Source organism: Sporosarcina sp. P3, assembly GCF_002743415.1.
Lineage (GTDB): Bacteria > Bacillota > Bacilli > Bacillales_A > Planococcaceae > Sporosarcina > Sporosarcina ureae_A.
Genome location: NZ_PDZE01000017.1, coordinates 1 through 53,311, shown reverse-complemented (window position 1 = coordinate 53,311; position 53,311 = coordinate 1). Strand labels below are relative to the sequence as shown.

The 53,311-nt window shown below is 39.3% G+C and carries 45 protein-coding genes, 1 pseudogene and 1 riboswitch; of the genes and pseudogenes, 31 read left to right on the top strand and 15 right to left on the bottom strand.

Going from position 1 to position 53,311, the window contains the following annotated elements; all coding sequences use genetic code 11:
* On the bottom strand, positions 1-217 hold a 217-nt coding region (locus CSV61_RS17145; RefSeq protein WP_233193653.1), incomplete at its 3' end, for a hypothetical protein.
* 179 nt (positions 218-396) lie between these two features.
* Positions 397-2,322: an ABC-F family ATP-binding cassette domain-containing protein gene (locus tag CSV61_RS15575; protein WP_099639975.1), complete on the bottom strand. Its 1,926-nt coding sequence runs from the start codon at positions 2,320-2,322 to the stop codon at positions 397-399.
* A 153-nt stretch (positions 2,323-2,475) separates the two neighbouring features.
* Between CSV61_RS15575 and CSV61_RS15570 the strand changes: the two genes are divergently transcribed.
* The 4 genes from CSV61_RS15570 to dacB all read left to right on the top strand — a co-directional run bounded on the left by CSV61_RS15570 (position 2,476) and on the right by dacB (position 5,824).
* A complete protein-coding gene (locus CSV61_RS15570; protein ID WP_083034128.1) occupies positions 2,476-3,123 on the top strand; it encodes a redox-sensing transcriptional repressor Rex in 648 nt (215 codons plus the stop codon).
* Between the two features lie 63 nt (positions 3,124-3,186).
* Positions 3,187-3,378 carry a twin-arginine translocase TatA/TatE family subunit gene (locus CSV61_RS15565; protein WP_029055052.1) on the top strand — a complete coding sequence of 64 codons (192 nt, stop codon included), beginning with the start codon at positions 3,187-3,189 and terminating at the stop codon, positions 3,376-3,378.
* 17 nt (positions 3,379-3,395) lie between these two features.
* Positions 3,396-4,199, top strand: a complete 804-nt coding sequence (tatC, locus tag CSV61_RS15560) for a twin-arginine translocase subunit TatC (RefSeq protein ID WP_099639974.1) — start codon at positions 3,396-3,398, stop codon at positions 4,197-4,199.
* Between the two features lie 134 nt (positions 4,200-4,333).
* Entirely contained in the window at positions 4,334-5,824 is a 1,491-nt protein-coding gene (dacB, locus tag CSV61_RS15555; protein ID WP_099639973.1) for a D-alanyl-D-alanine carboxypeptidase/D-alanyl-D-alanine endopeptidase, read from the top strand.
* A 513-nt stretch (positions 5,825-6,337) separates the two neighbouring features.
* Here the strand turns inward: dacB and CSV61_RS15550 are convergent.
* Positions 6,338-7,069: a CPBP family intramembrane glutamic endopeptidase gene (locus tag CSV61_RS15550; protein ID WP_158233870.1), complete on the bottom strand. Its 732-nt coding sequence runs from the start codon at positions 7,067-7,069 to the stop codon at positions 6,338-6,340.
* A 195-nt stretch (positions 7,070-7,264) separates the two neighbouring features.
* On the opposite strand from CSV61_RS15550, the gene groES reads away from it, so the two are divergent.
* Both groES and groL read left to right on the top strand, forming a co-directional pair.
* A complete protein-coding gene (gene groES, locus CSV61_RS15545; RefSeq protein WP_029055048.1) occupies positions 7,265-7,549 on the top strand; it encodes a co-chaperone GroES in 285 nt (94 codons plus the stop codon).
* A gap of 57 nt (positions 7,550-7,606) precedes the next feature.
* Positions 7,607-9,244 carry a chaperonin GroEL gene (gene groL, locus CSV61_RS15540; RefSeq protein ID WP_083034123.1) on the top strand — a complete coding sequence of 546 codons (1,638 nt, stop codon included), beginning with the start codon at positions 7,607-7,609 and terminating at the stop codon, positions 9,242-9,244.
* Positions 9,245-9,345: 101 nt separating this feature from the next.
* Here the strand turns inward: groL and CSV61_RS15535 are convergent, their stop codons facing one another.
* The 4 genes from CSV61_RS15535 to CSV61_RS15520 all read right to left on the bottom strand — a co-directional run bounded on the left by CSV61_RS15535 (position 9,346) and on the right by CSV61_RS15520 (position 15,113).
* The gene (locus tag CSV61_RS15535) at positions 9,346-9,873 is read right to left on the bottom strand and encodes a DUF421 domain-containing protein (protein WP_099639971.1); all 528 of its coding nucleotides are present in this window, start codon (positions 9,871-9,873) and stop codon (positions 9,346-9,348) included.
* A gap of 217 nt (positions 9,874-10,090) precedes the next feature.
* Complete coding sequence (locus tag CSV61_RS15530; RefSeq protein ID WP_083035942.1) at positions 10,091-10,672, bottom strand: 2OG-Fe(II) oxygenase; 582 nt, start codon at positions 10,670-10,672, stop codon at positions 10,091-10,093.
* A gap of 609 nt (positions 10,673-11,281) precedes the next feature.
* Positions 11,282-12,760, bottom strand: coding sequence for an FAD-dependent oxidoreductase (locus tag CSV61_RS15525; RefSeq protein ID WP_099639970.1), 1,479 nt, complete (start codon positions 12,758-12,760; stop codon positions 11,282-11,284).
* 313 nt (positions 12,761-13,073) lie between these two features.
* Positions 13,074-15,113: a molybdopterin-dependent oxidoreductase gene (locus CSV61_RS15520; RefSeq protein ID WP_099639969.1), complete on the bottom strand. Its 2,040-nt coding sequence runs from the start codon at positions 15,111-15,113 to the stop codon at positions 13,074-13,076.
* A gap of 278 nt (positions 15,114-15,391) precedes the next feature.
* A riboswitch (SAM riboswitch) is annotated at positions 15,392-15,482 on the top strand.
* Positions 15,483-15,605: 123 nt separating this feature from the next.
* On the opposite strand from CSV61_RS15520, the gene CSV61_RS15515 reads away from it, so the two are divergent.
* Complete coding sequence (locus CSV61_RS15515; protein ID WP_099639968.1) at positions 15,606-16,856, top strand: MFS transporter; 1,251 nt, start codon at positions 15,606-15,608, stop codon at positions 16,854-16,856.
* Between the two features lie 323 nt (positions 16,857-17,179).
* The gene (gene msrA, locus CSV61_RS15510; protein WP_369824402.1) at positions 17,180-17,713 is read left to right on the top strand and encodes a peptide-methionine (S)-S-oxide reductase MsrA; all 534 of its coding nucleotides are present in this window, start codon (positions 17,180-17,182) and stop codon (positions 17,711-17,713) included.
* Between the two features lie 311 nt (positions 17,714-18,024).
* Here the strand turns inward: msrA and CSV61_RS15505 are convergent, their stop codons facing one another.
* On the bottom strand, positions 18,025-18,540 hold the full coding sequence (locus tag CSV61_RS15505) for a DUF421 domain-containing protein (protein ID WP_099639967.1): 516 nt from the start codon (positions 18,538-18,540) through the stop codon (positions 18,025-18,027).
* Positions 18,541-18,894: 354 nt separating this feature from the next.
* On the opposite strand from CSV61_RS15505, the gene CSV61_RS15500 reads away from it, so the two are divergent.
* The gene (locus CSV61_RS15500; RefSeq protein ID WP_099639966.1) at positions 18,895-21,654 is read left to right on the top strand and encodes an EAL domain-containing protein; all 2,760 of its coding nucleotides are present in this window, start codon (positions 18,895-18,897) and stop codon (positions 21,652-21,654) included.
* The gene (locus tag CSV61_RS15495; RefSeq protein ID WP_099639965.1) at positions 21,651-23,288 is read left to right on the top strand and encodes a thiamine pyrophosphate-binding protein; all 1,638 of its coding nucleotides are present in this window, start codon (positions 21,651-21,653) and stop codon (positions 23,286-23,288) included. The genes CSV61_RS15500 and CSV61_RS15495 overlap by 4 nt, the downstream gene beginning before the upstream one ends.
* Before the next feature lie 52 nt (positions 23,289-23,340).
* Here the strand turns inward: CSV61_RS15495 and CSV61_RS15490 are convergent, their stop codons facing one another.
* Together CSV61_RS15490 and CSV61_RS15485 are read right to left on the bottom strand one after the other, a co-directional pair.
* Positions 23,341-24,078 (bottom strand): hypothetical protein, encoded by a 738-nt coding sequence (locus CSV61_RS15490; protein WP_099639964.1) that lies wholly within the window; start codon positions 24,076-24,078, stop codon positions 23,341-23,343.
* A gap of 180 nt (positions 24,079-24,258) precedes the next feature.
* A complete protein-coding gene (locus tag CSV61_RS15485) occupies positions 24,259-25,581 on the bottom strand; it encodes an LLM class flavin-dependent oxidoreductase (RefSeq protein ID WP_199173654.1) in 1,323 nt (440 codons plus the stop codon).
* Between the two features lie 526 nt (positions 25,582-26,107).
* On the opposite strand from CSV61_RS15485, the gene CSV61_RS15480 reads away from it, so the two are divergent.
* The 6 genes and pseudogenes from CSV61_RS15480 (at position 26,108) to CSV61_RS15460 (ending at position 32,376) form a co-directional block, all read left to right on the top strand.
* Positions 26,108-26,866: a DeoR/GlpR family DNA-binding transcription regulator gene (locus CSV61_RS15480; RefSeq protein WP_099639962.1), complete on the top strand. Its 759-nt coding sequence runs from the start codon at positions 26,108-26,110 to the stop codon at positions 26,864-26,866.
* Between the two features lie 8 nt (positions 26,867-26,874).
* Positions 26,875-27,496, top strand: a pseudogene (locus CSV61_RS17140) (four-carbon acid sugar kinase family protein); the annotation flags it as partial.
* Entirely contained in the window at positions 27,497-28,174 is a 678-nt protein-coding gene (locus CSV61_RS17305; RefSeq protein WP_369824403.1) for a nucleotide-binding domain containing protein, read from the top strand. It abuts the pseudogene before it with no gap.
* A 1-nt stretch (position 28,175) separates the two neighbouring features.
* A complete protein-coding gene (gene pdxA, locus CSV61_RS15470; RefSeq protein ID WP_099639961.1) occupies positions 28,176-29,189 on the top strand; it encodes a 4-hydroxythreonine-4-phosphate dehydrogenase PdxA in 1,014 nt (337 codons plus the stop codon).
* 70 nt (positions 29,190-29,259) lie between these two features.
* Positions 29,260-30,633 (top strand): GntP family permease, encoded by a 1,374-nt coding sequence (locus tag CSV61_RS15465; protein ID WP_099639960.1) that lies wholly within the window; start codon positions 29,260-29,262, stop codon positions 30,631-30,633.
* A gap of 969 nt (positions 30,634-31,602) precedes the next feature.
* Complete coding sequence (locus tag CSV61_RS15460) at positions 31,603-32,376, top strand: class II aldolase/adducin family protein (protein ID WP_099639959.1); 774 nt, start codon at positions 31,603-31,605, stop codon at positions 32,374-32,376.
* Positions 32,377-32,618: 242 nt separating this feature from the next.
* Here the strand turns inward: CSV61_RS15460 and CSV61_RS15455 are convergent, their stop codons facing one another.
* The 5 genes from CSV61_RS15455 to CSV61_RS15435 all read right to left on the bottom strand — a co-directional run bounded on the left by CSV61_RS15455 (position 32,619) and on the right by CSV61_RS15435 (position 38,004).
* Positions 32,619-33,779: an acyl-CoA dehydrogenase family protein gene (locus tag CSV61_RS15455; RefSeq protein WP_099639958.1), complete on the bottom strand. Its 1,161-nt coding sequence runs from the start codon at positions 33,777-33,779 to the stop codon at positions 32,619-32,621.
* A gap of 44 nt (positions 33,780-33,823) precedes the next feature.
* Complete coding sequence (locus tag CSV61_RS15450; protein ID WP_099639957.1) at positions 33,824-35,104, bottom strand: TRAP transporter large permease; 1,281 nt, start codon at positions 35,102-35,104, stop codon at positions 33,824-33,826.
* Entirely contained in the window at positions 35,101-35,595 is a 495-nt protein-coding gene (locus tag CSV61_RS15445) for a TRAP transporter small permease (protein ID WP_158233869.1), read from the bottom strand. The genes CSV61_RS15450 and CSV61_RS15445 overlap by 4 nt, the downstream gene beginning before the upstream one ends.
* 104 nt (positions 35,596-35,699) lie before the next feature.
* Positions 35,700-36,731, bottom strand: a complete 1,032-nt coding sequence (locus tag CSV61_RS15440) for a TRAP transporter substrate-binding protein (RefSeq protein ID WP_099639955.1) — start codon at positions 36,729-36,731, stop codon at positions 35,700-35,702.
* 472 nt (positions 36,732-37,203) lie between these two features.
* A complete protein-coding gene (locus CSV61_RS15435) occupies positions 37,204-38,004 on the bottom strand; it encodes an IclR family transcriptional regulator domain-containing protein (RefSeq protein ID WP_099639954.1) in 801 nt (266 codons plus the stop codon).
* A 120-nt stretch (positions 38,005-38,124) separates the two neighbouring features.
* On the opposite strand from CSV61_RS15435, the gene CSV61_RS15430 reads away from it, so the two are divergent.
* The 15 genes from CSV61_RS15430 to CSV61_RS15360 all read left to right on the top strand — a co-directional run bounded on the left by CSV61_RS15430 (position 38,125) and on the right by CSV61_RS15360 (position 53,145).
* Positions 38,125-39,267 (top strand): muconate/chloromuconate family cycloisomerase, encoded by a 1,143-nt coding sequence (locus tag CSV61_RS15430; protein ID WP_158233868.1) that lies wholly within the window; start codon positions 38,125-38,127, stop codon positions 39,265-39,267.
* Positions 39,254-39,721, top strand: a complete 468-nt coding sequence (locus CSV61_RS15425; RefSeq protein ID WP_083034106.1) for a DUF3237 domain-containing protein — start codon at positions 39,254-39,256, stop codon at positions 39,719-39,721. Before CSV61_RS15430 ends, CSV61_RS15425 begins: the two co-directional genes overlap by 14 nt.
* Before the next feature lie 15 nt (positions 39,722-39,736).
* The gene (locus CSV61_RS15420; RefSeq protein ID WP_158233867.1) at positions 39,737-40,588 is read left to right on the top strand and encodes an alpha/beta fold hydrolase; all 852 of its coding nucleotides are present in this window, start codon (positions 39,737-39,739) and stop codon (positions 40,586-40,588) included.
* Positions 40,579-41,274 carry a CoA transferase subunit A gene (locus CSV61_RS15415; protein WP_099639951.1) on the top strand — a complete coding sequence of 232 codons (696 nt, stop codon included), beginning with the start codon at positions 40,579-40,581 and terminating at the stop codon, positions 41,272-41,274. Before CSV61_RS15420 ends, CSV61_RS15415 begins: the two co-directional genes overlap by 10 nt.
* Entirely contained in the window at positions 41,264-41,917 is a 654-nt protein-coding gene (locus CSV61_RS15410) for a 3-oxoacid CoA-transferase subunit B (RefSeq protein WP_099639950.1), read from the top strand. Before CSV61_RS15415 ends, CSV61_RS15410 begins: the two co-directional genes overlap by 11 nt.
* Positions 41,914-43,119 (top strand): thiolase family protein, encoded by a 1,206-nt coding sequence (locus tag CSV61_RS15405; protein ID WP_099639949.1) that lies wholly within the window; start codon positions 41,914-41,916, stop codon positions 43,117-43,119. The genes CSV61_RS15410 and CSV61_RS15405 overlap by 4 nt, the downstream gene beginning before the upstream one ends.
* Positions 43,120-43,295: 176 nt before the next feature.
* Complete coding sequence (locus CSV61_RS15400; RefSeq protein WP_099639948.1) at positions 43,296-45,086, top strand: XylR N-terminal domain-containing protein; 1,791 nt, start codon at positions 43,296-43,298, stop codon at positions 45,084-45,086.
* A gap of 306 nt (positions 45,087-45,392) precedes the next feature.
* Complete coding sequence (locus CSV61_RS15395) at positions 45,393-46,937, top strand: 4-hydroxyphenylacetate 3-hydroxylase family protein (protein WP_099639947.1); 1,545 nt, start codon at positions 45,393-45,395, stop codon at positions 46,935-46,937.
* Positions 46,938-46,978: 41 nt separating this feature from the next.
* On the top strand, positions 46,979-47,761 hold the full coding sequence (locus CSV61_RS15390) for a dioxygenase family protein (protein ID WP_099639946.1): 783 nt from the start codon (positions 46,979-46,981) through the stop codon (positions 47,759-47,761).
* A gap of 68 nt (positions 47,762-47,829) precedes the next feature.
* Complete coding sequence (locus tag CSV61_RS15385) at positions 47,830-48,381, top strand: FAD synthetase family protein (protein ID WP_099639945.1); 552 nt, start codon at positions 47,830-47,832, stop codon at positions 48,379-48,381.
* A 22-nt stretch (positions 48,382-48,403) separates the two neighbouring features.
* Positions 48,404-48,877 carry a flavin reductase family protein gene (locus CSV61_RS15380; RefSeq protein ID WP_099639944.1) on the top strand — a complete coding sequence of 158 codons (474 nt, stop codon included), beginning with the start codon at positions 48,404-48,406 and terminating at the stop codon, positions 48,875-48,877.
* A gap of 338 nt (positions 48,878-49,215) precedes the next feature.
* Positions 49,216-50,001: a dioxygenase family protein gene (locus CSV61_RS15375; protein ID WP_099639943.1), complete on the top strand. Its 786-nt coding sequence runs from the start codon at positions 49,216-49,218 to the stop codon at positions 49,999-50,001.
* A 419-nt stretch (positions 50,002-50,420) separates the two neighbouring features.
* Complete coding sequence (locus tag CSV61_RS15370; RefSeq protein ID WP_099639942.1) at positions 50,421-50,753, top strand: RNA-binding protein; 333 nt, start codon at positions 50,421-50,423, stop codon at positions 50,751-50,753.
* 1 nt (position 50,754) lies between these two features.
* Entirely contained in the window at positions 50,755-52,641 is a 1,887-nt protein-coding gene (locus tag CSV61_RS15365) for a XylR N-terminal domain-containing protein (RefSeq protein WP_158233866.1), read from the top strand.
* An 18-nt stretch (positions 52,642-52,659) separates the two neighbouring features.
* Entirely contained in the window at positions 52,660-53,145 is a 486-nt protein-coding gene (locus tag CSV61_RS15360) for a flavin reductase family protein (protein WP_099639940.1), read from the top strand.
* The last annotated feature ends 166 nt before the right edge of the window (positions 53,146-53,311 follow it).

The following is a 53,311-nucleotide window of genomic DNA, read 5'->3' as shown; positions in this document are numbered from 1 at the left end:
GCCGCAACTGCTCATACTTCCTGCGCGACCGCTCTATGAGTAGCCGCAACTGCTCATACTTCCTGCGCGACCGCTCTATGAGTAGCCGCAACTGCTCATACTTCCTGCGCGACCGCTCTATGAGTAGCCGCAACCGCTCATACTTCCAGTGTGGCCGCTCTATGAGTAGCCGCAACCGCTCATACTTCCAGTGTGGCCGCTCTATGTGAAGCCGCAACCGCTCATACTCCCCGCGCGACCGCTCTATACGAAGCCATAACCGCTCATACCATCACCACAACTGCTCCATCCATCACCATTATCCTTCATAACTAAGCCAGTACAAAAAAAGCATCAAGAACCAATCAGTTCTCAATGCTCAGTTTGTATGACATTCATGTAAAGCTCCAGACGTCTTTATAAGTTTTCTAACTCATCTTGAAGTAACAACCATTCTTCTGCTTGTTCGTCATGGACGGCTTGTATTTCATCGATTTGGCGTTGGATATCCATTAGCTCAATGTGGTTATTCGCCAGTTCGGGTTCTAGTAGTTTTGCTTGCAGAGTTTCGATTTCTTCGTCGAAAGCTTCGAGTTTTTTCTCTAAGTCAGCAATGGATCTAGTTAGTCGGCGTTCGTGGCGTTGGTTTTCTTTATTCGCCACTTCTTTTTTAACGATGGGTTGTTTGGATTGCTGTTCAAGTCGTGTGACGGCTAGTATTTCCTCCATCTCAGTTTTTTTCTCGATGAAGTAATCATAGTCGCCCAGATACTCAACAGCGCCATCGTCACTCATTTCAATGACTTTGGTTGCGAGTCGGTTGATAAAGTACCGGTCATGTGACACGAACAGAATGGTCCCCGGGAAGTCGTCTAGTGCATTTTCTAATATCTCTTTGCTGTCGAGATCTAAATGGTTCGTTGGCTCGTCCAAGATCAATGTATTAGATTTCTCGAGCATTAATTGGGCCAATGAAAGACGAGCCTTTTCTCCGCCTGACAGTGAAGAGACAAGTTTTTCTATATCGTCGCCCGTGAACAAGAAGCGTCCAAGTAATGAACGGACATCTTTTTCATTCATTTGTGGCCAGTCATCCCATATTTCCTGTAAAACGGTACCGGAACCCATGAGTGTCGCTTGGTTTTGGTCATAATAACCGAATTGGACATTCGTTCCATAACGGATTTCTCCGCCTAGTAGTTCATTGCGTTTAACAATGGTTTTAAGTAACGTCGATTTGCCGACACCATTTGGACCGATAAATGCTACGCGATCCCCTTTATAAATACGCAGATTAATATTCTTCGATACCGGCTCTTCACCATAGCCAATTTTGACGTCGTCTAGCGACAGTACATCATTACCGCTCGGTCGATCAATCGAAAAGGAGAAGTTCGCGGATTTCTCGTCGCCATCAGGGGAGTCCATCCAGTCCCTACGCTCTAGTTGTTTACGCCGGCTTTTCGCCATTTTGGAAGTAGATGCCCGCGCAATATTTTTCTGAATAAACTCTTCCAGTTTAGCGCGTTCATCCTTTTCCTGACTGAACAACTTCTGGTCACGTTCGTAGTTTTTCGCTTTCTCGTCTAAGTATGAACTGTAATTACCACTGTACTTGGAGACTTTTCGCCGAGACACTTCATAAACGGTTGTAACAACTTTATCAAGGAAGTACCGATCATGCGAAACGATTAAAATGGCCCCTTCGTAACCCGACAAATATCGTTCGAGCCAGTTCAGTGTTTCGATATCCAAGTGATTTGTCGGTTCATCAAGTATCAGTAAGTCTGGCTTGCTCAGAAGCATCCTTGCAAGCGCTAGACGAGTTTTTTGACCACCAGACAGTAAATGCACAGGCTTCTCGAAGTCATCTGGATAAAACCGCATGCCATGAAGCACAGAACGAGCATCGGCTTCAAACTGATAGCCTCCTGCTTCCTTAAATTCAATTTGCAGTTCATCATATTCCGTCATGACGCGAGCATAGCGATCTGGATCTTCATATACCGTTGGATTTGCCATTTCATGCTCTAGCGTACGCAGGCGACTTTCCTTTTCACGAAGGGGTGCGAATACCGTCATCACTTCATCCCAAATCGTTAATTCCGAATCCAGTCCGCTGTGCTGTTCGAGATAACCCATGCGTACATCTTTTGGAATGATAATATCTCCTTCATCTGCGGATAGTTCACCTGCAATTATTTTTAATAATGTCGATTTTCCAGCACCGTTTCGTCCAACTAGTGCGACGCGATCTCGATGCTGTACTTCGAGACGGACGTTCTCTAGTAGATCCGTGCCTGAAAAAGACTTGGTCAGTCCATTCACTTGTAAAATAATCAAGCCCCACACCTCTATTCCTTATCAGTTTAATGGAATGGGCCGTTCCATGCAATAATCGGCTTTACAATAATCTCGTTGTGCTGTACGATAAAAGCGGCTATACCCTTGTTTAGGGGTTGGTCATTGAAGTGACAATGGAGGTAGGGCACAGCTGTGAGTAAACCTAGAATTCCGCAGGCAACATCAAAACGGTTGCCTTTATATTATAGATTTTTACGAAATTATGCAGACAAAGGTGTACAACGCATTTCATCAGGCGAATTAAGTGAAGCGATGAAGATTGACGCGGCGACGATCCGAAGGGATTTCTCGCATTTCGGAGCGCTCGGACGCAAAGGGTATGGCTATGACGTCGATTCCTTGTTGCAATTCTTCCGCGAAACACTCGATCAAGACGAAGAAACCAATGTGGCATTAATCGGGGTAGGTAGCCTCGGTAACGCTTTTTTGAAATACAATTTCCAAAAGATTCATAACACGAAAATTGTCGTGGCATTCGATCCAAAAGCACCACATGAAGGTGAATTGAAGAATGATATTCTTATCTATCCACCTGATCGTATTGAAGAGAAAATTAATGAACTAGGCATTGAAATGGTCATTTTGACCGTTCCATCACGTGTGGCACAAGAATTGACTGATCGTCTCGCTACCACGTCAGTGAAAGGGATTTTGAACTTTACTCCTGAACGCTTGGCTGTACCAGACACAATCCGCATTCAGACAATCGACTTGTCTGTTGAGCTGCAAACCTTGATTTATCTCATCAAAACGGACGTAAAAGATTCACAAATTACATGACACCGTGATAGTAAAATCATAGGATTTCATGTAGAATAGACATATTATGAGGAGGTGGCCAACATGGCTCCAGGTATCGGAAGTTTACTGATTATCGCTGTGATCGCATTGCTTATATTTGGTCCTAAGAAATTACCTGAAATCGGTAAAGCGTTCGGTTCTTCATTGCGCGAGTTCAAAAACGCAACTAAAGGCCTTACAGACGACGAAGATGATGTAAAAAAGGTTGAAGACAAGAAAGAAGAAGTGCGCTGAGTTAGGGTGTTATTCTGATGGCAGATAAAGACTTAACGATCATTGAACATATAGATGAAGTTCGAAAACGGCTGATGGTAATCGTCGTTTTCTTTATTGTTGGGGCAATCGGCAGTTTCTTTTTGGCGAAGCCGCTGATTAATTTTATACAATTTGATACACCAGCTGAACAAGTCACATTGAATGCATTTAACGTCGTAGATCCAGTCGTGATCTATTTGAAAGTCATTGTATTTCTTGCGATTGTAATTATTTCACCGGTCATCATGTATCAATTTTGGGCCTTTATTTCACCGGGACTTCGTGATTTGGAACGGCGTATCACGTTGTCGTATATCCCGTTTGCTTTTCTCCTGTTTTTAGCAGGAATCAGTTTCTCCTATTTTATATTGCTACCGTACGTCATGAAATTCATGATTAATCTGTCAGGTCAATTAAACATTGAACAGACCATCGGTATTAATGAATATTTCTCTTTTTTATTCTCGCTCCTATTGCCGTTCGGTTTCGTCTTTCAGTTACCGATCGTCATTTTGTTTTTATCACGTCTTGGTGTGTTGCAGCCTAAAGTACTCGTCAAAATGCGAAAAGTTGCCTATTTTGTGTTATTCGTATTGGCTGCGTTCATTACACCGCCTGACATCGTCTCGCATTTATTCACCACGGTTCCGTTATTCATTTTATATGAGGTCAGTATCGTGATTTCGCGTCTAGGTTATCGGAAGTTCGAGAAAGCGGAACGTCTGCGCCAGATGGAAGAAGTGAAGGCAGAGCAACAGCGTCAGATTGATGAAGTGATGAATAAAACAAGCGATAAGTAAATCCATTCAGATCCTCTTGCTACTGCAAGAGGGTCTTTTGCGTTTATGGTGCCATGGTCAAATATGGGTTCATTTACCAATGCCCCTATGGTAAACTATTTAAGAATAGAATGAGTAGGGGGAAATGAATACAAGTGAATAATAAAAAGACTCCAACTAGATGGAGCAAGTGGTTACTAGGTGCAATGTTGTTTATAGCGAGTGTTACGACTCCAATTATAGAAGGACAAGCAGCTGCGGCTCAGCAGTCTTATAAAGGGTTAGAAGCAGGGATTAACCAAGTGATCACAAGTCAGCGTATGCGTGGTACGCGAAGTAGTATCATCGTACGTGAAGCGGATACTAATCGCATTGTCTATCAATACCGCAGAAATCAGGGTGTCACGCCCGCTTCAAACGTAAAAGTATTAACAAGTACAGCAGCTCTTGAAGTACTAGGGAAAAATTATACATTCGATACAGATGTCTTAACGAACGGTACGGTGAAAAACGGTATCCTCGACGGTCATCTATATTTGCGCGGCACAGGTGATCCGACATTACTTGAAGTCGACTTATTGCGTTTGGCACGTCAAATACGTGAATCAGGTATCCATTCCGTAACAGGACATATCGTGGCGGATGATACATGGTTTGATACGCAACGTCTATCGCCAGGTATATATAAATCAGATGAAACCTATTATTACGCAGCGCAAGTTTCGGCACTGACCATCTCACCGAATAAAGACTACGACGCGGGCACGACAATTGTCCAAGCGAAGCCGACGCGAAACGGTAGGGCGGGAGCAGTCACATTGATTCCGCATACAGACATCGTAAAAGTCGTTAACCGCACACGTACTGTACCGAAAAATCAACGGAATACCGTTACGATAAAACGTCAGCAAGGCACGAACACGATTATCGTTTCGGGAAATATTCCACTTCATTCAAACGGTAAGCGACAATGGGTGACGGTATCTAATCCAACAGCTTATACAGCAGATATCTTCAAACGAGCATTAGCTAAAGAAGGGATCAAGCTACAACCGACTGCTCGTGTAACACGTGGGAAAACTCCTGTGAACGCAAAGTTGCTTGCAAATAAAGAATCGATGTCATTGTATTATTTGATGATGCCATTCATGAAGTACAGCAACAACTCTCATGCAGAGATTTTGGCGAAGTCGATGGGACGTGCTGTGTATAATGAAGGAAGCTGGAATGCTGGCTTGCGTGTTGTCAGAGAAACGTTAGAAAAAGACGGCATTAGCACGAAAGGTATGTATGTAGAAGATGGTTCAGGTATGTCGCATAAAAACAAAATCCCTTCTGAGAAAATATCGGAAGTGTTATATGTAGCTCAATCTAAGGAGTGGTATCCAGCGTTTGAGCGTTCGTTACCAATCGCTGGTGTGAATGACCGAATGCTAGGCGGAACGTTACGCAATCGTTTGACAAGTCCTGTTGTCAGGGGCAAGGTGCAAGCGAAAACTGGTTCACTTAACGGTGCGGATTCGTTGTCGGGTTATGTAAAGACAAGGAGTGGACAAGAACTAATCTTTAGTATTTTGACAGAGAATGTTAGAGGGACAGCAAAGCCTGATATCGATAAGATGGTGCAGATTATGGCTACTCAATAAAGGTTTTGAGAGTGGGGAAGGCACCGTTGATCGACGTTCCAGGCGGGCGCTTTCCCATGGGCGTGGCTAGCTAATTTCAGTCTAGGAAAGTGCATGCTCCTAACGCTTCGCTTTTACTCGCAAAAGCCGTCCTGCGCTACGGCTTTCGCTGATCCATCGGGAGTCGCTGCCTTCCACTTACGATCAACTACTGTGGTGTTCTGAAGTTTGGTAGATAAAGAAAAAGTAAGAACCTAGACAGTGTTTAAATATGCTTTCTAATCGCATATTGTTAAATAGTTTTATACTCTTGTACTTGAACTTAGATAAGTTGAAAGGCAACAATAGATCAGGCAATACCACCAGTGATTGATCTATATCGATACACTTTAAATGTAGGGATTGGAGTGGAAGCAGGGGCTACTCCCTCAGGAAAGCGTCCCCTGCTGGAACTCCAATCCCCGAACCACAAGCCAATGTAACCTCCCACATAACCACAAGAAAAAAATCTCCTCATTTACGAGGAGATTTTTTCTATTGTAGGAATAATACGATACTCTGTTGCATATCTTGTAGTTGTTGCAGTTTATCCGCATTCCATTGAACAACAGTAACGAAACTGTTCATGAGGAAATGGGCAAGCATTGGGGTCAGTAGGCGCTTGGTCTTGTAATAGACGAAGGCGAACGCGAGGCCTGGCATCAAGTACATGAGCAAGTGTTGCAACTCACCATGTACAGCAGCAAAGACGATAGCACTGACAATCGCAGCGATCCAGAAGTTCGTCTTAGTGTACAAGCCACCGAAGATAATCCGGCGGAACACAACTTCTTCAAGGAACGGCGCAAACAACACCATGGCAAAAATGATAATAGGAGCGGTTTTCGAGATATTCGATAATAATTCTGTATTCTCGGAGCCAGCGGTCACACCGAACACCGATTCAATCGCAGCACCTACAATTTGTCCCGCCATGGCGAGGAAGAAACCAAGTACTCCCCATAGAAGAACACTTCCGAATCCTGATGGCTTTCCTTTAAATACAGGTATGAACTTTTTATTTCGTAACAGGATCACGGCGATTATGAGTGCCGCGATACCTTGCGTGATGAATAACGTCCAAGCGAATCCTTGTGAAACGGCTTCTACTTTGGACAAGTCTTTGCCGGTGAAGTAAACGATTAATTCAGGGGCAAGAAAAATGCTAGCAATCTGTAGCAACACATACGTCAAGAAGATCATCAAAGCAATAACCCAGTTTTTCACGGTGCACAACCTTTCCTCCATACATGTTGACTAGTTTAACGCGAACAAAGACGTTTGGCAAAAGAAGAAAATGTCGAACGCTTTTACTTGCAATTATGTGTAAAATTATTTATTATAAGAGTTGTGTTAGCACTCAACTTAAGTGAGTGCTAAGAAGAATAAAAATTACACATTATCTCGAGGAGGTTGTTTCATTTGTTGAAACCACTAGGTGACCGTATCATTATCGAATTAATCGAAGCAGAAGAAAAAACATCAAGCGGCATTGTGCTACCAGACTCTGCGAAAGAAAAGCCACAAGAAGGAAAAGTAATTGCTGCTGGTACAGGCCGTGTTCTTGAGAACGGACAGCGCGTCGAACTAGAAGTATCTGAAGGCGACCGTATCATCTTCTCTAAATATGCAGGCACTGAAGTGAAGTATGAAGGTACTGAATACTTAATCCTTCGCGAAAGCGATATTCTTGCAATTATTGGATAATTAATTTAAACGTAAACATAGTAGACAAATAGAAAACTCTGGAGGGAATCATTTACAATGGCTAAAGAACTTAAATTTAACGAAGAAGCACGTTCCGCAATGCTACGCGGTGTAGATACACTAGCAGACGCTGTAAAAGTAACACTTGGGCCAAAAGGTCGTAACGTCGTACTTGAGCGCAAATTTGGTTCACCACTCATCACTAATGATGGTGTAACCATTGCAAAAGAAATCGAGCTTGAGAATGCGTTCGAAAATATGGGTGCAAAACTTGTAGCAGAAGTTGCCTCCAAGACGAACGATATTGCAGGTGACGGAACAACAACAGCAACTGTGCTTGCACAAGCTATGATCCGTGAAGGCTTGAAGAACGTAACAGCTGGCGCAAACCCAGTGGGTATCCGTAAGGGAATCGAAAAAGCGGTAGTTGCGGCAGTGGAAGGTCTTCAAAGCGTTTCCGATGAAATCGAAAGCAGACAAGAAATCGCACAAGTTGCGGCCATCTCTTCTGGAGACGAAGAAGTCGGAGAGTTAATTTCTCAAGCAATGGAGCGCGTAGGTAACGATGGTGTCATCACAATCGAAGAATCTAAAGGCTTCATTACAGAGCTTGACGTAGTAGAAGGTATGCAATTCGACCGTGGCTACGCATCGGCTTATATGGCAACAGACACAGACAAAATGGAAGCAGTGCTTGAAAATCCATATGTCTTGATTACAGATAAGAAAATCAACAATATCCAGGAAATTCTACCAGTGCTTGAACAAGTTGTTCAGCAAGGTAAACCATTGTTGATCATCGCAGAAGATGTTGAAGGTGAAGCTCTAGCTACACTAGTAGTCAACAAACTTCGTGGTACATTCAACGCGGTTGCAGTTAAAGCACCTGGCTTCGGTGATCGCCGTAAAGCTATGCTTGAAGACATCGCCATCCTAACTGGTGGACAAGTAATCACAGAAGATCTAGGACTGGATCTGAAATCTGCTGACCTGACATCTCTAGGACGCGCTGCGAAAATCGTAGTAACAAAAGATCACACAACAATCGTTGAAGGCAGCGGTGACGCAGGTTCTATCGAATCGCGAGTAGGCCAAATCCGTTCACAGTTGGAAGAAACAACTTCTGAATTCGACAAAGAGAAATTGCAAGAACGTCTAGCTAAACTAGCTGGCGGTGTAGCAGTGATCAAAGTCGGAGCGGCAACTGAAACAGAGTTGAAAGAGCGAAAACTTCGTATCGAAGACGCATTGAACTCAACACGTGCAGCAGTAGAAGAAGGAATTGTATCGGGTGGCGGTACTGCACTCGTGAACGTCTACAAGCAAGTAGAAACATTACTTGAAGATACGGAAGGTGACGTAGCAACAGGTATCAAGATTGTACTTCGTGCACTTGAAGAGCCAGTACGTCAAATCGCAACAAACGCAGGCCTTGAAGGTTCTATCGTAGTAGACCGCTTGAAGCGCGAAGAAGTCGGCGTCGGCTTTAACGCAGCAGAAGGCACATGGGTAAACATGGTAGAAGCAGGTATCGTGGATCCAACGAAAGTAACTCGTTCTGCATTACAAAACGCAGCATCTGTTGCAGCAATGTTCTTGACTACTGAAGCTGTAGTAGCAGACTTGCCTGAACCAGCAGGCGCAGCAGGAATGCCTGATATGGGCGGTATGGGTGGAATGGGCGGCATGATGTAAGCCGTTCTCCAAAGATATAGTTAAAGCGCCAACTCCAGTTTATGGGGTTGGCGCTTTTTGATTTTGATATATATAATACATATTAGCGATCTCTAAAAATATTATTGTGTAGGGGAGTCTGATCGTTCTTTAATGTTCGAAAGAGTAGAAAAAGAATGATTATTATTTAATTTAATAACAGAAATATTTCCATCTGTTTCAAGAACAACCGCTGTTGCTTCATCAAGAGAACCTAATCCGCTCGAACGTGCAGCTTGAAAAATTTCCTCTTCCAGTATACGTTCTGCTTTCAACGTATCATTCAAAAAACTACCTTTATAAAATAATAATTGTGGTTTGGATTTAATCAGTTTGCTAATAGTTTGAAATCGAACAGACGACCAAGCCACTACATATTGCATGCTGATCAAGACGATGAAAGCAGTTAAACCTTCTAGAAGAACTACGTCTTTGCTTAATAAAATCGTCGCCAGAATTGAACCCAGTGCTACAGTAACAACGAAGTCAAATGCATTCATTTTGGCAAGTGTACGTTTACCCGATATGCGTAAAATAATGATCAATCCGATATAGCTTAAAACTCCAACTATCAAAATCCGTAGAAGAGCTTCCCACCCATTAAAGAACATAATCCACCTCGAAGTTTTGACATAGTTAATCTACATTTCCCTTACGAGGTTAAAGTAAAACTTCTAACTTGAAACAAGTAAAGGAGTAAGAACTAATGTATTCGTAAAGTGCGCACTAATTAGCCACTATCATGAAATCAAAAAAACGATCAGTTGGGTAAACTAATCGTTTTTGATACAAGGGTATATATAGTAAATGATAGTGTAATGGAATTTCTCACCGAACTCTTTGCTTTCTCATCCACTGTGTAGCAACAAATTTCTCTCCGAGTTCTATAGGTGCGCCGCCGTGTAGCGTTAAGTCATTCAACAATGGGTCCGTATAGAAATATTCAAAGTAGACAGCCATTCCCTTTTGTGGTGTGATCGACAGTTTCAGATGGGGGAAGTACGTCTCGCCACCTTGTTCGACGTCATTCAGATACATGACAAGCGTGCTAATTCGATTGTTAGTAACATGGCTTGCTGCGGAGAAGAAGTCATGATGTGCTTTATATTCTTGCCCAGGTAAGTAATGCAGAACTTGGAGTCTTTCACCATGTTCGATTGGAATACTCATAACTGCCTCAATTCGTTTTTCGATCCGTAAGGCAATCAAGTTATCAGGTTCTTCAATAAACATACCACTGCTTGTTCTAATTTCGTTTTCTGCATGAGTTATGCCTATTTTAGAACGTTTCATTTTATCTGTAGAAAGCCGAATCAGTTCGTCACATTCTTCGTCGCTTAACATATTGCCTAATACAACGACTAATGGTTCTTCGACTTTCGCAATAATTTCGATTTCACGGTCTGTCATGATTTTCTTTCCTGTATGGGTAAATATAGTTTGTTCTTTATTTTCCGCTATCAACTTCGAACACCTCTTTTATGGTTTGATTTTTATTAATCAAATACAGAGTAACGTGATGAGTGTACAGCCAATATCGGACTTCTTTTGAGTTTTACACTTCCTCTTTGGGATTGCGTTCAATATATTTTAGCATGCTAGATTAGTTGACGTATATTCAGAATGTAGTGAAAAAGGTAGTGATATATAACTATTTTTTACTTTTAATTATCTTTATCATATATACCTGCGCAGTATGGTTAATTATGTATTGATTGCAGTTCCATACATTCGTTAGAACGTATCCGTATAGTAAACTGTAGTCATCCCGATAGCTCCAATTTTAAATTGGTGAGGAAAGCCAACTCTTATGACATAGTTCAAGAGCTTGATTTCTATAAATCTGACGGAAATCCTTTGCGGCCGCAATGGACTTCTAATTGTGCGGATATGCTATTATTTTTAGATGGCAACGACCTGTTCTTTTATAGACAATCATAAAAGAAGGCACCTGCACGAGAAGTCGACATGACTGCATAAACCATCATCAAAACTTCTCACACAGATACCTCTGTCATATCAAGATACATCTATTTGTTTTAGTGGATCCTTTGCTGGTCCCGCAATCACTTTCCCTGTGCCGTCGAATATAGAGCCATGGCAAGGGCAATCCCATGTTTCATCGCCATCATTCCATTTCACTTCGCAACCTAAATGAGTACAAGTCAGATTGACGTAGTGAATGTCTCCAGTGTGGTCTCTATACATACCGGAAGCTTCTTCGTTTATTTCAAATCGTTTGGCTTCACCTTTTGATAGTTGCTTTGCTTGCTCTAAAATTGAAGGTTGATCTTCCTTCTCTTCTTTTTTAGGCAAATCCCGTTGAGGACTGAGGAATTCCGCATATGAATTTTCTTTGCCTTCGATCAAGTCGCAAATCAATTGTGCAGCTGTACCGGCGACTGCTAATCCCCACTTATTATAGCCAGTCATGACGAACATTTTATCGTTGCCTTCTTCTATCGGTCCTATGAATGGACGTCTATCAGGTGTTACCATATCATGTTCTGACCAATAAGCGAGCATTTTGGTCAGACCGAATTCCGCTTTTGTAAATTGGCGAATCGCTTCGTAATGATCGATAGTGGAGCTTTTATTCCCTGTTCGATGTGTATTGCCTCCAACGATCAAGATAGGCTGGTCTCCATCATAGGCTCCACGAAATGTCCGTCTAGGTTCGTCTTGGCCAATATACACCCCTGTACCAAATGGTTGATCGCTCTCAAATGCAGTTAAATGTGAAGACATGGGTTCCATAGTATTGGAATAAAATGAGTGAGGATCTTCCACTGGGAATAGTGTAGCGAGTACGACTTGTTTACATGTGATTTTATATGGTGTATTGGTTGTAAGTACTAAGTAATCATCGTGCTCTTCCTTGTCCATATAGCGTGTATGTTGAATAATCTTTCCGCCAAGTTCTTCAATGGCTTTCAATAAGCCGTGGATGAATTTCACAGGTTGGAATTGTGCTTGCTTCCGCATGACAAGAGCTGAACTCACATCGAAATCAATGGGGATGGAATTGGTCATACCGCCATCAATACCAATTTCATCATAGGCTTGTGCTTCGGCTTTCAAGCTTTCGGTATGGCTTCCGTCTTGCGTGAAAACGTAGGCGTCTTCTTCAGTAAAATCACAGTCTATGTTGTGTTCTTTACTAATGGATTCAATGAGTTTACGACCTTCTTCATTTGCATCGTAAAATTTTCTGGCTACATCTAATCCATCGCGTTGCAACATTTCGTGGTAAATCAGCTGATGCTGTGAAGAAAGTTTCGCTGTGGTGCCACCTGTACTACCAGCACTAAAGTCACGTGCTTCGACAATAGCAACCGATCGCCCGGCTTTGGCAAGCAGATACGCAGTAAGTGCACCTGAAATCCCTCCTCCAATAACAGCTGTGTCGACTTCCAGATCTTTCGAGAGTTTTGCATAGTGAACCGGACCTGCTTCAGTTTTCCAAAACGATTGTTGGGATCCTTCTAATCTACTCATTTTTACGACCTCCTATTTTAAACTATTCTTACTCTTTTTCTTCCTTTAAATAGGGAATATAAACATTTTAGCTAGTTCTATTCAAAAGTTAGGCGTCTACATAGAGTACGAGGCGAAGAAAGGTAGTATGAAAGAAAAAATACCTGTGAGCAAAAGCACGATGATCGAAACAATCAGGACAAGTTTTAAACACAGTTTGGAACATTGCATATTTCAGTATGGCGGTGTTGGAACAGTATATTAACAAATAAGCCTCTTGGGATAATCTCCAAGAGGCTCGTTTTAATATCGTAGGAATACTAATCCATTCTATCTAGATAACACTTTCCACTTCAACACACCCTGAGAAAAATGTTGCTCCACCGCCCATGTCAGCAATTCGGTCTGGTGTTAATGCGTTCACAAGGTGTTTTTGACCTGAACTATCTCCCAAAATCCCTTGACTGACAACAACTCCGGGAAGGACTTGCTCACCGACAGAGACAGTAAATATACATTCTCCGCGCTCGTTCCATATACGAACAGTCGATTTATCTGCAATTCCTCGGCTTTCTGCGTCGTGCTGATTGATGAACAATCTAGGTGCTTTTTCAAGTTGGATATGTTTTTCATTGTTCGAAAAAATCGTGTTCATAAAGTTATGGTTAATTGCAGGCACATACAGTAAAGGATAATCGGAATCTTGAACAATCGGAATATACGTAGGCAGGGCTGGTAATCCTGCTGCTTTCATTTGTTCTGAATACAACTCAATTTTTCCGCTCGGCGTTTTTAAATGGTTCAATAGATCGCCTGTCCCACTCGCTTTTATATAGCGTTGCTCCTTTAATGCAGCATACGATACTTCGGATAAGTGAGGATTGGACAAATCGCTTAATGCTTGGTCGATCATTTCGGCATCCTCGTCCTGGAAGGGTTGCTCGTCAAAATCCATTGCTTGAGCCAACAACCTGAAAACGTCTGGGTTGGATTTACTGTCCCCGTATGTTTCGATGACAGGTTCTTGTAAATGGATGTAGTGATGCCAGAAAGACGCATAAAAGTCCGTATTTTCAAAAGCGGATGTCGCAGGCAGTACAATGTCCGCAAACAAGGCAGTATCCGTCAAAAACAAGTCATGGACAACTGTAAACAAATCCTCGCGTGCTAAGCCATCTTGGACCTTATTGGCATCCGGTGCGACAACAGCGGGGTTGCTATTATAGACATACAACGAGCGAATCGGTTGTTGTTCCTTCAGTAATGCTTGCCCTAATAAATTCATATTAAATTTACGCGTAGGCTTTTTCTGAAGTTCAGGCCGTTCCAGTGCAGCAATATTATGCGTCAAATAGTCGGAATTTGATTTGACCGCACCTCCACCCTTTAATTCCCACTGACCTGTCAAAGCAGGCAAGCAAGAGATGGTTCGAACTATCATGCCACCATTATCATGATGCTGCAACCCATTGCCGATGCGAATCATGGAAGGAGAAATATCCCCATACATCCGTGCCAATTTATAAATATCTTCTTCGGGCACGCCTGTAATGGTGGAAACCATTTGTGGATTGTAGTACTTCACATGTTCACCGAGCGCTTCATGGCCGATTGTATACTTTTCTAAAAATTCTTGATGAACTAGTTTTTCTTTATAAAGAACATGCATGATTCCAAGAGCAAGCGCTCCGTCAGTTCCAGGTAAAATAGGAATGAACCAATCCGCCATGCGACCGGTTTGGTTTTTATGGACGTCAATGACAATAGTTTTCGCACCATTTTTTTTCGCCTTTTGCGCGATCATAGTTTGGTGCATATTGGTGCTGACAGCATTGATGCCCCAGAATATAAATAGTTTCGTTTCCGTCATCTCTTCTGGATCCGTTCCATAACGCCCGCCCATCGTGTAATTGTAACCGGCTTCGCCAGCAACTGAGCAAATCGTCCGGTCCAGTTGACTCGAACCAAGACGGTTGAAGAAACGACGATCCATCCCTTTAGAACTGAGTTTTCCCATATTTGCATAGAAGCTATAAGGAAGAATCGCTTCTGGACCTTCTTCAGTTATTATTTTTTTCCATTCATTTGTGATAGTTGTAATGGCTTCTTCCCAACTGATTGGAACGAATTGTCCATCGCCTTTTTTTCCAATGCGTTTCAGAGGGGTAGTCAACCGATTTTTATCATAAATCCGTTCAGCCATATGCCGAACTTTGTTGCATATACTTCCTTTTGTGACTGGATGTTCAGGATCACCTTCAATTTTAACGATTTTCCCGTCTTCTTTATGAATCAGCAATCCACATTGGTCTGGACAATCAAGAGAACAAACCGAAGGAACGATACCATTTTTTACATCAATATACGATTGCATTACAAAAATCCTTTCCAGCGAAATAATTTTACCATTTCAAGTTCACTTTGAAGTTTCCTAGTCCATTAATTATTAAAACAGAGAACTTCTATTAAATGTAAAAGAAAGCGTGTGTTGAAATGTAAATCGACTTAAACAAGTAGTTTATAGTAGGTAGTATACCATATTACAGACTGTAAATTTAGAAAGTTCCGATAACCTGTTGACTTTATATCAATTATTATGTACAGTAATTTCATTGGTTTAGTTTTAATAAAATTCTATCAATTATATATTATTTTCTATCGAGAGAAGTTGAGGGACTGGCCCTATGAAACTTCGGCAACATAATTGTGCCAAATCCAGCAAGCGTAGCTTGAGAGATAGAAAGAGCAAAGCATATTTATATTGCGTGAGCGATGATTGCCAAAGACTCTTTCTGTTTTTACAGGAAGGTCTTTTTATTTTATTAAAATAATATAAAATACATCAGCAGGAATGGAGAGTGTGGATATGTTGGAGAAAATAGGAATAACAAAAAACTTAGGATGGGGTTTCTTCGGTGTTATGTTGTTCATGATGGGAGATGGGATTGAAGCGGGGTGGTTAAGTCCTTTCTTAATTGAAAGTGGATTAACCATTCAACAATCAGCTGCTATATTCACAGTTTATGGTATCTCAATTGCACTATCTTCTTGGTTTTCGGGTGTCTGCGTAGATGTATTTGGTCCTAAACGTACAATGGCAATCGGCTTAGCCGTCTATATTATCGGTACGGCAGGGTTTATTACATATGGTTTTTCAACGATGAATTATCCGGTTATGCTTTTGACCTATTTCATAAAAGGTTTTGGCTATCCGCTATTTGCTTATTCTTTTTTAACATGGGTTATTTATAAGACACCACAAAGTAAATTGAGTTCAGCCGTTGGTTGGTTCTGGTTCGTTTTTTGTGCGGGAATGATGGTGCTTGGCGCTTGGTATTCAAGTTTTGCAATCCAACATCTCGGTTATATCAATACGATGTGGACATCAATTTTCTGGGTATGTCTTGGTGCTGTTTTAGCTTTAGTGATTAATAAAGACAAGTTTGAAAAGAAAAAACTTGCCAATAAAAAAGAAGCAGTCAAAGAATTACTGAAAGGGATCACGATTTTGAAGTCGAACCCGAGGGTTGCCGCAGGTGGGGTTGTTCGCGTGATCAATAGCTTAAGTGTTTATGGATTCCCGGTGTTCTTACCCATGCATATGGCGCAACATGGTATTGAAACAACAGCTTGGCTGCAGTTGTGGGGAACATTTTTCTTAGGAAATATCATTTTTAATTTAGTCTTCGGCTTCATTGGAGATAAATTTGGTTGGAAAAACACAATCATTTGGTTTGGTGGAGTCGGTTGTGCGATATTCACGCCACTATTGTTTTATATACCGGTCATTACAAATGGTAGCATTGTGATGACGAGTATTGTTGGATTCATTTGGGGAGGTTTAGTAGCAGGTTACGTTCCGATTGGCGCACTAGTACCTTCTGTTGCAGGCGAAGATAAAGGCGCAGCGATGTCCGTGTTGAATTTTTCCGCGGGTCTATCGACATTCGTAGCGCCAGCGATTGCCTTAGCGTTTATCGGGCTTGTTGGACCAGAAGGGGTTGTGTGGATTTTTAGTGCACTTTACTTAGTGAGTGCGATTATTGTTAAATTTATTCGTATACCGGAAGAAGAGAGTGGGAAGGTACAGGAGGAAACTTTGCTAGTTACCACGTGAAAATGTTTGTGCTAGGTGGTGATTGACAAAGTTATAGATAGATGAAATGATCACAATCAATTAAGAAATAAGATGTCTTTTACCTAGATGATAGGATATGAAGCTAATTCTAATAAATACTTGTTATTACTAGATGAAACGTGAGAAAAAACGGTAGTATGGTACAAGAGATGTCCAATCAATAAGAAGTTAAAGAATTGTTTGGATGGTTGCCAACTTTCTTCAAAAGAGTAGATACATTGTTCATTTTGGAGGAGGTTGGGTACCGGTCTACTAAGTGAGTGATTTTGAACACGCGCATATATAAAAAGGGGATGTTAGCAATGGTTGAAAAGAATTTTGAAAAAGCGGCATTTGCAGGCGGATGCTTCTGGTGCATGGTGAAACCGTTTAAAGAATGGCCAGGCGTCCAAGATATCGTATCAGGGTATATGGGCGGGCACCTGGATAATCCGACGTATGAAGATGTGAAAAAAGGTACATCCGGTCATGTTGAAGTGGTTGAAATTACTTTTGATCCTGCCTTATTCCCATACGAGAAATTGCTCGAAGTCTTCTGGCAACAAATCGATCCGACAGACGCAGAAGGTCAATTTCACGACCGCGGCTCATCTTACACAACCGCCATTTTTTATTACACAGATGCGCAACGGAAAATTGCCGAGAAATCGAAAGCTGATCTAGCTGCAAGTGGCATTTTTACAAAGCCTATCGTTACAACAATCCGCCCTGCAGAAACTTTCTATCGGGCAGAAGAATACCATCAAGACTATTACATAAAAGAAAAGGAACATTACTCAGACAACCGTACACGTTCAGGGCGTGATGAATTCATTGCCAAGCACTGGAGAAAGTAATAGGCATGATAAAATGGGCGAGCGTTTGCATAAAACGCTGCCCTTATTTTATTTGAAGTAGAGATTAATACAAAGTACTCGTGTTCCATTCAACTCTGAATTCAAAAGACGACACTACTTTAATATTTATGAAAGCATAGTCCACAGTACTTTTTCATGTGCACGGTAACTGCTTTTTACTTCTTGATGAAGAACTCATCTTTTTAGTAAGTTCCTCTTATAACTATCTAATCAATTAATGTGTACATCATCGAAGTTCATTTGATAGTAAGTACCGGTGAAAACAATCATGAACGTTAAACGAATGCTCTTTACCTACTATCTTTTTTAAGGTTGGAGAGAGTAGAAAGAGAGGTTTTATCTTTAGATTGAATGACAGAAATACTGCCATCCGTTTCTAGTATAACGGCCGTCGCCTCATCAAGAGAACCTAAACCATTGGAACGTGCTGCTTGGAATATTTCCTCTTCCAAAATACGTTCTGATTCCATTGTTTCCTTCAAAAAACAGCCTTCATAAAACAATAATTTTGGATCTGATTTAATTAGTTTGCTAATAACTCGGAATCGAACAGATGACCAGGCAACTAGATATTGCATACCTATCAGAACAATAAAAGCGGTCAAGCCTTCCGAAAGAGCTACGTCTTTACTTAATAAAATGGTGGCTAAGATTGACCCTAATGCGACGGTCACAACGAAGTCGAAAGCATTCATCTTCGAAAGCGTACGCTTACCTGATATACGTAAAATGACAATCAATCCTATATAGCTTAAAACACCGACTACAACCGTTCGGAGAAGAGTTTCCCATCCATTAAAGAACATACTACACCTCGAATATTTGACATAGTTAGTCTATCATTTCCCCACAACATTGTGATGAAACTTCTTCACGGATACTTTATAGGCGAAGTAATATCCTTGTTCAGTGCTAAACATATAAATGTGTATCTTTTTGGGAACCACTTGTAAACTAAAGGAGTATGTTGTGAACACTACTTTGTGCTTATACAAAATATTCCTGTTCGTTATATATTTAATATAGCTGGATTCCATCTATTTTAAGTCCACTTGGAATATGTAGTCGAATAATAGAGTGAGATGTTATTTCTCGATGCAGATGAAGGTATCTACTACACTATAAGTAAAGAATATACTTAAGTGGAAGAGGAGGTATGAATAGTGAAAGATCAAACAAGATATCTTCGTCTAGCGAATATAACAAAGTTGATAAATTCGAGGCTAGAGTTAAGGGAAGTACTGAATCACGTGGTCACTGCTATATCAGAGGAGATTGTCCGATGTGATTCGGTCGGAATTTATTTGCCACAACAAGATGGGTCATTTAGGGGGTTCGTCGGAAAACCTGAAGTGATCAATGGTATGACACTCGATATGCATGTAATTGATACCGACTTCGATTTACTGGCGAAAGAAGTAATTGAAACGAAAAGAACGATATATATACCGGATACATCCAAAGACCATCGACCCGATCCAAGAGCAGTTGAAGGATTTAAGATAAAATCTTTATTAGTTTTACCTATTACTGTAGAGACGGAATTATTTGGACTAGTATTCTTGTTTGACTATGGAATACCAATGAATTTAACGGAGCTTGAGATTCAAACAGTTCAGTCCTATGTCAATATGGCTGCTGTCGCTATTCAAAATGCCAAGCTGCTAACAAATAAAGAAGAACTTATTCAGGAAAAGCAATTACTGTTAGATATCACTCGGAAGTTATCCATGTGTTCTACCATGCAGGAGGCGCTGGATATATGTTTTCTATATATAGAAAGAGTGCTTGGAAACAATAATATAGGTGTGCATTTAATCGATCCATCAGTGCATATGAAGATTAAGCCTACAACCATTAATCGTACTAGTGATTGGTCTGCAGAAGCGTGGGTGAAGTCTCATGACGAGATAAAGTTTGACGATGAAAACGATAAAGTGTTCCAAGAAGTGATCGCTACTAGAAAAGCAGAACTCATTCCTGATGTCTTTGCAGATGATCGAGTGAATCATAAGGTATGTCGGTATTTTGGTATTCAATCGATGTTTATTCTTCCAATCGTTTCCATGGGGAAAGTATTAGGTTTAATAGTCATTGCAGATCTTCAACAAAAAAACCCAAATTACTCCCAGGCCAGTCAGCAACTGACGCAATCTATTGTTGATACAACAGCTTCCACTTTATTGAACTTATTGAATATGGAAAAACAAGAGTTGATTATAGAACAGCGGACTATAGAGATCACGGAAAAGAACAACGAACTAGAAGCGGCGATGAAAGAGTTACAGCGGATAAGTCGAGAGAAAGAACTGATTCTTCATTCAGCAGGTGAAGGGATATTCGGGTTGGATCTACATGGTATCATCACATTTTGTAATCCTGCTGCCGCCATGATGCTAGGGTATAAGATGAAGAACGAGCTAATAGGAAAGCCCGTCAGTATTATTTATAATGAAAACCATACGAAAAAAGATGAAGTTATATTTTTTAGGCAAGATCAGTCCAGCTTCCCAGTGGAATATGTTAGATCATCCATCAGAGAAGGAGATAGGATCGTTGGGAATGTCGTGACATTTAAAGATATTTCTGAAAGAAAAAAGATGGAGAAAGAAATTAGATACCATGCATATTATGATAGCTTGACCAACTTACCCAACCGGGTGCTCTTAAAAGATCGCATGGAACAGGGGTTGAGTTTTGCTCATGCTACCGAAGAAAAAGCAGCTGTACTGTTCATGGACTTAGATCGTTTCAAATCAGTCAATGATTTATTAGGACATAGTTATGGTGATATTTTATTGGCACATGTAGCAAGGCGTATATGCGCATGTCTCCCTGAAGGCGCTACAGCTTCTCGTCAAGGTGGGGACGAATTTATAATTTACTTGCCTTGTATTGTATCCGAAGCAGAAGTGATAGAGGTGGCCGATAAGATTGTTGATCAATTCAACAGGCCGTTCAATCTAAAAGGACTTGAAATGCATATTCATAGCAGTATAGGGATCAGTTTATTTCCACAAGATGGACAGACGGCAGAATTATTGATAAAAAATGCCGATATCGCGATGTATCAGTCTAAAACCGTGTCTGGCAGCAGTTATCAATTTTATCATTTGGCGATGGATATCAAGACATTTGAAAATGTACAGTTTGAAAATGCTTTATATAAAGCGCTTGATCGTGAGGAGTTGGAACTTTATTATCAACCTCAAATTGATTATAATTCACGTACTATCATCGGAACAGAAGCGTTATTGAGGTGGAATCATTCAACAGAAGGATTAATATCGCCAAATAGGTTTATTCCGTTGGCCGAGGAGACGGGCTTGATCGTACCTATCGGTGAATGGGTGATTAGAAGTGCGTGTAACCAAATCAAGAAGTGGCAAGAGAAAGGATATCCACCGATTGTAGTATCCGTAAATTTATCGGCACGTCAGTTTGAGCAAAATAATTTATTCCAAACGGTTAAAGGTATATTAGATGAGGTAGGGGTATCACCGGAACTTTTATGTCTTGAAATTACCGAGAACCAAATTATTAAAAATACAGAACTAACTATCCAGACAATGAAAGAATTACAAGCAATCGGCATCAAAATGTCCATTGATGACTTTGGTACAGGCTATTCTTCTTTAGGTTATTTAAAAAACTTGCCAATCAATGCATTAAAAATAGATAAATCCTTTATTCAAGAATTGAACAGTACTGACGACAATTCAGCCATCGCGAATACAATTATTACATTGGCAAAAAATCTAGGATTGGACCTAGTTGCTGAAGGTGTCGAAACGCTGGAACAAGCCGAATTTTTAGCTGCAAGAGAATGTTACATTATGCAAGGTTATTATTTTAATGTGCCATTGAAAGTGAATGAATTCGAAAGCACATATCTGGCTACTAAAGGAGAGTTTTTATGAAAGCTATTCGAACAGTATTGGATTATTTAAGAGCTAGTGGCGTAAAACACGTTTTTGGCATCCCGGCTGGCTCAGTCAATGCATTTTTTGATGAGTTGTATGAAATACCTGAACTAACGCCGATTGTGACGAAGCATGAAGGCGCAGCTTCTTACATGGCAGTTGCATATGCCAAATATACGGCTACTATGAGTGTTTGTATTGGATGCAGTGGACCTGGTGGTACTAATCTCCTGACTGGTGCTGCCAATGCCATGCGTGAACATATCCCTGTATTGTTTTTGACGGGTGCAGTTCCTGTCGATACTGTTGGTTTAAATGCTTCTCAAGAATTGAATGCGGAACCGCTCTTTAGATCAGTGACAAAGTATAGTGTAACTGTAACGGATTCGAAAGACTTGCTTGGCGAAGTAGCAAAGGCATGTGAAATAGCGATTTCTGGTGTGCCAGGTCCTGTCCATGTCGCTATGCCGATAGATATCCAAATCAATCAAATTGAAGCTCTTGAAATACCGAAACTGCCAAGAAGAGCGCCGATTGTTCCAGATCAAAATACTATACAGTCTGTTGCGAGAGAGCTTGCCGATAAACGAGATGGATATATCTTTGTAGGACAAGGTATTAGGCACTCTGTCGATCCGTTACTTGAGTTGGCGGAGATACTTGGTTGGCCGATCATTACAACACCACAAGCAAAGGGGTATATTACGGACGATCATCCACTCCTCGCTGGGGTATTCGGTTTTGCCGGTCATGACGAAGCCTCTGCACTCATCAATGGAACAGATGGCGAAACTCTACTAGTGGTAGGATCTAGCTTAGGCGAGACAGCTACGAATAACTGGAACATCAATCTCAATGAAAATCGGTACACTATTCAATTAGACTACGATTCTTCCGTTTTTAATCGAAAATATGAAGTAGATATTGCGGTGTTGGGAGACATAGATTTAAGCTTGGCGGCATTGCTAGATGAACTAAAAAAAATACACGTGCCGATGAAAAATCCAGCAGTTAGTAAGCGAGAAATAAAGAGGAAGGATCAAGAAGAGTACAATACGAAAAATATCTTGATGCGTCTGCAAAAATACGTACCTCGCAATACTAGATATACCGTAGATATAGGCGAGTTCATGGCGTATATCATTCACGATATGAACGTAGTAGAGTCCGATTCATTTGACATTAATGTGCACTTTGGGGCGATGGGGAGCGGTATAGGTTCTGCAATTGGATCGAAGCTTGCTGAACCTGAACGTCCAGTAGTTTGCGTTACGGGAGATGGGAGTTTCTTCATGCACGGTATGGAAATCCTTACCGCAAAAGAACATAAGTTACCGATTTTATTTGTTGTCATGAATAATGCGCGCTTAGGAATGGTCTATCATGGACATTCATTGCAATATAAACGCTCCCACCCATCATTTGAGCAAGAACCTGTGAATATTGCAGCTATGGCTGCGGTCATGAACATACCGAGTAAACGTATCGAAGCGTTGGAAGATCTGACTCAAGGAGTAATAGACGAGCTTATGAATGTCGAGGGGCCGTCAGTCCTTGAAGTTTCTTTAATAGATCATACAATACCTCCAATGGGAGATCGCGTGAAGTTTCTATCTTCTTTTGGAAAGTGAATAATCCGGAGAGAGTTACTTGTTTGCCTCCTCTCCGGGTTATCTTTCCCAGTCAGATAGACTGGTATAATGCATTTGTGACTTCAATGACTGCATCTATTGTTTTACCTTTAAATGCATTGGACACGGAAAGACCTGAAGGATTTGAATAGTAATACGCCCCTTCTTGTGGATTATAACGGTAGCCAAGGTTGGCTAAAGATTGTTGTAATTCAGTCGGTATGTTTTTCAATCCCGTCCGCTCCTTGAAGTAGTTTGTGCCGTATATTTTTACGTCGATATCCTTAGTTCCAGTATGAATAACAAATAAATCATTTGCATCTTTCACTAGCCACTGGCCTTTAGAATACAAAGAAATCTTGGTCTTGCCTAATCCGTCAATTCCATCCAGATTCATACCGAAATAGTGGTTAATCATTGTACGGATCTCGTCACCTGTCACGCGATGATGATGATGTGCCAAATATAAATCTAGAATGATTTGTGAAGGGAAATTGGTGCTCGTTTCTAAATCCGTTGATGGGGGAATTTCGAAAGTACCAATTTTCTCTTTGGTTAACACGGGAACTCGTTCTAAGCGGAATTTAAAAGCTTGTGCAATTGCTTCGTAAATGACTGAACTGGTTACTTTAGTTCTATATTGATCAATATACCTATCCATTACATCAGTTTTTGCCAACTTGCTGATGTAGTCAGTTACTTCCGCTTCCGATAAGCATGGATCCAATTGATGCGAATGTTTTATGATGTCCTGAATTTCATCAGAATACGTAATCGGAGCACTTTTCATACGAAACCTCCTCTTTAGAAAACATACTTATTATTCATTAAATAATCATACAGTAAAAAAGAGGAAATGTACTAAGATTTTTGAAATAGAACTGTCATTGGGATCTCGCTAGGTTTGACTTTGTCCAGCTGAACGTACGATATTATTTTACACTTCAACCAAACGAGTGCAAAAAATTATCTAGTTTAGTGAATGGTAGTTTTCCACGTAAGGCAACTCTAAATTCTTCCGCAAAGTAGTCCCCTCATAATTTGTCCGAAAAATCCCGCGTTTTTGAAGGATGGGAACAACTTCATCCACAAATGCTTCTAATTCGCTTGGTAAATTTGGAATCAGCATAAAACCGTCAGCCCCATTCTGTTCGTACCAAGCCTCGATCAAATGGGCGACTTGTCTCGCAGTACCCATAAAAGGTGTGCGCGGTGTGGCTTCTCTTGAAGCTACTTGACGCAAGGTTAAATTTTGCCTGCGTGCTTCAATCTTAATACGATCCGTATCACTCCTGAAACTATTTTGCCCAATGCTTCCGATATCGGGAAAAGGTGCATCCAATGGATATTGGGAAAAGTCATGATGTTCAAAAAGTCGGCCTAAAAAAGCGAGAGCCTGCTCAATTGTCACCAAACTGGCAAGTTCACTGAATTTTCGTTCTGCTTCCTCTTCTGTATTTCCAATAATGGGACTGATTCCTTGTAGAACCATAACGTCATCAGGGTTACGTCCCAGAGCAGTCGCTTGCTCTTTTACATCTTTATAATAGCGTTGCGCTTCTTCTAAAGTAGGCATAATCGCGAAAACTGCATCCGCTTCTTGTGCAGAAAACGCAATGCCTGCTTTTGATGAGCCAGCCTGAAATATTACCGGCTGTCCTTGTACTGAACGACCGATATTCAGTGGTCCTCGTACAGAAAAGAATTCGCCTTCATAATTCAACGTATGTAATTTAGTTGGCTCAAAAAATTGCCCGGTCTCTTTATTGCGTATAAAAGCATCCTCTTCCCAGGAATTCCATAAGCCTTTCATGATCTTCACAAACTCGGCTGCCATCCGGTAACGCGCGGCATGACTTGGATGATCTTTAACCTCCTTACTAAAATTTAATGCCGCTTTTTCCAACCCCGACGTCACCGCATTCCATCCTGCCCGTCCGTTACTTAACATATCAAGTGAAGCAAATTGCCTCGCTGCAGAAAAAGGTTCGCTATAGGTCGTCGATAATGTGCCGACTAATCCAATGTGCGCCGTCACTGCTGCCAATGCAGAAAGTATCGTGAGTGGTTCGAATCGATTCAGATAATGTGGATTTGATTTTTCATTGATGTATAAAGCATCTGCGATGAAAACAAAATCAAATTTTCCGCGTTCTGACGTTTGGGCTTGTTGTTTATAAAATTCAAAACTTATACTTGCGTCCGATGGCATAGCAGGATGTCGCCAATCTGAAATTTTCTCACCGACACCGTGGATCATCGTTCCTAGTTTCAATTTCTTTCTCACATGCATCTTCCTTTCTAGTCATGTGGATTGTTGTGTTTGAATCATCTATTATTCTAAATTATCACTCCTGTCATGACCTATGTCAAGACAGTGTTTTGTATACCAGCATGTGATGCAGTTCGGTTAGGCATTCAATTACTGAAATCCAGGTGGAGGATTAATGTATATGGATAGTACGATAATTGAGTAATTCCGTGATCTTCCATAGGCATAAATTTTATATCATTTATGCAGCGAAATTTCGTATGTGTTTAAGTAGAGGTACTTCCTAATGATGTTGAAAGGTAAGCTTTTGACGTTAAGCCAGTGTCATACCATCTCTTTATACTGTGCGGAAACGTTCACTTCATACGAAATACTAACTAATCCAACTACATTGTCACATTATATTTTCATATTTTATGTAAATACTATAATCATTGAAAGAAAATAACAATAAACGATTGACTTATTTGTTTGAAAGTAACATAATTATGTTTATATAGAACATAATATTGATTACGATGAACATAGCAGGTAGGGGGTCATAGGATTGTCTCCAAAAGAACGAAGATCGAGAATAATGGAATCGCTTGCAACAGAAGGACGAGTAGATATCATCCAACTCTCGGAAGTATTGAATGTAACGCCTATGACGATACGAAGGGATTTCGATGTACTAGAGAAGCAGAACAAGCTGATTCGCACACATGGCGGCGCTGTTCCTTCACAGGCGCTCATTCATGAAAAGACGTTTGAACTAAAGTCCAATATTTCTGTACAGGAAAAGAAGATGATTGCAAAACATGCGGTCTCTTTTGTGAGGGACGGCATGACAGTGCTCATCGATTCAGGGACTACTACGCTGGAAATTGCACGGTTATTGAAAACACATGAACAGATCACAGTAATTACAAATGATATAAAAATAGCGGCTGAGCTGATGGGCAGCAAATTGGAAGTAATCATTATGGGAGGCCGGTTACAGACGGAAACAGGAACGCTGTATGGTTCATTGACAGAAAATATCTTGAAATCAATCCATGTCGATTTGTTCTTTTTGGGTGCAAATGCGATCCACAGTTCGTTTGGTATTACTACACCTACAATCGATAAGTCCTCGTTGAAGCGGACGATGATTAGAACAGCTACAGAAACAATACTTGTAGCAGATTCAACAAAATTTAATCAGAAAGCATTCTCCAAAGTCTGTGATCTAGAAGACGTTTCCACGATCATTACAGATGAGCAATTATCGGAAGAACTGATGGAGAAATATAGCGAATTGGTAGAAATCATTATTGCAGAGTAGGTGAGTATATGAAGATCGGAATAATCGCAGATGATTTGACAGGTGCGAACGCTACAGGTGTCCGTCTTGCCAAAGTGGGATTCAAGAGCGCTACGATTATTTTTGGTGCAAATGTGCCGATATCGGACAAGTTCACATCAATCTGTGTAGATACAGACAGCAGGTATGTAGATTCTGCTGTTGCGAAAGAACGTGTTCAAGATACCTTCAAGCAACTTCAACTTTGGGGAGCGGATGTAATAGCTAAGCGGATTGACAGTACGATTCGGGGCAATATTGGTTCCGAAATTGACGCATTGCTTACTAGTACAGGGGAAGAAAGCGTAGCTATTGTCGTTGCTTCTTATCCTGACTCAGGGCGAGTTACATCTGGCGGCTATCTATTAGTGAGGTGTACCAGTCCAGGAAACTGACGTGGCAAAAGATCCGATGAACCCAATTGACAAATCATTTGTGCCGGCAGTGATTGCGGAGCAGAGCCAACATGAAATCGGACATATTGGATTAGGGGATGTCTTACAAGGAAAAACTAAAATTACCGCTTCTTTGTTGGCGCAAATCAATGCGGGTAAGAGAATCATTGTAATCGATGCAGTTACGAATGAAGAGATTAGCAATATCGCGGAATCAATGGCAATGATAGAGGAACGTACGTTATTTCCTGTCGATCCAGGCCCGCTATCCGCGGCTTTTGCGCGTGTATTGACTAGACGAAGTCTGTACAAGAACAGATATATTGTCACAGTAGGGAGTGTTACCAGTCTAACCGGCCGACAATTGCGCTATTTAATGGATAAAACAAATTCTTCACCTGTTTATGTGGACGCATCGCAATTGGCAACGAAAACAAGTAAATGGGACGTTGAAGTGAAGCGTGCAACAGACGAAGGAATGAAGAAGCTGAAAGAACAGGAAGTTTTAATCATAACGACACTGTCTCCGACTTCAAAAACCCTGTCGCTGGCAGATATTGCAAAAGAAGAAATCACCACTGAAGAATTGCTTGCGAAGCGGATTACTTCAGGCCTTGCGAAAGTAACGCATTCAATCATACAAAATAGTGATCTGAAAATCGACGGTACATTTTCCAGTGGCGGTGATGTTACAGCAGCGTTATTTACGATTAGCGGTGCCGAAGCAATTCAACTTGATGAAGAGGTGATACCGTTGGCTGCATATGGTAAATTCATCGGGGGTACGTTTGATGGCATCCCGGTTGTGACAAAAGGTGGCATGGTCGGTGAAAAGCAGTCGATCTATAAATGCCTTATTTATCTACAAACAAAAAATGATGAAGGACGTGTTTAATATGACAAACGAACGTAAAATTATAGCAATTCCAATGGGTGACGCAGCAGGAATCGGACCGGAAATTACCGTGAAGTCTTTAGCAAAGCAAGAGATTTATGAAATGTGTAATCCGCTCGTTGTTGGTGATGCAGATGTTATTAAAAAAGCAATTGGTGTAACAGAAACCGATTTACACGTGAACATTGTTTCTAATCCAAAAGAAGGGAAGTATGAATTCGGAACAGTAGACGTGTTAGATCTGAACAATATTGACATTGATGCATTGGAGCCAGGAAAAGTACAGGCGCAATGTGGACAAGCTGCTTTTGAGTTCATCAAGAAATCAGTGGATCTCGCTATGGCAGATGAAGTAGCGGCAATCGCTACAACGCCAATTAATAAAGAATCATTAAAAGCAGCAAACGTTCCGTATATCGGTCACACTGAAATGCTTGAAGACTTGGGCGGAGCACCTGATCCATTAACCATGTTCCAAGTAAACGGAATGAGAATTTTCTTCTTGACACGTCACGTTTCTTTAAATGAGGCAATTTCCCAAATGACGAAAGAACGTGTTCGTGATTACCTGAGCCGTTGTGACAAAGCATTGCAGCGTCTAGGTGTGGAAGATCGTAAGTTGGCAGTCGCTGGGTTGAATCCACACAGTGGTGAAGGCGGTCTGTTCGGCATGGAAGAAGTAAATGAAATTGGACCGGGTGTCGAAGCAGCTAAAGCGGATGGCATTGATGCATACGGCCCTATTCCAGCAGATTCTGTTTTCTTCCAGGCGTTGAATGGTAAATATGATGCGGTCCTTTCCCTTTATCATGACCAAGGGCATATTGCTGCAAAAATGACAGATTTCCACCGAACCATTTCTATTACGAATGGACTTCCGTTCCTGCGTACTTCAGTTGACCACGGAACAGCATTTGATATTGCTTGGAAAAACATTGCGGCAAGCGTAAGTATGGAAGAATGTATTAAGCTAGCGGCTGAATATGCACCAAAGTTTACAAGAGAATCTCTTTAATATAAACCGTTGAAAGAGGGGGGACCCTCTTTCAACAACTTAATTTAATCAGAAATTGGGGGGGATACAGATGACACCAGAAATGCAAATGATTGTTGGACTCGTAATCGGTGTAGCTGCACTAATTTTACTTGTTTTAAAAACGAAGATCCACGCATTTTTAGCTTTGATCATTGCAGCTTCATTAACGGGTTTAATCGGCGGGATGAATCCGATTGAGGTTTCTACTACAATATCTAAAGGTTTCGGGAACACGCTTGGCTCTATCGGTATTGTTGTCGGCTTTGGGGTAATGATTGGTAGAATTTTAGAAGTGTCAGGGGCAGCAGAGCGTTTGGCTTATAGTCTTATACGTTTTGTTGGTAAACGCAAGGAAGAATGGGCGATGGCGATTGCTGGTTATATTGTCTCCATTCCTATATTCGTGGACTCGGCGTTTGTCATTTTGAACCCACTAGTGAAAGCGCTGTCAAGAAAAACAGGGAAATCTGTCATCACCCTAGGTGTTGCGCTTGCCGTCGGCTTAGTCGCAACGCATCATGCTGTACCGCCAACACCAGGACCACTTGGCGTAGCAGGTATATTCGGTGTGGATATCGGCCTGATGATAGCGTGGGGATTGTTGTTCTCAATTCCGATTATCATTTCTGGTGTGTTATACGCAAAATGGGTCGGTAAACGAATCTATCAAATCCCAACAGAAGACGGTCTCGATTTCGAAAGACCTGACGAGCCTATGGCGTATCAGGAGCTTGTGAGGTTGACTGATGAACGAAATAAGGAACTACCTTCTTTGTTTCGCTCCATGATTCCGATTTTATTACCGATTATTCTTATATTCTTGAATACAACATTCGTTGCTATGGGTTTGACGGGCGGGTGGATTGATTATCTATTATTCTTAGGTCAGCCGATTATAGCGGTAGGTTTATCTTTAGTTTCGGCAATATATTTATTGGCAGGCCACTTAAAGAGAGAAGATGCACTTGGTCGTATGGAAGAAGGAATGGTTACAGCAGGTATTATCTTACTCGTAACTGGAGCTGGTGGTGCGCTAGGACAAGTTCTTCGTGATAGTGGAGCAGGGGACTATATAGCACAGCAAGTAGCATTACTTCCTTTACCGGCAGTACTTGTACCATTCTTCATAGCTACACTTGTTCGCTTAATCCAAGGAAGCGGAACAGTTGCTATGATTACAGCAGCATCCATTTCTGCACCTATTGTTGTGAATTTGGATGTTAATATGGCTCTTGCCGCGCAAGCTGCTGCATTAGGTGCAATGATCTTCTCGTACTTCAATGATAGTATGTTTTGGGTTGTCAACCGTATGCTTGGTGTCAAGGAAGTGAAGGAACAAGTCATGGTTTGGTCAGTTCCAACCACGATTGCATGGGCAGTGTCATTAGTGTGTATTTTGATTGCTAATATGTTTGTAGGATGAGTAAAGTCAAAACAGCCAACCTTTTTTATATCGGGTGGCTGTTTTTTTATAAAAATAATGTCCATGTTAAAACTGTGGATGCTTAAATACTTATTATGATTTCTCATGCGGCATTATATTTAGTAGTGAGTAATTTACAGAACATTACATTGTTTAGGATAAGAGAAAAATGATTAATTAAGTAAAAATTATGTGTTTTTAACTCGCCAACGTCGAAAGTTTATGCTATCATAGAAAAAAGTTTCCGTATAAGGAAACTTTGGAGGAGCAAAAAAGGAGGTAGAATAAAAAGATAACTATTCATTGTTCTCGATACGATAAATATTCTATCCTTGGATCTTTAAACTTTAGTAAAATATTAGGATGTTATTTCATGAACCTGAAAATTGGTATATATGAAAAAGCTTATCTATCAAAGTGTTTGAAAACATGGGAAAAAGAGTATGTAGTGGCCGCGCAGAAATATAAACCTAGAGAAGCTACTAAGAACTATACAACCGAATATACTTTTAGGAATTCCAAAGTATAGTGTCTTACGTGTTTGTTTTTGACATAACCTTCATAATTGCTCGGTATCGGATTTTGGATGCTGTGCATTATAAAAGGACTTCTAAATTCCTAATAAAATATAGAAATTGACATAGCTGTGAAGGTAATTTACATATATATCTCCATAGTAATTATTTCATGGGACGTATTTCAGGTTGGACCAGACAGGTTATACTACGCATCGATACTGAATAATTGGCTGTGATGTTTTATGTGGCCAGTTTATCTCAGTTTTATGAGTAAACAAACGATTTCAATGTTGCCAATATTAAAACAACCCATTCGATCCCTTTTTGAATGCAGCACTAACACTTTAAAGATTTATGTTTTAAAATTTCGCTTGAAAGTTTATTTAATAGAGCTTTACTCAATTCAAGCTAATAATCAAAACAAAATATATTTATGGAGGTAAGAGACATTATGAAAGCAGAATTTACTTTTCCAACACCACCGAAGTTTGAAACATTTGAGGAAGAACGAACACATATAAAAGAAAGGTTGGCAGGAGCATTTAGATTATTTTCACGTTTTGGGTTTGATAATGGTATAGCTGGCCATATGACAGTAAGAGATCCTGAACATCCTGAATTATTTTGGGTAAATCCTTTTGGAAAACACTTCAGTCAAATGAAGGTGTCAGATTTAGTACTAGCTAACTTTAAAGGAGAAATTATCGATGGAAAGAAAGATGCTGTGGTTAATGCCGCAGGGTTAGCAATCCACTCTCAAATTCATGAGGCATTGCCACATGTACAAGCTGTAACCCATGCCCATTCTACGTACGGCACGACCTGGTCAGCGTTAGGAAGAGCATTGGATCCAATATCTCAAGATTCCTGTGTGTTTTTTAATAGACATGGTCTATATGAAGAATTCAATGGGGTAGTATTAGATTATAATGAAGGGAAAAAGTTAGGCGAGTTGCTTGAAAACCAGAAAGCGTTAATACTACAAAATCATGGACTATTAACTGTTGGTGAAACAATTGATGAAGCTGCTTGGTGGTTTATAACTATGGAGAAGTGTTGTCAGCAACAATTAATGGCAGAGGCTGTGGGAACCCCCAAAATTATATCCGATGAAGTTGCGGAAGATACAGCACAAGAATTAGGAACATCATTAGCTGGATGGTTTAGTTTTCAGCCACTGTGGGAACGAATTACAAACGAACAACCAGATTTCCTAGAGAAGTAATTTACTATCGGTGTACGATACCTAACTGATAGACTATTAATAATAAGCTTTATTCGTCAGCAACAATTAGCGCCCACCTATTTTTCAGGGGGCGCTGTTTTAGATTGAAAAAGACTACGTATATGTGTAAACAACAATGAATGTTACAGAATGCATAAAAGTAAAGTACCATTATACAGAAGAGTATTATATGGCAAATGAATCGTCGAGATCAAGTTGTTTGAAATCGTATTCACTTTTTATTACTTCATCGTAGCCTTTTTCATCGATTGAATCGCTTTATTAGCCATTTTAGAAATAACGACATCGTTCATCGGGGGATTGTATAATCCTGCTCTGACATTTAAATAATACCGGTGCATTGGATTTGATTCGGATAAAGCACGAGAACCGACAATTTCCATGGCTGTATTAACAATCGAGATAGCGGCACTTGTGACAGCGATTTTCGTTACATCTAGTGACTCTTCAAACGTTGTTTTATCCGTCGCAGCTTCATAGCGTTCGATCGTTCCGTATAATAAATGTCTTGCAGTAGACAACTCCAGCTCCATATCACCGATCTTCTGACTAATGGATGGTACTTCGGCAATGGGTTTTCCAAGTGAGACAGGCACGTAGGAAGTGGCAAATTCAAGTGCATAGTTTCTTGCTGCCGCTGCAATGCCGATATAACAAGCAGGAATATGCAGTAACCAACCTTTTGACACAGGTTCAACGGGTTTATTTTTCTTCAAGATATTTGACCTCGGCACACGCACATTGTTAAATACGACTGTATCACTCGCTGTACCTCGCATTGCTAAACTATCCCATGACTGTTCGATAGACACACCAGTAGCTGTACGGGGAATCATAATGTGCTCTACTTCTTTTTCTTCAGTCGTTGTAGAAACAAGAAAGTAATCGAGAACTGGAGAGAGTGAAGCATACGTTTTTTCGCCATTAATGAGTAAATCGTCACCGTCAGCAACTGCATTCGTTTGTGGTAAACCTCCTCGCGTCGGACTTCCAGTATTATTTTCAGTGCCAAGCGAGTTGATGAGGGCACCTTTTCGTATTTCTTCTACTAAAAATTGTCCGGCCTTTTCATTCCAGTGACGGTTTTCTGCATATTCAAGTACAATTCCATTATGCCAACCAATCGATAAACCAGTCGAGCCACTACCTTCAGAAATAGCTTCTTGCGCTAGTATATATTCATACAATCCAAAACCTTGCCCGCCATTTTCTCTCGGTAATGTTAATAGATGATAATCTATTTGTTTAAGTTCTTCTATATCTTTAAAAGGAAATGAGCCTAGCGTATCTAGCTCTGGCTCACGTGCTTTAAATGAAGGCTTTAACTTTTCGATTTGTTCTATTAACTTTCTCTGTGCTGGTGTTTTTACAAATGAATGCATGACTATCTATCCTCTCAATTCAAAATATTGTTCGTTGAGCCTTGTTAATCGGGCATTAATAAATTAGGCAAAAATAAAAACAAGTTTGGCATAAATACACCTAGTAAAATGACGCCTAAAGTTAAGCCGATAATAGGTAAAACTGCCAAGAATGCACGCGGTGTAGAGATTTCTGCAATTTGTGTTGCAATGAGTAAGCAAATTCCATAAGGTGGCGTTACCATCCCAACTGCTAACGTTAAACAAACGATGATCCCCATATGAACTGGATCTAAATTAGCAATTGCTCCCAACTTCATAAGAATTGGCAAGAAAATAATGATTGCTTCCAAAGGGCTTAAAAATGTTCCCACTACCAATAGAAAAGCCACGATCATTAAATATATACCCGAAGAGGACGTCGTTATATTCGTAATAAAATCTGCTACCAATTCAGGTGCGTGTAAATAACCGATGAGCCAGCCCATAATACCCGCAGTGGCGATTGCAAACATGGGCAAGGAATACATAATGACTGACTCCTTTAATATCCTTGGTAATTCTCTTACTTTTAAGGATTTGTAAAAAAACATGAGGATCAAGGCATAAAATACAGCGATAACGGCAGCTTCAGTCGGTGTGAAAATTCCACCTACAATTCCGCCTAAAATAATGACTGGTAATAATAACGTAGCGAAAGCTTGTTTAAAAGATGTCCGTACTTCTTTTATCGGCGCTCTCGGATAAGCAGGGTAATTATGTTTAACAGCCATATAGTATGTATAGCTCATTTGCACTAAACCAATTAAAATACCAGGTACAATACCTGCTAAAAAAAGCTTCCCGATTGAAACTTGAGCCATTGCACCGTACACTACCATCATAATACTAGGCGGAATGATGACGCCTAATGTGGAGGAAGCAGCGGTTATCGCTACTGTAAAGCCTGCATCATATTTTTCTTTTACCATTGCTGGAATTAATGTCGATCCAACGGCTGCTGTATCCGCTGCAGCTGATCCAGATAGTCCTGCCATAATCATACTAACCAATATATTGATGTGGCCCAGACCACCTCTAATATGACCGACGAGTGTTCTCGAAAAATGGATCAACCGATTTGTAATCCCCCCATCATTCATCAAACTACCTAATAGAAGGAAAAAGGGTACGGCTAGAAGTGTAAAAGAGTTAATACTCGCAAACAGGTGATTGATAACACTCGTAAATGGTAAATCAATATACACGATTGTGACCATAGAGGAAATGCCTAAAGCGAATGCGATTGGTACGCGTATGAAAATCAAACCAAAGAACACGATGAGGAGTAAAATGAGTGGATTCAATCAACATACACCTCTTTACTAGTTAATTTCAAAAACCTTTTTGTATCTGTAATAATTAATTCGATTGTAAATAACAACATCGCGACGCCAGAGACTGGAATCGTCGCAAAGAAGTAAGACAAAGTAAATGGTAATGAATTAGATGCCCGGGATAGACCGGATAGAGTAAAATTATAACCATAAACAATCATTACGTAGATGAGTGAAAGGACGATGAAGTGAGATAAAATATCGAAACCTAAATTTAATTTCAGTTTAGAAGGTGCTAAGTCGACGATAAAGTGTTTCTTATGTCGAAGTGCAATGGCTGCACCTAAAAATACAGTCCACATAAAACATAGTAACGAAAATTCATCTGCCCAAACCATCGGAATATCGAAATAATTTCTTGCAATAACCTTCACAAATACAACGATAATAAAGGTAGCTAATAATAGTACAGAAACAAAAGTTAGAATTTTTTCGACTAAGTTGTTAAATTTAAACAGCACGATAAAAACTCCTTTGATAAATACAATAATCTTGCTAATTAGTTATTCGTTTTGTCAGTTTGTAATCTAGACGATCGCACTGACAAAACAAATAATTAAATCGGTCAGTCTTTTAACTCTCTTATAATTTCTAGTAAATCAGTGGCTTCAGAGTCTTTAGCTAATTTGTCGTGTAGTGGTGTTAATATATCAATAAATGCTTGTTTATCAACTTCTGTCGTCGTTACTTTTAAACTAGGTAATTCCTCTAGTAATTGTTTATCCATTTCAATTCCACGTTCGGTACCTAATATTCCGGCCTCAATAGCTACTTTTTCAATGATTTCGTTATACTCTGCCGGTAACTTATTATAAGTTGCTTCACTCATTGAGAAGTGTGAAGCCATATAGAGGTGTTCTGTTAAACTAACGTATGGTGCTACCTCGTATAGTTTACTACCTGTATAGCCACTCAACGTACTTTCAAATGCATTAACCACACCTGTTTGAACGGCTGAGTACAATTCATTCCACGCAAGTGATGTAGGCAACGCACCTAGTGCTGACCAAATTTCACTTTCAATCGGTGAGCTTGGAATGCGCATTTTTATACCGTCTAAATCTTCTGGAGTTGCGATTTCTCCTTTATTATTCGATAAGTATCGCGTTCCACCGCCTGCTAAAGACAATAGTTTCATGTCTAAATTTCTAGTTTCATATTCTGTTTTCAAGTAATCGTATACAGGACCGTCATTACTGATCGCTTTCTCGAAGTGATCCATGTCCTCGAACAAGTAACTGATTCCAAAGACTTGATACTGAGGAACAAATGCCGCTGCATTTTGAGCGCCCCCAATGATAAAATCGACTGTCCCCATTCGTAATTCTTCTATAATAGTTTCATCGTTTCCTAACGACCCATTTGCATGAATTGAAACTTTAACATGACCGTCTGTTTGCTTCTCAACTTCTTCAGCGAAGTATTCTGCCATGTCTGCCCAAGGATGGGGTTCACTAATGACAGTCCCTAATCTTAGTTCGTAATTTTTTCCTGTTTCTATTTCATTGCCTTCAGATGCACCTTCATCATTCCCACAAGCTGCTAATACAAAAATTAGTGAAACAACGAGCATAAGCTGCATAATATACTTTTTCATCAAAATTCATCCTTTTCATTATTATTGTGGAGGACGTATCATCTACAATTCTTAACACTTTAACTCTTCCGTGTGTTCTCTTTGCACATAAATTGAAGTAAGTAAATTTTTAATCACTTCTTTTATGTCCAATTACAAGGTCATTTCAAATTAATTTATATTCATAACACCACCTTTTTTAATTAAACAAATTAGATTACTAGGTATTTAATTAAAGAAATTCTTCTAATAGTGGGAAATTAGAGTCATTTGATACACATTACCATACACATTATTAATTTAGTTGTCAATATCACGTGAAGAATAATATCTTCCCAATGATGATACATCATCTATATATGGTTCAAACAGAACAATTTGCGGCCAAGCCCATTCATTAGGGTGAGATTTTCATGCACGTCATCCCGAACAGCATCCATACTAATGCGACTGTAAAAAGATCCACTTGGTCATGTGAACCAAGCGGATCTTTTTACAGTCGCACAATACGATGGGATTTCGAAAGGTCGGTACTGATTTTTTCAGCAGTTGTTAATAACAGTGGAAGAAATTTATCATTCACCATTTCTCTGTTAATACGATTTGCATGTGAAGAAATATTGATAGCTGCAACTACTTTGCCTTCATTATTTCGAATGGGGGCAGCTAATGAACTAAGGCCTTCTTCTAGCTGTTGTTCAACAAAGGCCCATCCATCGTTCTTAATCTGTGTAAGTCTTTCGGTCAATTCTAATTTACTACTAACTGTTCTATCTGTGAATGCTGTAAAGTCTGCATCAGTAAAATAATTTTCCAGTTCAGATGGAGATAAGTTGGCGAGCAATACTTGTCCCATTGAAGTTGCATATGCAGGTAATCTTGAACCGACATCCAAAGCAATCATCATAATTCGTTTCGTAGGAATTCTGGCAACATAGACAATTTCCTTTCCGTTTAATACGGAGATAGATGTAGATTCACCAGTTTGTTCAACGAGATCTCGCATATGAGGATGTGCGATATCCCATATGTTTTTAGAGGATATATAGGCATAACCAAGAGATAATACGCGAGCGGTTAAGGAGTAATGTCCATCAGTAGATTCTGCATACCCCAAACTTTCTAGCGTGAGAAAGATTCTGCGCACAGTAGGCCTACTTAAGTTTGTAATTTTTGCAGCTTCACTTACTGTAAGTGTTTGATTTTCATTCGAAAAAGCTTGAATAATTAGTAATCCACGTTCTAATGACTGGATAAAATCTGCATCTTTAATAGAATTATTAGAATTCTTCATTGACATTCTGCCTACTTTCATGATTATATTATCTTGTACGATATCGATTGTTTATGTACGACTATCGTACAATTTAAAATGCAATTTGGCAACAGTATATTTATTAAAGGAGAATATAAAATGAAAACTATGATTAAGCAAATCCGTTCAGTAATTGTAGATGTACCGATTAAAAGACCTCATCAATTTTCAACTGAGATTGTATCAACGAAAAGTTTTGTAGTAATACAAGTAGAATTAGAAAATGGGCTTATTGGTATTGGAGAAGGAACAACGCCGGGGATTTGGTGGAACGGTGAAAGCGTGGAAACGATGCAACTTGTCATTGAGCGTTATTTAAAACCGTTGCTAATTAATCAAGATCCTAGAAATATTGAGCAATTACTACAATTATTTGACCGGCATGTACGTGCAAATCCATTTGCGAAAGCAACAGTTGAAATGGCACTTTTCGACGTAGTCGGTAAAATATATAACGCGCCTGTTCATCAACTATTGGGTGGGTTATACCAAGATGCGATTGATGTGAAATGGGCACTTGCAACAGGTGATGCGGATGATGATATAGCAGAAGCAAAAGAACTGGTTAGCAGTAAACAATACAGAGACTTCAAAATCAAAGCGGGTAAATATCAACCAGTAGATGATGCTAAGCGAGCAATTAAAATTGCCGAAGGTCTACATGGCATCTCATCAATTGGTATTGATCCAAACGGTTCATGGGATAAGTTAACAGCTGTTCGTTGGATGGAACACTTGAATGATGCAGGTGTCGATTTTTTAGAACAACCACTTTCACCACTCGATTTTGATGGTGCAGCAAAACTTGTAAGCATGAAAAAGGTACCGGTTATGGCAGATGAAAGTGTCGCAACAATCCAGGATGCGCAAAGACTTGTCCAGGAAAAAGCAGCTGATATATTCTCTCTTAAAATTCATAAATCAGGTGGTATGCGAAATACCTTAAAGATTGCTGCTATCGCAGAATCTGCGGGATTAGCTTGTTTTGGTGGTACATCTCTAGAGAGTTCGATCGGTTCAGCGGCAAGTATTCATGCATTCGGTACAATACGCAATTTATCATACGGCTGTGAATCGTTTGGACCACCATGGCTTGCCGATGATTTAGTTAAAAATCCGCTGGAATTTAAAGAAGGTAAAGTAATTATTCCTTCAGGAGCAGGTTTAGGTGTTGAGTTAGATGAAATGAAAATAGAAAAATACAGAAGAAAAAAGGAGAGAGTTACAAATGGCGTATTTTAAAGCACCACAGCTTACTTTCTTATTTGATTTAGAGTTAGTTGTAGAGAAAGCCCATTTACCTGGAACTACCCCAATTGGCACAAGACGAATTATTCGAGTAGAAGGTGGCCATTTTGACGGTAGTGACATTAAGGGAAAAGTCGTTCCAGGCGGTGATGATTGGATTACAGTTAGAGAAGACGGAACAATTATCCAAGATGTGCGCATTCTACTAGAAACAGACGATAAAGAATTAATCATGATGTCTTATCGTGGTATTCGAACAGGACCTAAAGAAGTGTTGGAACGTCTTGATCGTAACGAAGAAGTGACTGTAGACGAGTATTATTTCCGTACAAATCCAATATTTGAAACTGCCTCTAAAAAATATGATTGGATGAATAAAAGAATCTTTATCTCAACAGGTCAACGTTTACCTACAGGTGTTAAATATTCTGTTTATCAAGTGGATTAAGAGGAGGATTCAATGATGTTAAAAGAAGTTGAAATTCATGAAAACATAAAGCTTGCAGTATGTGATAATCCTAAAAAAAAGGAGACCATTATTGCGATTCATGGGCTAACGGGTAATCATAAGACATTTTATCATTATAGACGATTGCTAGAAAAAGATTATCGGTTTATTAGTTATGACTTACGCGGGAGGGGCAATAGTAGTCCCGCTGATGGACAAACTTCTCTGTTTCGACATGCTGAAGATCTAAAAGCATTCATTAAAAAGTATGAAATTGAAAAACCAATTTTAATGGGCTATTCAATGGGGGCTTACATTTGTGCTCAGGTGGCTAGTGAAATAGACGTGGCGGCATTAATTTTACTAGATGGTGCGGGAACTACTGAAGAACGTCAACGCGCATTAATCGTTCCATCGCTTAGCCGATTGGAAAAGGTATATGAATCAGAAGATGACTACGTGGAGCAAACGAAAGCCATTTATGATTCTCTCGATGTTCAGTGGGATGAGGCTGTCGAAGAAATTACACGGTATGAAGTGAAAAAAACCAAAAATGGTTATCGTCATAAATCGGAAGCAACAGCTATGGAAAAAGACTTTACTAGTTTTTATGATTTCCAACCAAGAGAAATTTTCCAAAGGGTTACATGTCCGATTTTGCTTGTCATTGCATATGGCAGGTTGGGACAGAAAGATTCACTATTTACTAAAGAAACATATAACGAAACAATAGAGACAGCGAACAGCTTAACAAGCATTGAAGTGCCGGCAAATCACTACACACTTATGTTCGAACGGCAGCCAGAGGTCGAGATGTCTATACTAGCTTTACTTGAAAATAATAAAGAGGTGAAGAGATGTATTTAGATAAGCAGTTTTCCATTGAAGAGGCCCTGAAAGAGATTAAATCTAACCATACTTTGATGGTTGGTGGATTTGGATTAGTTGGCAGTCCTCTATCCATCATTGAACATTTAACTAGACATGACATCTCTGGATTAACGGTCATTAGTAATAATGTCGGCGAAGCTGGTGAAGGTCTAGGTATTTTGCTGAGACAAGGAAAAATAAAGAAAGCGATTGGATCGTATTTTACAAGCAATCGTGATGTGGCAAAGTATTATAATGAAGGAAAACTTGAGATTGAGCTATTACCACAGGGAACATTATCTGAAGCGATTAGATCAGGAGGAGCAGGTATCGGTGGTTTTTACACGAAAACAGCTGTGGGTACTGATTTAGCAAGAGGAAAAGAAACGAAAGAAATTAATGGCGAAACCTATCTGTTACAAGAAGGGTTGAAAGCAGATGTAGCGATTATTAAAGCATGGAAAGCAGATCGATTAGGTAATTTAGTTTATTATAAAACCGCTCGAAATTTCAACCCTAATATGGCGACTGCGGCAAACTACGTTATCGCAGAAGTCGATGAAGTCGTTGAAGTAGGAGAACTGGCTCCAGATGAAATAGCTACACCGCATTTGTTTGTAGATGCGATTGTGAAAAGTGAATGGATATTAACAAAAGATGGGGTGAAGAGTATTGAGGAATAATAGGGAACTAATTGCAAAACGTGCCGCAGACGAACTTGAACCTTATTCATTTGTTAATTTAGGAATAGGAATTCCAACATTAGTTGCTAATTACATTGATGATGGATTATACACTTTACATACAGAAAATGGACTGTTAGGTGTTACATCTGTCGAGGAAGAAGATATAGATCCGCTTATAGTCAATGCTGGAAAACTTCCTGTTGGTGAAGCCCAAGGAGCTTCGTATTTCAGTAGTGCAGATTCTTTTGCGATGATTCGGGGAGGGCATATTGATGTTGCAATTCTTGGTGCTTTGCAAATTGACTCGAAGGGAAGAATCGCGAACTGGGCAATTCCAGGAAAAGATATTATTGGCGTGGGTGGTGCAATGGATTTACTTGAAGGCGCAAAAAAGATCATTATCACTACGAATCATGTGGCGAATGATGGAAGACCCAAACTTGTAGATGAATGTACTTTCCCGATCACATCCGAACGTGTAGCGGAGACAATTATTACTGACTTAGCAGTATTCAAATGGCAAGGCGAGAATTATGAACTAGTTGAGTTAATGGGAGATAGCACAATAGAAGATGTGCAAGCTAATACAACTGCGTTTTATACTATCAGTAATGAATTATTACAGGAGGGGAAGGTATGAAACGCGAAGTAGTTATAGTAGATGCGGTTCGGACGCCTATCGGTAGATATAAAGGACAATTCAAGTCTGTCCGTCCAGATGATTTAGCGGCTATTGTTATTAAAGCATTAGTCGAACGGAATCCTGAAGTTTCCCCTGAGCTTATTGATGATGTGATGATAGGCAATGCTAACGGTGCTGGAGAAGATAATCGAAATGTCGCTAGGATGTCTTTACTACTAGCTGGATTACCTGAAACAGTCAGTGGTACGACTGTAAACCGTCTATGTGGTTCCAGCTTAGATGCTGTAAGTTTAGGCGCTCGCTCTATCCTATCGGGTGAATGTGATGTTATTATTGCTGGCGGGACTGAAAGTATGACAAGGGCTCCTTTTGTCATGGGGAAGCCCGAAACGGATTATCCTCGTGGAGATATCGGTTTAGTAGATACAACGATGGGCTGGCGATTTAAAAATCCTGAACTAGACCGTATGTATGGTACGGAAACCATGCCGCAAACTGCAGAAAACGTTGCAGTGCAATGCAATATTTCACGACAAGACCAGGATGCTTTCGCTTATCGTAGTCAACAGCTGACAAAGAAAGCGATGGAGTCAGGTCGTTTTAAAGATGAAATCATTCCAGTAACGATTAAGGATCGTAAAGGTGTAGAAACAATAATAGACACGGATGAACATCCACGCGCTGATACAACAATAGAAAAATTAAGCACATTACGCCCATTATTCAATGATGGGACTGTTACGGCAGGAAATGCTAGTGGTATAAATGACGGTGCTTCAGGTGTTATGTTAATGAGTGCAGCATTGGCCAAGGAATTAAATGTAACGCCACTAGTTAAATTCGTAGGCTCAGCTACTGCTGGATTGGCTCCTTCTATGATGGGACTTGGTCCGATTAACTCGACGAAAAAAGTAATGAAAAAATATGATCTATCTGCCTCTGACTTTGATTTGGTGGAGATTAATGAAGCGTTCGCCTCCCAATCGTTGGAATGTGTGAAACAGCTTGACTTAGACATTGAAAAAGTAAATGTAAATGGTGGTGCGATTGCATTAGGTCATCCACTTGGTGCTAGTGGAACGCGTATTTTAACTACACTTATTTATGAGATGAAAAAAAGAGAGGCGAAGCTAGGGTTGGCTTCTATGTGTATCGGTGTAGGTCAAGGAATTTCCGTTGTAGTTGAAAATGTCAAATGATTGGTGAAAAATGGTGATGTATTAAAATAATACATCATCATTTTTTCTTAATGATAAAAGAGGGTTTTTTATAGAATCTGTTGAAAGCGATTACAAACGGTGTTTTTCTGTATTAATAAGTAGTGTATAAAATCTTTATGGAAATTAAAAAGTTATGAAGTGAGGGAAATATATTGATGAAAGCTAATAGCTTGCTGTTGCAAAACTTAATTGATATTAATCCGCGTACAGGAATCATTAAACTTCACGACAAAAGAATGGGGTTAATTTCTGTAGAGGCATTGGGAATATTACGTAGTGACTTAATAAATACGCTAGGTAAAGAACGTGCAAAAGGTTTTTTGATGCGCTACGGCTGGGCTTGCGGCAAACGGGCTGCTGAATCTATTAAAGAAAAATATGAATGGGAATCCTTGAAGGAACTAATACTGTCAGGAACAGTCATGCATACATTAGAGGGAATTGTAACTGTAGAGCCTGATATATTAGAAGTTAACGAAGATCATTTATATATTACAGGATATTGGAAAAATTCATTTGAATTTACGAATCACATTGCTGAAAATGAAATAGGAAACGAAGCCATTTGCTGGACATTAATTGGTTATGCGAGTGGATATTTGACAAGTGCATTTGGTCAAGAAGTAGTCGCGTATGAGAAACATTGTCGGGGCAAAGGAGACGCAGAATGTTATTTTGTTGCTGAAACCGTAGCCCATTGTGATGAAGCGTATCTAACAGACTTACGCTATTATCAAAGCGAGTCTATGCAGTCTGTAATAGATGATATGTATTCTGAAATTGAACAACTAAATGAAAATATTATTGAGTCTGAGAAAGTTCAAAATCAGTTGACAGAGTTATTCTTGGAAGATAAAGATATTAACGAAATAACGTATGCGATTGGTAATATACTTGATCGCAGTATTGTAATTGACCATTTCAATGAAGTGTACTCTTCTTATTTTGTAAGTAATGAAGAGCAATTAGCATATATGAATTTGAAAGCTAGTGGGGTCATTATAAACCAACAAAATGGTTTGTTTTTTGAATCTTTTTTAATAAAAAACAACAAAGTTGTTCTTGGAAATCTAACGGTCATTGGAAAAAAGAAATTGAATCAAAGAGAACAGATGATTATTAAACGTACTTTAATGGTTTTTACAATTCAAATGTATCATCAACGTAAAATAACAGAATCACTCTGGAGTAAAAAAGAAGACTTTTTTGATGAAATGATTACTAATGAAATTACAGATGAGAATACTTTAAATAGACAAGCTGCAAGTTTTGGGTTTGATATTAATAGGCCGCATCGTATTGTCACGCTTAAAGTCATTCCAAAAGGCATGAAAGATAGAGTGGTACGCGTTTTAATGAATAAATATCCTACACTAGATTTTTTTGTGAAATATAATTATATCGTTATTATAGCTACCCAAGTTAGAAGTCAAGATGCTGAAGATTTTTGTGTTAGTTTAATAAATGAAATCAAGAATAATATACCTGATGTTATTGTGCACATTGGTTCTGGACGTTTGGTAGATTCCATTTATCAGTTAAAGGAAAGTTATATCGATGCCAAGCGGATATGTGATTTTGTCCAGTTAACGTATCCTGTAAGTAGTAGACAAGCAACCTACAAGGACCTTGAGGGAATTATGATGTTCTTAAAAGGTACGGATCATGAGGAACTTCTAAAGTTTTATATGAATACAATTGGAACCCTAGTTGAATATGATGAATGTAACTCAGGCAGCCTTCTCATAACATTAAAATCTTATTTGGATAATAACGGTAATCTTCAACAAACAGCTGATGATTTACATTTATCAATCGCAGGTCTACGTTATCGCATTGAAAAGATTGAGTCACTAAGTGATATAGATTTGAAAACAGGATCTGGTCGATTTAATGGACAATTGGCTACAAGAATATACTTTGGATTAAAAGTAATGGGAAATTAAAAAATTTAAGAAGCTGGGACAAAACTCAATAAAAGAAACAACCGCGTAAAACCAAGTTAAAAGAACCTTGGTTTTACGCGGTTTTAATTTTGCTTCTTTTTTAATTTCAATAGATTTTCTATTTATGTCCTAGCCTCTTTATTTTATACACTTTAATATACTCGCTGTTTAGAAGGTTAATCTATGCACTCCCGCAAAAACTGCTAGTGGTTAATCATTTGTCACTATTTATTTACAGTTACATACATTTAAAACTAGGTGTAATATTCAGATTAGTAAGCGGTTACATTAAAAGGAGGAGTATTGATGACAGTAAAACAAGCAGTTAGACTACCGATGACAGGTGAAGAATACCTTGAAAGTTTAAGAGACAATCGTGAAATTTGGCTACATGGTGAGAAAGTAAAAGATGTAACGACTCATCCAGGTTTCCGAAATAGTGCTCGCTCTATCGCTCGCCTTTATGATGCATTACATGATCCGAAATATAAAGATATATTAACAAGAGAAACTGATACAGGGAATGGTGGGTATACACAACGTTTCTTCGTACCAGACAAAACTCCTGAAGATTTGTTTAAAACGCGTGATGCGATTGCAGAATGGGCTAAAATGTCGTACGGCCAGATGGGACGCTCACCGGATTATAAAGCATCGTTCTTAGCGACATTGGGTGCAAATCCAGAATACTACGGAGAATATGCTGATAATGCTAGAAGGTGGTACAAAGAAGTTCAAGAGAAGAACTGGTTCTTCAACCATGCGATTATTAATCCCCCTGTTGACCGGGATAAGCCAATTGATGAAGTGAAAGATGTCTTTATTCATGCGGTAGGTGAAACGGAAGAAGGAATTTTAGTAAGTGGTGCGAAGATGGTTGCAACAGGGTCTGCGCTTACAAACTATAACTTCGTTGCTCACTACGGTGCATTAGCAATTCCTAGCGAAGAATATGCGCTTGTTTTCGTTGCTGATATGAATACACCAGGTATTAAACTAGTCTGTCGAGCATCTTATGAAATGAACGCAGCTGTCACAGGAAGTCCTTTTGACTATCCACTTAGTAGCCGTTTCGATGAAAATGATTCCGTCCTAGTTTTTGAGAACGCTCTCATACCATGGGAGAATGTATTAGTTTACAAAGATATTGAAAAAGCGAATACATTTTTTGCTGAGAGTGGGTTCCTCCACCGTTTAACTTTCCACGGTGTAACAAGATTCGCTGTTAAATTAGACTTCATTTCTGGTCTACTCATTAAGGCGTTACGTGGGAATGGAACGGATTCATTCCGCGGTGTTCAAGCCCAAATCGGTGAAGTCATTGCATATCGTAACATGTTTTGGGCAATGAGTGATGCCATGGCATTGAATCCTGAAAAAGGAGCTAACAATACTGTTTTACCCAATCTAGAATATGGGTTGGCATATCGAGTATTCATGTCTGACGGTTGGTCACATGTGAAAAATATTGTAGAGAAAGTTGTTGCGGGAAGTTTAATTGTACAGCCATCTAGTGCTGCTGATTTCAAGAATACTGAACTGCGTCCTATTATTGATAAATTATACCGTGGATCAAATGGTATAGAGGCTGAAGAGAAAATCAAAGTGATTAAGTTACTTTGGGATGCAATTGGAACTGAATATGGTGGTCGTCACGAGTTGTATGAAAGAAATTATTCTGGTAACAACGAAAATATTCGATTGGAAAACTTAGTAACAGCGAAAGCTAGTGGCCGAGCGCAGAAATTTGAAGACTTTGTACAAGAGTGTATGGATGATTACGATTTAGATGGTTGGGTCAATCCAACGTGGGTTAATAACGATGATGTACATGTATATGGAAAAAAGTAAGTCTTTTGAAAACATGAAACGTAAAAAGGGAGGAATTTATAATGGTAAAACAACTATCAAAGAAAAATGAACGTGTAGAAGAGGTATTTAATTTATTCATATCGCATGTACAAAACTTTTTAAAAGAAGCAAACTTAAATCATGAAGAGTATACAAACTTTGTGGATTGGGCAGATCGTTTAGGGCGTGCTGGAGAATTACCACTTTATGCAGACGTATTCTTAGAAAGTCACGTATTAAGAGCGATGTATACAGATAAGCCTGGAACTCAGCCTTCGCTATTAGGACCCTATTTCGTGGAAGGAACGCCTCTCATCGAAGCTAAGCCAGGACAACCGCTTGTATTGACCCAACGACCTAATGAAGCTGGAGATGTCATGTACTTTAGTGGAAATGTTAGTAATACAAATGGTGAACCACTTGAGAAAGTTAGAGTAGAAATGTGGCAAAACGATGCTTCTGGTAAGTATTCATCATTTGATTCGGATGCACCAAAGTATAATTTTAGAGGACATTTTTACACGGATGAAAATGGAGATTTTGAAGTTAAAACCATAGTGCCTCTTCCGTATTCAATTCCGACTGATGGACCGACAGGAGAGTTTTTAGACTATACGGATCAACATCCAATGAGACCTGCACACTTACATTTAATGTTTGAAGCAGAAGGTCATGAAACACTAATTACCCAAGTGTTTTTCGAAGGCGATGAATGGTTGGAAACAGATGTAGCAGACGGCGTTCGCTTAGACTTAATGACAAAGCTCGAAGAAAAAGATGGACATAAAGTCTCCTCTCTGGACTTTGTCATGCGCACTATATAAGTGAAATTCAAGAGCAGAAGGGTTTTATTCTTCTCTCTTTATACAACTGAGAAAGTGAGGCGACTATTATGATTTGTTTTAAAAACAATCAATTAGAATTGAATCAATCTATTGTGACGATTGGTGCATTTGACGGGATTCATAGAGGACATCAAGCTTTAATTAGTCAAGCTAAGGCACAAGCGGATTATTATGATGTACCACTAGTTGTGTACACATTTGATCCCCCACCTAAAGTTTATTTTCAAAATCAATCCATGCTGACTTCACTACCTGAAAAGAAAAAGTTTCTTGAAGAGTTAGGTGTCTCCTATACCGTTTTCGCTTCGTTTGATCAGGTATACGCGTCAAAAAGTGTGCGAGATTTTATCGATGAATTAAGTAAAATAAATCCAAAAGAAATATGGGTTGGTCCTGGCTTTCACTTTGGAAGTGGGAAAAGCGGTTCGATTAAAGATTTAACTAAACATTTTAATGCATTTCAACATCCTGTAGTTACGTGTTCTAAAGGTGAGGTTATTTCGTCAACACGAATCCGTGAGCTTTTCAGACAACAAAAAACAGAACAAGCTTATTATTTATTGGGTAGGAAGCCATACGCTTTAACTAACGCACAATAAAATTATCATAGGGGGTATATAAATGGATGTTAAAGAATTTAGAAACTGCATGGGGAAATTTGCAACTGGCGTAACCGTTGTGACGTGTAAAACAGAAAATGGATCTCATGGCTTAACAGCGAACTCATTTACTTCTGTCTCACTAGATCCGCCTCTTGTATTGGTGTCAGTAGACCGTAAAACAAAAGCATTTGAACATATGAAAAATAACGCGTTTACCGTTAATATTTTAAACTCTTCTCAAGAGGATGTCGCAATGCATTTTGCAGGACGACCGAAAGAAGTTGCCCCTTTTAACTGGATTGAAGGCGAACATGCTCCTCGTCTTGAAGAGTCACTTGCTTATATTGAATGCAAACCGTGGCAAGAATATGATGGCGGCGATCATGTGTTGTTTGTGGGAGAAGTACAGAATTTCGTAAGTAATGAAGGGGATGCCTTAACTTATTTCGCTGGCAAGTTTGGAAAACTATCAAAAGAGCTAATAAAAATTTAACCATAGCTAATTCGAAATTGCTTATGCTGAAGTACGACCTTTCAGTGTAAGCAATTTTTCGTGTGATAAAAGTGAATCAGCTGCAAGTCGAATTAACAAAATCTATAGATAATAAATATTTAGTTACTGTATTCAATGAAAAACTCAACACTAAAGGGTCTGAATAATGGATATAGTTAGACCTATTCGTGTATTGATTTTGTTTTTCAGTTAGAATAAGATGTAATTGTAGATTAAATATTCTAACTTCTCTAAAGACTTATTACTTGTAATGAATATTTTTAGGAAATAGTCAATTGAAGAAGTTAGACTGAATAATAATTAGGGGGAATTTAATCATGCAAAAAGAAGCGATTAAAAAGAATGAACGTGTAGTGGAGGTTTTTGACTTATTTATAAAGCATATCCAAAGCTTTTTGGAAGAAGCGAAACTAAATCACGAAGAATATACAAATTTCGTGAACTGGGCTGATAGGTTAGGACGTACAGGTGAACTTCCACTTTTTGCAGACGTGTTCCTAGAAACACACCTATTGCGTTCGATGTATACAGAGATGCCTGGAACCCAACCTTCACTTCTAGGGCCATACTTTATTGAAGGATCTCCACTGTTAGAAGCGGTAGCTGGCGAGCCGCTTGTTTTGACACAACGTCCTGATGAAGCAGGAGAAGTCTTGTACTTTAAGGGGAATGTAAGTAGTGTTGACGGTCATGCACTTGGTAATATAAAAGTTGAAATGTGGCAAAATGATGCAGATGCAACTTATTCAGCATTTGACTCAGTAGCCCCTAGATATAACCTAAGAGGTCACTTCTATACAGACGAGAACGGTGATTTTGAAGTAAAGACGATTCTACCAACTCCTTATCCAATTCCAACAAGTGGTCCAACAGGGGAATTTTTAGAGTACACAGACAAACAACCAATGCGTCCTGCACACCTTCATTTAATGTTTAAAGCGGATGGGCACGAAACGCTTATTACACAAGTCTTCCCAGATGATGATAAATGGCTTGAAAATGACGTAGCAGATGGCGTGCGCTTAGATCTTCTTACAAATTTTGAGAAAAAAGGCAACCATTACGAAGCTTCATTGGACTTTGTTATGCGTAAAGAGCAATAGGTCTGTATAGTTGAAGGGGAGCAAAAGAGTATGAAATAGTTTTGATTTTTTCATACTTTAACCTTCTACCAGCATACTTTACGCTGAGAATTCTAAGAGGGTCAACTACTTAAATTGAAAACACTATTTAAAAGATATTAGTCGATTGTGTTATGAAATTATAAACCAAGCATTGGAAATTCTTAATTGTCATTTGAAAGCGCTGTCATGCGGCAATGTAGACATACATCAAAGTATAATTACAACCAAGCTTTGTACACAGTTAAAGATAACGATAAAGTAGAAAAAGTATAAGCTTTCAATATACATTATTGACATTTTATGAAAAGAATTCAATGATGGATAAATTTGCATGGGATGAACAGTTTCTTCCCATGCAAACTACCTTTCGCGGTTAGTAAATTAAAGGAGGGTCAAATATGTATGCAATAGAAATGAGTGTATTCCCTTCGCAAGAACAAATGGAAGATCTCTTTCATTTGCCAGATAGGAGGTTTTTTGACTGGTGTGCAAAAAGATATTCTATTAACCGGGGGATATTTAATGTGATTGATAGTTGGCTCTTTGAATATGGAATGAAAGATATCGTTTCACGACGTCGGGCAATGGATAACTATTTACGCTATTTGCTTACACAAGGATTTTACAATGAAAAAAAACTTTTTTTACAATTTGGTAAAAAAGGCGTAAAGGATAGTCTCTCCAATTTTGCTGAACGACATTTACCTGAAAGACTTTGTGAGGATGATTAATTTGAAGCTTAAAGCTAGTGAACTTACTCTTAATGATTTACTAACTATCTCGACAAAGCTGGGTGAAGGTCTTCAGGATTTGAACTTTGGATTAACGAGTATGGACGGCTGGGCAGTACTTCGCGCAGACTTAATCAATGCGTTGGGAATCCAGAGGGCTAAAAGATTTATATTGAGATATGCTTATCGATCTGGAATGCATGAAGCACGTATATTGAAAGAAAAAATTAAGTGGGAAAATGATTTGGAATGGCTGATTGCAGGTTCTAAGATGCATGATTTAACAGGACGATCTCTATCCTATCCTGATAAGTTCAATGTAGACATAGAGAAAGGCCAATTCAATGTTTGTGGATACTGGATTGATTCCTCGGAAGTCAAACAACATTTAGAACATTTTCCGATGCATGTAGAACCCATTTGTTATTTCTTAATTGGCTATGCAAGTGGTTATACAAGTGAGTGTTTAGGAAAGAGAATTATTTTTAAAGAAGTAAAATGTAAGGGCAAGGGAGATGACCACTGCAGCTATATTGGGAAAACAGTAGAAGAATGGGGAGATGAAATCTCTGAAGAACTTCTATACTACGAAGACGAAGATATGTCAGGTGAACTTGATCAAATGTATCGAAAAGTAGAACGTCAGAAAGAAAGACTCGAAACGGGTTACTCGTTAAGCCGTAATTTAACAAAGGTAATGCTTCAGGGAGGCGGATTCACAGAATTTGCTGAGATTCTCGGAAAGAGTTTACATTGCCCAGTTTTGATCGAAAATATGAATTATGAAGTTCTTGGAAAAAACGGTGATAATCCTGGTATGGAAAAGAATATGTCAGCGAGGAATTTCTGGGATGAGAGTAATGAAAGCATTCCTGAGTTCGTTGAAACGGAACTCAAAGATAAAACATTTAAATTATTGACTACGCCAATCATACTTGAAAATAAGATTTATGGATTTATTACAATTGCATTAAACAAAAAAAGTGATAATTATCACATAGATTTACTAGAACGGGTAGCAGTTGTGGTTGCTTTGTATATGCAAAACCAACGGGTTGCAATTGAAACAGAACAACGACTCAAAGGGGAACTACTTGAGCAATTATTAAATGGAAAAAGTACAGATGTTGGGGATGTTTTTAATAGGTTTTCTTACCTTGGTTATGACCTTAAACAACCCCATTACATCATTTACATTGAAATAAATGATCGAATGATAAATGAAGAAGATAATTTGAATTATGACTATTTAAGAATTAGGCGGCAGCTAACAAACTTGTTTCAAAATGAGAATAAGTATACGTCGAATGTGCCTGTCCTAACCAAATTGAATACTGTGCAGACAATTGTTCCACAACAATTTTTGGAAAATGAAAAAGTGACTATACAAGAATTTGGTGAGCGGTTATTAAAAAACATCGATGTCCAAGAAAAACAAATTTGCATTGGCATAAGTGACAAAACAGAAAAGATTACTGATTTTAATAATCGAGCTAAAGAAGCCAAGAAAGCTGTCGAATTAGCAAAATTTCGGTCAAGAGATTCAGGAGTTATTTTATCAAGTGAATTAGGTAATTTAACATTATTTTTAAATGCTAGAGAACCAAAGGAATTGGAACTCTTTGCCACATTGAAATTAAAAGAAATCATTGAATACGATAACAAAAAGAATTCTGAGCTATTAGAAACGCTGTTTTATTACTCACAAAATGAGTTTAATTTGCATAAAACTGCACGTGAAATGTCAATTTCGATTAGTGGAATGCGATACAGAATATTGAGAATAGAGGAATTACTTTCTGTAGAACTCTCAAATTCCAATAGCCGCTTTGAGATTCAAATGGCACTACAAATTTTCCTGTTACTTGGAAAGATAAAGGTTTTTTAAATTAGAGGAGGAATTAATATGGATTCAAGAGAATTTCGAAATACACTTGGGAATTTTGCAACAGGTGTCACAGTAATAACTACAACTACTGATAAAGGTGAAAAAATTGGGCTAACAGCGAATGCATTTTCGTCGGTATCATTAGATCCACCTTTAGTATTGGTTTGTATTGATAAAAAGTCTAGCAGTTTGCAAACATTAAAAAAAGATATTCCTTTTGCCATTAACATACTACAAAAAGAACAGGAAGAAGAATGCTGGAGATTTGCAAAAAGAGCTGATGACAAATTCGTTGGTGCATCGTATACATTATCGGAAGATAGAGTTCCCTTACTAAATGGCAATCTAGCTACAATTGAGTGTAATGTAGCGGAAGTTATTGAAGGCGGAGATCATTATATTGTGACAGGTTACGTGAAAAATGCTTCCTATGATGCTACAGCTGAGCCATTGCTCTTTTTCCGCGGAAAAATTGAACAGATTATGCAAGCAGAATTGGCATAAGAAAAAATAGTAAGTAGGGAGGGCATATTCATATGTTAACACCAGAAGATAACCAGTTACTAACTCAAACAGATGCAGGAACACCGATGGGTGACGTGTTTCGGAGATATTGGATACCAGCACTTCAAACAGAGGAGCTGGTAAGTGACGGCAAGCCACAACGCGT

Bases quoted from the DNA above. Each gene is read 5' to 3' on its own strand.
- CSV61_RS15565 (WP_029055052.1), top strand. From the start codon at position 3,187: ATGGCTCCAGGTATCGGAAGTTTACTGATTATCGCTGTGATCGCATTG.
- tatC (WP_099639974.1), top strand. From the start codon at position 3,396: ATGGCAGATAAAGACTTAACGATCATTGAACATATAGATGAAGTTCGA.
- groL (WP_083034123.1), top strand. From the start codon at position 7,607: ATGGCTAAAGAACTTAAATTTAACGAAGAAGCACGTTCCGCAATGCTA.
- CSV61_RS15535 (WP_099639971.1), bottom strand. From the start codon at position 9,873: ATGTTCTTTAATGGGTGGGAAGCTCTTCTACGGATTTTGATAGTTGGA.
- CSV61_RS15530 (WP_083035942.1), bottom strand. From the start codon at position 10,672: ATGACAGACCGTGAAATCGAAATTATTGCGAAAGTCGAAGAACCATTA.
- CSV61_RS15525 (WP_099639970.1), bottom strand. From the start codon at position 12,760: ATGAGTAGATTAGAAGGATCCCAACAATCGTTTTGGAAAACTGAAGCA.
- CSV61_RS15520 (WP_099639969.1), bottom strand. From the start codon at position 15,113: ATGCAATCGTATATTGATGTAAAAAATGGTATCGTTCCTTCGGTTTGT.
- CSV61_RS15515 (WP_099639968.1), top strand. From the start codon at position 15,606: ATGTTGGAGAAAATAGGAATAACAAAAAACTTAGGATGGGGTTTCTTC.
- msrA (WP_369824402.1), top strand. From the start codon at position 17,180: ATGGTTGAAAAGAATTTTGAAAAAGCGGCATTTGCAGGCGGATGCTTC.
- CSV61_RS15505 (WP_099639967.1), bottom strand. From the start codon at position 18,540: ATGTTCTTTAATGGATGGGAAACTCTTCTCCGAACGGTTGTAGTCGGT.
- CSV61_RS15495 (WP_099639965.1), top strand. From the start codon at position 21,651: ATGAAAGCTATTCGAACAGTATTGGATTATTTAAGAGCTAGTGGCGTA.
- CSV61_RS15490 (WP_099639964.1), bottom strand. From the start codon at position 24,078: ATGAAAAGTGCTCCGATTACGTATTCTGATGAAATTCAGGACATCATA.
- CSV61_RS15485 (WP_199173654.1), bottom strand. From the start codon at position 25,581: ATGCATGTGAGAAAGAAATTGAAACTAGGAACGATGATCCACGGTGTC.
- CSV61_RS17305 (WP_369824403.1), top strand. From the start codon at position 27,497: ATGGCAATGATAGAGGAACGTACGTTATTTCCTGTCGATCCAGGCCCG.
- pdxA (WP_099639961.1), top strand. From the start codon at position 28,176: ATGACAAACGAACGTAAAATTATAGCAATTCCAATGGGTGACGCAGCA.
- CSV61_RS15465 (WP_099639960.1), top strand. From the start codon at position 29,260: ATGACACCAGAAATGCAAATGATTGTTGGACTCGTAATCGGTGTAGCT.
- CSV61_RS15460 (WP_099639959.1), top strand. From the start codon at position 31,603: ATGAAAGCAGAATTTACTTTTCCAACACCACCGAAGTTTGAAACATTT.
- CSV61_RS15455 (WP_099639958.1), bottom strand. From the start codon at position 33,779: ATGCATTCATTTGTAAAAACACCAGCACAGAGAAAGTTAATAGAACAA.
- CSV61_RS15440 (WP_099639955.1), bottom strand. From the start codon at position 36,731: ATGAAAAAGTATATTATGCAGCTTATGCTCGTTGTTTCACTAATTTTT.
- CSV61_RS15435 (WP_099639954.1), bottom strand. From the start codon at position 38,004: ATGAAGAATTCTAATAATTCTATTAAAGATGCAGATTTTATCCAGTCA.
- CSV61_RS15430 (WP_158233868.1), top strand. From the start codon at position 38,125: ATGAAAACTATGATTAAGCAAATCCGTTCAGTAATTGTAGATGTACCG.
- CSV61_RS15425 (WP_083034106.1), top strand. From the start codon at position 39,254: ATGGCGTATTTTAAAGCACCACAGCTTACTTTCTTATTTGATTTAGAG.
- CSV61_RS15420 (WP_158233867.1), top strand. From the start codon at position 39,737: ATGTTAAAAGAAGTTGAAATTCATGAAAACATAAAGCTTGCAGTATGT.
- CSV61_RS15415 (WP_099639951.1), top strand. From the start codon at position 40,579: ATGTATTTAGATAAGCAGTTTTCCATTGAAGAGGCCCTGAAAGAGATT.
- CSV61_RS15405 (WP_099639949.1), top strand. From the start codon at position 41,914: ATGAAACGCGAAGTAGTTATAGTAGATGCGGTTCGGACGCCTATCGGT.
- CSV61_RS15400 (WP_099639948.1), top strand. From the start codon at position 43,296: ATGAAAGCTAATAGCTTGCTGTTGCAAAACTTAATTGATATTAATCCG.
- CSV61_RS15395 (WP_099639947.1), top strand. From the start codon at position 45,393: ATGACAGTAAAACAAGCAGTTAGACTACCGATGACAGGTGAAGAATAC.
- CSV61_RS15390 (WP_099639946.1), top strand. From the start codon at position 46,979: ATGGTAAAACAACTATCAAAGAAAAATGAACGTGTAGAAGAGGTATTT.
- CSV61_RS15385 (WP_099639945.1), top strand. From the start codon at position 47,830: ATGATTTGTTTTAAAAACAATCAATTAGAATTGAATCAATCTATTGTG.
- CSV61_RS15380 (WP_099639944.1), top strand. From the start codon at position 48,404: ATGGATGTTAAAGAATTTAGAAACTGCATGGGGAAATTTGCAACTGGC.
- CSV61_RS15375 (WP_099639943.1), top strand. From the start codon at position 49,216: ATGCAAAAAGAAGCGATTAAAAAGAATGAACGTGTAGTGGAGGTTTTT.
- CSV61_RS15370 (WP_099639942.1), top strand. From the start codon at position 50,421: ATGTATGCAATAGAAATGAGTGTATTCCCTTCGCAAGAACAAATGGAA.
- CSV61_RS15360 (WP_099639940.1), top strand. From the start codon at position 52,660: ATGGATTCAAGAGAATTTCGAAATACACTTGGGAATTTTGCAACAGGT.